The 56,427-nt window shown below is 44.9% G+C and carries 58 protein-coding genes (1 of these 58 only partly in view); 33 read left to right on the top strand and 25 right to left on the bottom strand.

Translation table 11 applies throughout. The features are described 5' to 3' along the window. Positions 1-1,675: 1,675 nt before the first annotated feature. The 5 genes from IDJ77_RS15670 (at position 1,676) to IDJ77_RS15690 (ending at position 5,950) form a co-directional block, all read left to right on the top strand. Entirely contained in the window at positions 1,676-2,608 is a 933-nt protein-coding gene (locus IDJ77_RS15670; RefSeq protein WP_191189919.1) for an outer membrane protein assembly factor BamD, read from the top strand. Between the two features lie 26 nt (positions 2,609-2,634). Further along, positions 2,635-2,970, top strand: coding sequence for a DNA-directed RNA polymerase subunit omega (locus tag IDJ77_RS15675; RefSeq protein ID WP_191189920.1), 336 nt, complete (start codon positions 2,635-2,637; stop codon positions 2,968-2,970). Positions 2,971-3,392: 422 nt separating this feature from the next. Further along, the gene (gene coaBC / locus IDJ77_RS15680) at positions 3,393-4,595 is read left to right on the top strand and encodes a bifunctional phosphopantothenoylcysteine decarboxylase/phosphopantothenate--cysteine ligase CoaBC (RefSeq protein ID WP_191189921.1); all 1,203 of its coding nucleotides are present in this window, start codon (positions 3,393-3,395) and stop codon (positions 4,593-4,595) included. Beyond that, positions 4,592-5,482: a type IX secretion system protein PorD gene (gene porD, locus IDJ77_RS15685; protein ID WP_191189922.1), complete on the top strand. Its 891-nt coding sequence runs from the start codon at positions 4,592-4,594 to the stop codon at positions 5,480-5,482. The genes coaBC and porD overlap by 4 nt, the downstream gene beginning before the upstream one ends. 189 nt (positions 5,483-5,671) lie before the next feature. Then, positions 5,672-5,950 (top strand): DUF4342 domain-containing protein, encoded by a 279-nt coding sequence (locus IDJ77_RS15690; protein ID WP_191189923.1) that lies wholly within the window; start codon positions 5,672-5,674, stop codon positions 5,948-5,950. 185 nt (positions 5,951-6,135) lie between these two features. On the opposite strand, the gene IDJ77_RS15695 is transcribed toward IDJ77_RS15690, so the two are convergent. Continuing rightward, positions 6,136-6,438 (bottom strand): DUF1330 domain-containing protein, encoded by a 303-nt coding sequence (locus tag IDJ77_RS15695; protein WP_191189924.1) that lies wholly within the window; start codon positions 6,436-6,438, stop codon positions 6,136-6,138. Between the two features lie 339 nt (positions 6,439-6,777). Between IDJ77_RS15695 and recJ the strand changes: the two genes are divergently transcribed. The 6 genes from recJ to IDJ77_RS15725 all read left to right on the top strand — a co-directional run bounded on the left by recJ (position 6,778) and on the right by IDJ77_RS15725 (position 12,312). After that, the gene (gene recJ, locus IDJ77_RS15700; RefSeq protein WP_191189925.1) at positions 6,778-8,487 is read left to right on the top strand and encodes a single-stranded-DNA-specific exonuclease RecJ; all 1,710 of its coding nucleotides are present in this window, start codon (positions 6,778-6,780) and stop codon (positions 8,485-8,487) included. A gap of 163 nt (positions 8,488-8,650) precedes the next feature. Then, positions 8,651-9,391 (top strand): LPS export ABC transporter ATP-binding protein, encoded by a 741-nt coding sequence (lptB, locus tag IDJ77_RS15705; protein WP_191189926.1) that lies wholly within the window; start codon positions 8,651-8,653, stop codon positions 9,389-9,391. 110 nt (positions 9,392-9,501) lie between these two features. After that, positions 9,502-11,037 carry a GH3 auxin-responsive promoter family protein gene (locus tag IDJ77_RS15710; protein WP_191189927.1) on the top strand — a complete coding sequence of 512 codons (1,536 nt, stop codon included), beginning with the start codon at positions 9,502-9,504 and terminating at the stop codon, positions 11,035-11,037. 57 nt (positions 11,038-11,094) lie between these two features. Further along, complete coding sequence (locus IDJ77_RS15715) at positions 11,095-11,484, top strand: hypothetical protein (RefSeq protein ID WP_191189928.1); 390 nt, start codon at positions 11,095-11,097, stop codon at positions 11,482-11,484. 14 nt (positions 11,485-11,498) lie between these two features. Further along, positions 11,499-11,888: a hypothetical protein gene (locus IDJ77_RS15720; protein ID WP_191189929.1), complete on the top strand. Its 390-nt coding sequence runs from the start codon at positions 11,499-11,501 to the stop codon at positions 11,886-11,888. Between the two features lie 22 nt (positions 11,889-11,910). Beyond that, complete coding sequence (locus IDJ77_RS15725; RefSeq protein WP_191189930.1) at positions 11,911-12,312, top strand: hypothetical protein; 402 nt, start codon at positions 11,911-11,913, stop codon at positions 12,310-12,312. Between the two features lie 2 nt (positions 12,313-12,314). Here the strand turns inward: IDJ77_RS15725 and folP are convergent, their stop codons facing one another. Next, positions 12,315-13,220: a dihydropteroate synthase gene (folP, locus tag IDJ77_RS15730; protein WP_224751120.1), complete on the bottom strand. Its 906-nt coding sequence runs from the start codon at positions 13,218-13,220 to the stop codon at positions 12,315-12,317. A 107-nt stretch (positions 13,221-13,327) separates the two neighbouring features. On the opposite strand from folP, the gene IDJ77_RS15735 reads away from it, so the two are divergent. The 3 genes from IDJ77_RS15735 to IDJ77_RS15745 are packed head-to-tail and all read left to right on the top strand — an operon-like array spanning position 13,328 to position 15,470. Further along, positions 13,328-13,810 carry a DUF1599 domain-containing protein gene (locus tag IDJ77_RS15735; RefSeq protein ID WP_191190179.1) on the top strand — a complete coding sequence of 161 codons (483 nt, stop codon included), beginning with the start codon at positions 13,328-13,330 and terminating at the stop codon, positions 13,808-13,810. Continuing rightward, positions 13,807-14,958, top strand: coding sequence for a BT_3928 family protein (locus tag IDJ77_RS15740; protein WP_191189931.1), 1,152 nt, complete (start codon positions 13,807-13,809; stop codon positions 14,956-14,958). The genes IDJ77_RS15735 and IDJ77_RS15740 overlap by 4 nt, the downstream gene beginning before the upstream one ends. Further along, entirely contained in the window at positions 14,955-15,470 is a 516-nt protein-coding gene (locus tag IDJ77_RS15745) for a shikimate kinase (RefSeq protein ID WP_191189932.1), read from the top strand. Before IDJ77_RS15740 ends, IDJ77_RS15745 begins: the two co-directional genes overlap by 4 nt. A gap of 94 nt (positions 15,471-15,564) precedes the next feature. On the opposite strand, the gene IDJ77_RS15750 is transcribed toward IDJ77_RS15745, so the two are convergent. The 8 genes from IDJ77_RS15750 to IDJ77_RS15785 form a co-directional block, all read right to left on the bottom strand. Then, a complete protein-coding gene (locus IDJ77_RS15750) occupies positions 15,565-15,858 on the bottom strand; it encodes a GIY-YIG nuclease family protein (protein ID WP_191190180.1) in 294 nt (97 codons plus the stop codon). An 82-nt stretch (positions 15,859-15,940) separates the two neighbouring features. Further along, complete coding sequence (locus IDJ77_RS15755) at positions 15,941-16,450, bottom strand: phosphoribosyltransferase family protein (RefSeq protein WP_191189933.1); 510 nt, start codon at positions 16,448-16,450, stop codon at positions 15,941-15,943. A gap of 64 nt (positions 16,451-16,514) precedes the next feature. After that, positions 16,515-16,856 (bottom strand): hypothetical protein, encoded by a 342-nt coding sequence (locus IDJ77_RS15760; protein ID WP_191189934.1) that lies wholly within the window; start codon positions 16,854-16,856, stop codon positions 16,515-16,517. Positions 16,857-16,914: 58 nt separating this feature from the next. After that, a complete protein-coding gene (locus tag IDJ77_RS15765; RefSeq protein ID WP_191189935.1) occupies positions 16,915-17,316 on the bottom strand; it encodes a hypothetical protein in 402 nt (133 codons plus the stop codon). Positions 17,317-17,351: 35 nt separating this feature from the next. Beyond that, the gene (locus IDJ77_RS15770) at positions 17,352-18,305 is read right to left on the bottom strand and encodes a hypothetical protein (protein WP_191189936.1); all 954 of its coding nucleotides are present in this window, start codon (positions 18,303-18,305) and stop codon (positions 17,352-17,354) included. A gap of 82 nt (positions 18,306-18,387) precedes the next feature. After that, complete coding sequence (locus IDJ77_RS15775; protein WP_191189937.1) at positions 18,388-18,603, bottom strand: DUF2442 domain-containing protein; 216 nt, start codon at positions 18,601-18,603, stop codon at positions 18,388-18,390. A 135-nt stretch (positions 18,604-18,738) separates the two neighbouring features. Beyond that, positions 18,739-19,464 carry a YebC/PmpR family DNA-binding transcriptional regulator gene (locus tag IDJ77_RS15780; RefSeq protein ID WP_191189938.1) on the bottom strand — a complete coding sequence of 242 codons (726 nt, stop codon included), beginning with the start codon at positions 19,462-19,464 and terminating at the stop codon, positions 18,739-18,741. Between the two features lie 105 nt (positions 19,465-19,569). Next, the gene (locus tag IDJ77_RS15785; RefSeq protein WP_191189939.1) at positions 19,570-20,520 is read right to left on the bottom strand and encodes an NAD-dependent epimerase/dehydratase family protein; all 951 of its coding nucleotides are present in this window, start codon (positions 20,518-20,520) and stop codon (positions 19,570-19,572) included. A gap of 115 nt (positions 20,521-20,635) precedes the next feature. Here IDJ77_RS15785 and IDJ77_RS15790 point away from each other — a divergent pair, with 115 nt between their 5' ends. From IDJ77_RS15790 to crtD, 6 genes are all read left to right on the top strand, one after another. After that, on the top strand, positions 20,636-21,625 hold the full coding sequence (locus IDJ77_RS15790) for a hypothetical protein (RefSeq protein WP_191189940.1): 990 nt from the start codon (positions 20,636-20,638) through the stop codon (positions 21,623-21,625). 95 nt (positions 21,626-21,720) lie between these two features. Then, the gene (locus IDJ77_RS15795) at positions 21,721-22,728 is read left to right on the top strand and encodes an aspartate-semialdehyde dehydrogenase (RefSeq protein ID WP_191189941.1); all 1,008 of its coding nucleotides are present in this window, start codon (positions 21,721-21,723) and stop codon (positions 22,726-22,728) included. Positions 22,729-22,851: 123 nt separating this feature from the next. Further along, positions 22,852-23,595 (top strand): Abi-alpha family protein, encoded by a 744-nt coding sequence (locus IDJ77_RS15800; RefSeq protein WP_191189942.1) that lies wholly within the window; start codon positions 22,852-22,854, stop codon positions 23,593-23,595. Positions 23,596-23,600: 5 nt separating this feature from the next. Next, positions 23,601-23,777: a 2-oxoisovalerate dehydrogenase gene (locus tag IDJ77_RS15805; protein WP_191189943.1), complete on the top strand. Its 177-nt coding sequence runs from the start codon at positions 23,601-23,603 to the stop codon at positions 23,775-23,777. A gap of 3 nt (positions 23,778-23,780) precedes the next feature. After that, a complete protein-coding gene (locus tag IDJ77_RS15810) occupies positions 23,781-24,680 on the top strand; it encodes a LysR family transcriptional regulator (protein WP_191189944.1) in 900 nt (299 codons plus the stop codon). A 4-nt stretch (positions 24,681-24,684) separates the two neighbouring features. After that, positions 24,685-26,154, top strand: coding sequence for a 1-hydroxycarotenoid 3,4-desaturase CrtD (gene crtD / locus IDJ77_RS15815; RefSeq protein ID WP_191189945.1), 1,470 nt, complete (start codon positions 24,685-24,687; stop codon positions 26,152-26,154). A gap of 166 nt (positions 26,155-26,320) precedes the next feature. Here crtD and hemH read toward each other — a convergent pair whose 3' ends face one another. The 8 genes from hemH to IDJ77_RS15855 all read right to left on the bottom strand — a co-directional run bounded on the left by hemH (position 26,321) and on the right by IDJ77_RS15855 (position 33,290). Continuing rightward, a complete protein-coding gene (gene hemH / locus IDJ77_RS15820) occupies positions 26,321-27,340 on the bottom strand; it encodes a ferrochelatase (protein ID WP_191189946.1) in 1,020 nt (339 codons plus the stop codon). 174 nt (positions 27,341-27,514) lie between these two features. Beyond that, positions 27,515-28,213 (bottom strand): fatty acid desaturase, encoded by a 699-nt coding sequence (locus IDJ77_RS15825; RefSeq protein WP_317174349.1) that lies wholly within the window; start codon positions 28,211-28,213, stop codon positions 27,515-27,517. A 28-nt stretch (positions 28,214-28,241) separates the two neighbouring features. Next, positions 28,242-29,093, bottom strand: a complete 852-nt coding sequence (locus IDJ77_RS15830; RefSeq protein WP_191189947.1) for a 4-hydroxy-3-methylbut-2-enyl diphosphate reductase — start codon at positions 29,091-29,093, stop codon at positions 28,242-28,244. 400 nt (positions 29,094-29,493) lie between these two features. Continuing rightward, positions 29,494-30,153, bottom strand: coding sequence for a carotenoid biosynthesis protein (locus tag IDJ77_RS15835; RefSeq protein WP_191189948.1), 660 nt, complete (start codon positions 30,151-30,153; stop codon positions 29,494-29,496). After that, the gene (locus tag IDJ77_RS15840) at positions 30,126-31,220 is read right to left on the bottom strand and encodes a glycosyltransferase (RefSeq protein WP_191189949.1); all 1,095 of its coding nucleotides are present in this window, start codon (positions 31,218-31,220) and stop codon (positions 30,126-30,128) included. Before IDJ77_RS15840 ends, IDJ77_RS15835 begins: the two co-directional genes overlap by 28 nt. Further along, positions 31,217-31,846, bottom strand: a complete 630-nt coding sequence (locus IDJ77_RS15845) for a lysophospholipid acyltransferase family protein (RefSeq protein WP_191189950.1) — start codon at positions 31,844-31,846, stop codon at positions 31,217-31,219. The genes IDJ77_RS15840 and IDJ77_RS15845 overlap by 4 nt, the downstream gene beginning before the upstream one ends. 2 nt (positions 31,847-31,848) lie before the next feature. Continuing rightward, on the bottom strand, positions 31,849-32,475 hold the full coding sequence (locus IDJ77_RS15850; protein WP_191189951.1) for a lysophospholipid acyltransferase family protein: 627 nt from the start codon (positions 32,473-32,475) through the stop codon (positions 31,849-31,851). Continuing rightward, the gene (locus tag IDJ77_RS15855; RefSeq protein ID WP_191189952.1) at positions 32,472-33,290 is read right to left on the bottom strand and encodes an alpha/beta fold hydrolase; all 819 of its coding nucleotides are present in this window, start codon (positions 33,288-33,290) and stop codon (positions 32,472-32,474) included. Before IDJ77_RS15855 ends, IDJ77_RS15850 begins: the two co-directional genes overlap by 4 nt. 94 nt (positions 33,291-33,384) lie before the next feature. Between IDJ77_RS15855 and IDJ77_RS15860 the strand changes: the two genes are divergently transcribed. Continuing rightward, the gene (locus IDJ77_RS15860) at positions 33,385-33,888 is read left to right on the top strand and encodes a hypothetical protein (protein ID WP_191189953.1); all 504 of its coding nucleotides are present in this window, start codon (positions 33,385-33,387) and stop codon (positions 33,886-33,888) included. Here the strand turns inward: IDJ77_RS15860 and IDJ77_RS15865 are convergent. Then, on the bottom strand, positions 33,848-35,062 hold the full coding sequence (locus IDJ77_RS15865) for a 3-deoxy-D-manno-octulosonic acid transferase (RefSeq protein ID WP_191189954.1): 1,215 nt from the start codon (positions 35,060-35,062) through the stop codon (positions 33,848-33,850). The genes IDJ77_RS15860 and IDJ77_RS15865 overlap by 41 nt on opposite strands. Positions 35,063-35,207: 145 nt before the next feature. On the opposite strand from IDJ77_RS15865, the gene IDJ77_RS15870 reads away from it, so the two are divergent. The 4 genes from IDJ77_RS15870 (at position 35,208) to IDJ77_RS15885 (ending at position 39,149) form a co-directional block, all read left to right on the top strand. Then, complete coding sequence (locus tag IDJ77_RS15870) at positions 35,208-36,200, top strand: UDP-glucuronic acid decarboxylase family protein (RefSeq protein ID WP_191189955.1); 993 nt, start codon at positions 35,208-35,210, stop codon at positions 36,198-36,200. A gap of 58 nt (positions 36,201-36,258) precedes the next feature. Continuing rightward, complete coding sequence (galE, locus tag IDJ77_RS15875; RefSeq protein ID WP_191189956.1) at positions 36,259-37,278, top strand: UDP-glucose 4-epimerase GalE; 1,020 nt, start codon at positions 36,259-36,261, stop codon at positions 37,276-37,278. 71 nt (positions 37,279-37,349) lie between these two features. Then, on the top strand, positions 37,350-38,402 hold the full coding sequence (gene rfbB / locus IDJ77_RS15880) for a dTDP-glucose 4,6-dehydratase (protein WP_191189957.1): 1,053 nt from the start codon (positions 37,350-37,352) through the stop codon (positions 38,400-38,402). Positions 38,403-38,405: 3 nt separating this feature from the next. Further along, positions 38,406-39,149: a tyrosine-protein phosphatase gene (locus tag IDJ77_RS15885; protein WP_191189958.1), complete on the top strand. Its 744-nt coding sequence runs from the start codon at positions 38,406-38,408 to the stop codon at positions 39,147-39,149. A gap of 171 nt (positions 39,150-39,320) precedes the next feature. On the opposite strand, the gene IDJ77_RS15890 is transcribed toward IDJ77_RS15885, so the two are convergent. Beyond that, positions 39,321-40,559 (bottom strand): ABC transporter permease, encoded by a 1,239-nt coding sequence (locus IDJ77_RS15890; RefSeq protein ID WP_191189959.1) that lies wholly within the window; start codon positions 40,557-40,559, stop codon positions 39,321-39,323. A 147-nt stretch (positions 40,560-40,706) separates the two neighbouring features. Between IDJ77_RS15890 and IDJ77_RS27960 the strand changes: the two genes are divergently transcribed. Then, positions 40,707-41,444, top strand: a complete 738-nt coding sequence (locus IDJ77_RS27960) for a TlpA family protein disulfide reductase (protein ID WP_191189960.1) — start codon at positions 40,707-40,709, stop codon at positions 41,442-41,444. Positions 41,445-41,555: 111 nt separating this feature from the next. Here IDJ77_RS27960 and IDJ77_RS15900 read toward each other — a convergent pair whose 3' ends face one another. After that, complete coding sequence (locus IDJ77_RS15900; protein ID WP_191189961.1) at positions 41,556-41,909, bottom strand: HesB/IscA family protein; 354 nt, start codon at positions 41,907-41,909, stop codon at positions 41,556-41,558. A gap of 113 nt (positions 41,910-42,022) precedes the next feature. On the opposite strand from IDJ77_RS15900, the gene IDJ77_RS15905 reads away from it, so the two are divergent. From IDJ77_RS15905 to dnaA, 3 genes are all read left to right on the top strand, one after another. Beyond that, entirely contained in the window at positions 42,023-42,532 is a 510-nt protein-coding gene (locus tag IDJ77_RS15905) for a DUF7935 family protein (protein WP_224751121.1), read from the top strand. Positions 42,533-42,537: 5 nt separating this feature from the next. Continuing rightward, positions 42,538-44,085, top strand: coding sequence for an acyl-CoA mutase large subunit family protein (locus IDJ77_RS15910; protein ID WP_191189963.1), 1,548 nt, complete (start codon positions 42,538-42,540; stop codon positions 44,083-44,085). A gap of 334 nt (positions 44,086-44,419) precedes the next feature. Beyond that, the gene (gene dnaA / locus IDJ77_RS15915; protein ID WP_191189964.1) at positions 44,420-45,844 is read left to right on the top strand and encodes a chromosomal replication initiator protein DnaA; all 1,425 of its coding nucleotides are present in this window, start codon (positions 44,420-44,422) and stop codon (positions 45,842-45,844) included. Positions 45,845-45,968: 124 nt separating this feature from the next. Here dnaA and IDJ77_RS15920 read toward each other — a convergent pair whose 3' ends face one another. Continuing rightward, positions 45,969-46,499: an REP-associated tyrosine transposase gene (locus tag IDJ77_RS15920; protein WP_191189965.1), complete on the bottom strand. Its 531-nt coding sequence runs from the start codon at positions 46,497-46,499 to the stop codon at positions 45,969-45,971. 148 nt (positions 46,500-46,647) lie between these two features. Here IDJ77_RS15920 and IDJ77_RS15925 point away from each other — a divergent pair, with 148 nt between their 5' ends. Beyond that, positions 46,648-47,106 (top strand): nuclear transport factor 2 family protein, encoded by a 459-nt coding sequence (locus IDJ77_RS15925; RefSeq protein ID WP_191189966.1) that lies wholly within the window; start codon positions 46,648-46,650, stop codon positions 47,104-47,106. A gap of 79 nt (positions 47,107-47,185) precedes the next feature. On the opposite strand, the gene IDJ77_RS15930 is transcribed toward IDJ77_RS15925, so the two are convergent. Then, the gene (locus IDJ77_RS15930) at positions 47,186-47,917 is read right to left on the bottom strand and encodes a LytR/AlgR family response regulator transcription factor (protein WP_191189967.1); all 732 of its coding nucleotides are present in this window, start codon (positions 47,915-47,917) and stop codon (positions 47,186-47,188) included. Then, positions 47,908-48,975 (bottom strand): sensor histidine kinase, encoded by a 1,068-nt coding sequence (locus IDJ77_RS15935; RefSeq protein ID WP_191189968.1) that lies wholly within the window; start codon positions 48,973-48,975, stop codon positions 47,908-47,910. Before IDJ77_RS15935 ends, IDJ77_RS15930 begins: the two co-directional genes overlap by 10 nt. A 201-nt stretch (positions 48,976-49,176) precedes the next feature. On the opposite strand from IDJ77_RS15935, the gene IDJ77_RS15940 reads away from it, so the two are divergent. Continuing rightward, complete coding sequence (locus IDJ77_RS15940; RefSeq protein WP_191189969.1) at positions 49,177-50,235, top strand: DUF4932 domain-containing protein; 1,059 nt, start codon at positions 49,177-49,179, stop codon at positions 50,233-50,235. Between the two features lie 406 nt (positions 50,236-50,641). Next, a complete protein-coding gene (locus IDJ77_RS15945; RefSeq protein ID WP_191189970.1) occupies positions 50,642-51,532 on the top strand; it encodes a DUF4349 domain-containing protein in 891 nt (296 codons plus the stop codon). 249 nt (positions 51,533-51,781) lie between these two features. On the opposite strand, the gene ettA is transcribed toward IDJ77_RS15945, so the two are convergent. Beyond that, on the bottom strand, positions 51,782-53,464 hold the full coding sequence (gene ettA, locus IDJ77_RS15950) for an energy-dependent translational throttle protein EttA (RefSeq protein ID WP_191189971.1): 1,683 nt from the start codon (positions 53,462-53,464) through the stop codon (positions 51,782-51,784). Positions 53,465-54,093: 629 nt separating this feature from the next. On the opposite strand from ettA, the gene IDJ77_RS15955 reads away from it, so the two are divergent. Then, positions 54,094-56,427 carry the 5' portion of an ATP-dependent Clp protease ATP-binding subunit gene (locus IDJ77_RS15955; protein WP_191189972.1) on the top strand. 210 nt of this gene lie beyond the right edge of the window, so 2,334 of the gene's 2,544 nt are visible here — the first part of the coding sequence; it begins with the start codon at positions 54,094-54,096; its stop codon lies off the right edge, out of view.

A 56,427-nucleotide genomic window follows, 5' to 3' on the forward strand; every position in this document is an offset into this window, starting at 1 on the left:
TGTATTAGGCCTGCCGCTAGCGTTCATCCTGAGCCAGGATCAAACTCTCCATTGTATAATGTGTTGTTTATATCCAAGCCCTATTAAACTCAATCAATAGAAACTTGTAAAAAAAAATATTCTCTTACATTATCCCTCTATTAATCTCAAGCTTCTTTTTCATTTAGTATAACTGCTCTTCAGCGTTACACTGCATAATTTAATTTTCTATCTCTTTTAAGAACTTGTTCGGAATGTCTGTCGCAGACATCCTATATGTTTTCGCATCTCGCAATGCTTAACTTTTCAATTTTTTTTTAGTCTCGAATTGCTCTCGACTTTTTAACGTTTTGCTAACCTCGTTTCCGATTTTCGCTCCCTCGTTTTGGGACTGCAAAGGTAGAAAACCTTTTCTATTTCGCAAACTTTATTTTTTTAATTTTCCGTTCGCTTTTTCCCCTTTTCAACACCCGCTTCATTACTGATTTGGCGGGCTGCAAAGGTAGTAACCTTTGTTGAATTTGCAAACTTTATTTTTTAATTTTTAGCTGCTTATTTTTTCAGAGAACAACCCGCTATTTCGTTTGCGGGCTGCAAAGGTACGCAGCTTTTTTGTTTTTGCAAATACTTTGCAAGCTATTTGCTTAGTGTAGTTTTAACACGTTGAAAAAGAGGGAGAAAAAATTGCGGGGATTATACCGATTGAGGGATGATTGCACCGATAGCTGCTAAAAACATACTATAACTGCATTTATTGTATTTGTTAGCGCCAGAAAATTTAAGCTATTGCTTTGGTTTTGCTGAATGGCTTTGCTAATAGTCGTATTAAATATTAATAGTGCTTAAATAACAACATCGGCTGCTCATTGCCGCAGGGGCTACTTCGTTTGATGCACCAAAAGAAGCAAAAGTGCTTTCACCAGAGAGGCTTCTTTACCGCACAGGCCTTTACCCTGCAAACCGGCCAGAACCACGGGCTGTGAAAATTTGCCCCTTGCTTCGCCGCCCAATCCCTGCGCTTCAGCAAAAATTCAAATGCCCTCCCTCCGCACCACCCACCACGTTCTGCCCGCTTTCGCCCGAAGCTGTTCTGCTGAGTGAGAGGATTGGTCTCCGAAAAAAAATCCTTCAATCTTTTAATCCCATAAATCAAGGTTCAGACAATCAACGGAATCATTTAATCATTGAAATCAGCTGTTCAGATAAACCGCGTTAGGGATGGGCGCGGATACCGGCCATGTGCGTAAGGCCTACAGGCGTATGAGCCCGGGCCCCAGGCATCGCCCAAAATGAGATAAAAGACGGAAGGATAAAGGAGAAAGGAAAACATCATACATATAATAGCGTACTCCTTATAATATACTAATCACAGTTCTTTACCACAAACCAGCTCTCACTACCCCTTACCCCCACCTGCCATTCTCGTTTCTATATATACCTTATAATTGTGCACTTCTCTATATTTAAGACAAGCCCTCCTATTAGCTACGAAAAAAGACCACATATATACCATATACAACCCACCCCTATACATACTATATACAACCCCTCTCCAACCATGAACCATCAACTTAATTCCTAACGTTAAAAGATGTTAAATACATGCCTTATATATATAAGGTGCAAAAACGTCGTTATATATTCGTCCACTAAATAAATAATTGACTGATTTATAATATTCAACTATCTTTGCAAAATGTTTAAAAAACAACTACACATTATTTCGGGCGTATTGCTACTATTAATTATTGCGCTCGGCAGTTGTAAAAGCAAGTACGAAAAGCTAAAGGCCAGTAACGATAACGCCAAGAAATACTCGGAAGCGGTAAAGTTTTATAATAAAAAGGAGTACAGTAAAGCGCTTGGTTTGTTTGAAGACCTGGTTACCATTTACCGTGGCCGCGCCGGTGCGGAAGACCTATATTACTACTACGCTTATACCAACTATAAGCTGAAGGATTATACATCGGCCCGTTACCACTTTAAAACATTTGCGGATACGTACCCTACCAGCCCGCGTGCTGAGGAGTGCCGTTTTATTGCCGCTTACTGTTTCTACCTCGATTCGCCGATATACTCGCTTGATCAGGAGAACACTACTAAAGCCATTGAGAGCCTGCAGTTGTTTATTAACCTTTACCCAAAAAGCGACCGTGTTACCGAAGCAAGTAAGCTGATACAAAACCTGCGCGATAAGCTGGAGCGTAAAGCTTACGAAAACGCGAAATTGTATTTAACCATTGGCGATTTCCAGGCAGCGGTTATTGCGTTTAATAACACCCTGCGCGATTACCCTGACACTAAATACGCAGAAGAGCTTGAGTATTTGGCTATAAAAGCGCAATACCAATACGCACAGGTGAGCAGCGAACAACGCCAGGAAGAGCGCTTTGGGCTGGTAATAGCAGGCACCGACCAGTTTGCAGAGAAATACACAGGCAGCAAGTACTTAAAAGAAACCGCCGACTATAAAAAAGATAGCGAGCGTGGCATAGTACAGGCAAAACGTGTTTTAGCCGAATTGGCTTACAACCCTAAACTGGCCGAGAAGGTTGCCAAAAAGGATACTACCAAAGGCGCGCAGCCACCGTCCATTAAGGATAGAGATAATCAGAAAATACCATATTAATACATAAAGCATTTTAAATAACAGACATGAGCACCACTAACACAAATAAATCAACAGTAGCCAGCAGCACCGTAACACGTGACCTGCGTGAACTGGATGTGAAAACCGACAACATTTATGAGTCGCTTGTAATTATGTCAAAAAGGGCAAACCAGATATCAAACAACATAAAGGAAGAGTTACACCAAAAACTTTCTGAATTTGCATCGGCAAATGATAACCTGGAAGAAGTTTTTGAAAACCGCGAGCAGATTGAGATCTCTAAATATTACGAAAAATTGCCTAAACCTACTTTGGTAGCTGTTCAGGAGTTTTTAGAGGATAAGGTTTACTACCGTAACCCAAGCAAAGAACAGCAATAGTAAAAGCCCCCCAGCCCCCGCTGGTTAGCGGAGGAGCTTTTGATTTGCATGATATTATTAAAACTCCCTATGGGAGTTTTTTTGTTACTTTGAGTTTTAATATCGAATAATGAATTTCGAATAATGAACGCCGATTTAAGGCATGAAGTGTTCGAAACCTTAGGGTGATGTCCGCATGGTGAGTCGACTCACCCCCCGCCCCCTCTCTGCTTCGCAAAGAAGGGGGAAAATTGGGGCTATTTTTTCTTTCTTCACCCTCTTTGCGCAGCAGAGAGGGTCGACGCACGGAGTGCCGTCGGGGTGAGTTAAATATACGCGCGACACGAGAGATTTTAAGGTTTCGAACCCTCATGAAGTTAAAACCTTTTATCATTCGATATTCAGTATTCGGTGTTCGATATTAATTCCCACATTAGGGGCTTATGCTTGAATCTAAAAAAGTCATTCTCGGTGTTTGCGGTAGCATAGCGGCCTACAAATCTGCTACGCTGGTACGCTTGCTGGTAAAAGCCGGTGCGCAGGTGCAGGTGGTGATGACACCCGATGCTACCAATTTTATTACACCGCTCACCTTATCAACCCTATCTAAACGCCCGGTTTACAGCGAATACTTTAAATCCGAAACCGGCGAGTGGAACAACCATGTGGAACTTGGCCTTTGGGGCGACCTGATGATCATAGCACCTGCCAGCGCCAACACCATGGCCAAAATGGCGGGCGGGCTGGTAGATAACCTGCTTACCGCGGTATATCTTTCGGCAAAGTGCCCGGTTTATTTTGCCCCGGCCATGGACCTTGATATGTGGAAACACGAAGCCACGCAGGAGAACATCAGCAAAATACAATCCTTCCAAAACATACTGATCCCTCCCGGCAGCGGTGAACTGGCCAGCGGACTGCACGGTGAAGGCCGCATGGCCGAACCTGAGGAGATTATAGCTTTTGTTGAGGCAGATATCAAACAAAAGCTACCCTTAGTAAATCACAAAGTATTGGTAACCGCCGGCCCAACTTACGAGGCGATAGACCCGGTAAGGTTTATTGGTAACCATTCATCGGGCAAAATGGGTTTTGCTATTGCGGATGAGCTGGCGGCTTTGGGTGCCGATGTAACCTTAATAGCCGGCCCCACAGCGCAACAAAGTAAACAACGGAGCATTAAACGTATTGATGTTACCAGCGCTGCCGATATGCTGCGCGAGTGTTTAGCGAATTTTGCCAATGCCGATGGCTGCATTATGTGCGCTGCCGTAGCAGATTACACGCCTGCTGTTGTTGCCGAACAAAAGATAAAGAAGCAGGACGGCGGCTTAACCATCGAACTCAAAAAAACTACCGATATACTAAAAACCCTTGGCCAGCAAAAACGCGAAGGGCAAGTGTTGGTTGGCTTTGCGCTGGAAACCAATAACGAGGAAGAGTATGCTATCGCGAAGCTGAAAAATAAGAACCTGGACATGATCGTGCTGAATTCGCTAAACGATACCGGTGCCGGTTTTAAAGGCGATACCAATAAAATAACGATGATTGATAAGGCGCTGAACAAAACCACCTTCGCGCTGAAAAATAAAAATGAGGTGGCAAAGGATATTTGTGCTAAATTTATCCAACTGCTAAAATCATGAAACGCTGCCTGCTCATCGCCACTTTGCTTTTTACCTGTTGCTTTGCGCAAGCGCAGGATTTAAACGCACGGGTAAAAATATTAACACCCAAAATACAGGTGAGCAATAAGCGCATCTTCACCACGCTGGAAACCGCGATGAAGGATTTTCTGAACAGCCGTAAATGGGCCGCAGATGCCATCGCCCCAAACGAACGCATCAACTGCAACTTTGTATTGAATATTACCAACTGGGATGGCGGCAGCAATTTTAGCTGCGAAATGCAGGTACAATCCTCCCGCCCGGTTTTTAACTCCAGCTATAGCACTACCCTGCTTAACATTAACGATAGGGATGTAGATTTTACTTATACCGAAGGCCAAACCATCGATTACAGCGACCAGAATTTTCAGAGCAACCTCAGCTCGGTAATGGCTTTTTACGCTTATATTATTGTAGGGATGGATTACGATTCGTTCTCGCGCTATGGCGGCAGTCCGTATTTTGCGCAGGCGCAAACGGTTGTACAAAACGCCCAAACGGCATCCTATAAAGGCTGGAAGGCTTTCGACAGCAACCTAAACCGTTACTGGCTATCAGAAAATCTGAATAATAAGCTGTACAATAACCTCCGCAGTTTTATATACGATTATCACCGCAATGGCCTGGATCTGATGGCCGATAACCCCACCAAAGCACGCAAAGCGATCAGCGCCCTATTGCCCCAGCTTACCCAGGTAGATCGTAAACGTATAGGATCATACTTGCCGCTTGCATTTTTTACGGCCAAGGATGATGAATTTGTATCTATTTTCAGCAAAGCCATCGGCCCCGAAAAGGCACAGGCCATGAATACCCTGCTAAAGGCAGATCCATCAAACGGGAATAAGTATGAGACGCTGAAGTAATTTAGAGGCAAGAGGTGAGAATCAAGAGACAAGAAATAGCATGTTTTGAAGCCCATTCTTTTTGTCTTGATTCCTGGCTCTTGATTCTTGCTTCTATCTTCCGCTGTAACAATTCCCCCATCCCACTGTCCAATACTAAAACGGCATAAAAGCTAATTAATCATTTACAAAACTAAACACCTACATATCATGGCATCAAAAGAATCATTCTCTATTAACGGAGAAAGCATCGTTAAAAAAGTAAAAGAACTAATAAACGAAGGCAACGTAACCAAAATAACTATCACCAACCACGACGGTAAAGAGATCATGAGTTTCCCGGTTACCTACGGGCTGGTTGGGCTATTGATGGCACCAATATTCGCGGCAGTTGGCGCAGCAGCGGCACTGTTAACGGAGTGTACCATCACTGTTGAGCGCAAAGGCGATGAGCCGGAAGAGAAGGAAGAGATCAATAAGTTTGAATAGGCAATTAGCTTATCAGGCTAATATATTCATTGCCGTCGGTTTCAAACCGACGGAAGAAGCAATAATTGTTGGCTTTAGCCGAATTCGCAATGAGTTTGGCTAAAGCCTTTTTGTTTATCTATTCATCCGTCGGTTAAAACCGACGGCAATGAAAGTGGTTTTTGCCTCCCCTATTTACCAATGAATCACAGCACCACTCCCTCAATCAAAACAATTTTCTCTACCGATCTATCCTTCATTTCCATAAACGCCAGCCGTTTTGGGTCGGTTTTGTAGCCTTCAAAATCGGCTTTGCTGCTAAAGGTCACCAGGTGAATTTCGTATGGTAATTCTTGGCAGCTTTCTACAAACGCGCTGGCATTGGGCCTGATGCGGTAAAGGAGTGTGCCGTTATGATCCTTTAAAAGCGGCAGTACTTTATCCTCGAAAGCGTGAAATTCTGCCTCGCATCCGGGTTTGATGAAGATGAGTTGGGTGTAGTAAAGCATAATGTTAACAATTGGTTAAGCTGAAAGTAAAGCTAATATAACCAACAAACCTAAAAAAGCAACTGCGAGGAAGAGGTAATGAAAGCAGCCAAAGACATCTTTTTGATGCTAACCCTGAAAAATGATAAATTATTGATTATCAATAACTTAAAAAGTTAACATCGTGAATTGTGTTAACTTTTGTAAACTTTTTTGCAGTGAGTACAACTAAACTCACCCTTTTTTATTTCTCACATCTTGATTCTTGTTTCTTACTTCTTGATTCTTCCTCTTTTCCCCACCTTGTCTTCTTGCCTCTCTTTTTCCTATCTTTACACCCTAAAAATCTAACAAATATTTATGGCGAAAAGGTGGGTGTTAAAAGATGCGGCAGACGAGGATATCGTACAGCAACTGGCAGAGCAGCTTAACATCAGCAAGGTTTTGAGCAATATGCTGGCCCAGCGCGGCATCCGCGATTTTGAAGAAGCCAAATACTTTTTCCGCCCGAGTCCGTTGCACCTGCACGATCCTTTCCTGATGCAGGATATGGAAAAAGCTATCGACCGCATAGATACCGCCATTGCCGCCAACGAAAAGGTTTTAATTTATGGCGATTACGATGTAGACGGCACAACAGCCGTTGCCCTGGTGTACAGCTTCTTTAAAAAGCACCACGCCAATATCGAGTATTATATTCCCGACAGGTACAAAGAGGGCTACGGCATCTCTACTGCGGGTATAGATTATGCAGCCGCTAATGGCTTTACGCTCATCATCGCGCTGGATTGCGGCATAAAATCTGTAGATAAAATTGCTTATGCCAATACATTGGGCGTTGATTTTATTATTTGCGATCACCACTTGCCGGGCGACGAACTACCCGCTGCGGTAGCCATCCTCGATCCCAAACGCTCCGATTGCCAGTATCCTTATAAAGAACTCTCCGGCTGTGGCATTGGCCTAAAACTGGCGCAGGCCTATGCAGAAAAACACGATCTGCCTTTTGAAGAAGTAAGCAGCTATTTCGACCTGGCATGTATCAGCATTGCCTGCGATATTGTACACATCACCGGCGAGAACCGTGTGCTGGCTTACTTCGGCTTGCAAAAAATAAACGAGAACCCCTGCATCGGTGTAAAAATGCTGATGGAAGTTGCCGGTCGTAAAGGGCCGTATACCATCAGCGATGTGGTGTTTTTATTGGGCCCGCGTATTAACGCCGCCGGCCGGATAGATGATGCCAAAGATGCCGTACAGCTATTGATAGCCTGCCACGAGGATGATGCCAAAGAAAAAGGCCTGCTGATAAACGAGCGCAACCAGGAACGCAAAGGGCACGACCAGCAAATTACCGACGAGGCCCTGAGCCTGATTGATAATGATGCCATCCTCATCGGAAAAAAATCTACCGTGGTTTTCAACGAGCGGTGGCACAAGGGCGTTATCGGCATCGTGGCATCGCGGTTAACCGAAAAATATTACCGCCCAACCGTGGTGCTTACCCGCAGTAATGGGCATGTGGCAGGTTCCGCGCGCTCCGTTTTGGGATATGATCTTTACGAGGCGCTTTGCGGCTGCAGCGATCTGCTGCTGCAATTCGGCGGGCACAAATATGCGGCCGGCCTCACCATGCAGCCCGAGCAGGTGCCCGCTTTTATCGAGCGGTTTGAAGAAGTGGTAAGCAATACCATTACCGATGAACAACTGATACAGCAGGTTTTGATAGATGCGGAGATCGGGTTGGCGGATATCGAATCAAAATTCTTCAGGATCCTGAACCAATTTGCACCGTTTGGCCCCGAGAATATGGCCCCGGTATTCCTGAGCAAAAATGTGTATGTTAGCGGCAATGCCGGTTTGGTGGGTGGCAATCACGTAAAAATGAGCGTGATGCAGCCGGGTTCGGCAGCTTTCAGTTGCATTGCATTTAACCATGCCGAATACCTGCCGCAACTGAAGCCCGGCGTACCCTTTGATATTTGCTACGCCATAGAAGAAAATGTTTGGCGCGAGCAGCGAACAATACAGTTGAATATAAAAGGGATAACGATGGTGAGTGGTGAATAGTGAGCGGTGAATGGTAAGTCTTTATCACAAACAAATCCGCGCGTCATTGCGAGGCACGAAGCAATCTCTACGCAGGACAAGCTGCCGTGTATAGTTTAGAGATTGCTTTGTTCCTCGCAATGACTAGGATAGTTTTCCGTTATAGCGGTAATAATTAAGAGATATGATCCTTCGGGCAGAAAATTTAGTAAAAAAATATAAGCAACGCAGCGTTGTTAACGATGTTACGTTCAACGTGGCGCAGGGCGAAATTGTAGGTTTGCTTGGCCCGAATGGTGCCGGTAAAACCACCTCGTTTTACATGATAGTTGGGCTGATAAAACCCAACGAAGGCAAAATATTTTTGGACGATGAAGAAATAACCGGTGAGCCCATGTACCGCCGTGCCCAAAAAGGTATTGGCTACCTGGCGCAGGAGGCATCGGTTTTTCGTAAACTGTCGGTAGAAGATAACATTAAAGCGGTACTGGAAATGGGCAAAATGCCAAAAGATCAGCAGCGCGATAAACTGGAGGAACTGATAGATGAGTTTAGCCTGCATAAAGTACGCAGAAACCGCGGTGATCTGTTAAGCGGTGGTGAACGCCGCCGTACCGAAATTGCCCGGGCCCTGGCAGCCGAACCCAATTTTATTTTATTGGATGAACCCTTTGCCGGGGTTGACCCGATTGCTGTGGAAGAGATCCAGGCGATGGTTGCTAAACTGAAGCACCGCAACATAGGCATATTAATAACCGACCACAACGTACAGGAAACCCTTTCCATTACGGATAGAGCATACCTCCTTTTTGAAGGTAAGTTGTTAGAATCGGGCGTACCTGAGGTACTGGCTGCCAACGAGATGGTACGTAAAGTATATCTTGGCGCAAATTTTGTATTGAAAAGAAAAACCTTTGCTCAGTAAATTATATATTTGAGTTGATGGTTGATGGTTCATAGTTCATGGAAGCTGCTTAAAGTAATTAGCCGTGAATTATTATCTATGAACCATGAACTATAAACCATCAACTCCCCATGGCCATTATAAACTCTGTATTTACCTGGTTCATGAAAAAGCGTATCCACCAGATAGAGCTTTTTATGAAATACCCCAACGAAGTGCAGGAAGAATGGTTTGAGCAACTGATTACCGGTGCCGAAAATACCGAATGGGGCAAAATACACCATTACAAAAGCATTGAAAGCCTGGCCGATTTTAAGCGCCAGGTGCCCATCCAAAACTACGATACCCTAAAGCCATACATCGAGCGGATGCTGAAGGGCGAGCAAAACGTACTTTGGCCGTCGGAGATCCGCTGGTTTGCCAAATCATCGGGCACCACCAGCGATCGCAGCAAGTTTATCCCCGTAAGCGAAGAGTCCTTAGAAGAATGCCATTTTAAGGGCGGTAAGGACATGCTTACCATATATTTTAATAACCGGCCCAACGCCCGCATTTTCACCGGCAAAAGTTTAACACTTGGTGGCAGTCATCAAATAGGTCAGCTTAATGCCGATACTTCCTTTGGCGACCTATCGGCGGTGATCATGAAAAACCTGCCGCTTTGGGCCGAATTTTACCGCACGCCACACCTGGACATCGCCCTGCTGGAAAACTTTGAGGAAAAAATAGAGAAAATGGCCTATGCCACCAAGGACGTAAACGTAACCAGCATCAGCGGCGTACCCACCTGGAACATCCTGCTGTTTAAGCGCATCCTCGAGATCACCGGCAAAAAAAACCTGCTGGAAGTTTGGCCTAATTTAGAACTGTACTTCCACGGTGCAGTAAACTTTACGCCTTACCGCGAGCAGTTTAAAAAACTGATTCCGAACGGGGATATGTACTACCTCGAAACCTATAACGCATCCGAAGGCTTTTTTGGCATCCAGGATCTGGAGGAACCCGGCGATATGCTGCTGATGCTGGATTATGGCATCTTCTACGAATTTCTGCCGTTAGAGCAATTACACGACGAAGACCCGCAAACCCTCACACTTGATGAGGTAGAACTGGATAAAAACTACGCGCTCATCATTAGTACCAATGCCGGCCTTTGGCGGTATCTGATAGGCGACACCATTAAATTCACTTCGCTGGTGCCTTACCGTATCAGCATAACCGGCCGCACCAAACATTTTATCAACGCTTTTGGCGAAGAGATCATCATCGATAATGCCGAGCGCGCCCTGGCCGAAGCCTGCGCCCAAACCGGCGCCATCATCCGCGATTATACCGCCGCACCCGTTTATTTCAACGGCGACCAATGCGGCGCACACGAGTGGCTGATAGAATTTGAAAAGAAGCCCGCCGAGTTTGAACGCTTTGTAGATCTGCTTGATCTTACGCTGCGCCGCGTAAACTCCGATTACGATGCCAAGCGTTTTAAAGATATGGCTCTGCGCCGCCCCATTGTGCGCAAGGTAGCCGAGGGTACCTTCTTTAACTGGATGAAGCTAAAAGGTAAAATTGGCGGTCAGCACAAAGTTCCCCGCCTGGCCAACAACCGCGAGTATGTAGATTCTATCCTGAAAATGCTGGATGGGGTAGCCGCTCCCATAAAAAATTAAACCGTCCCTGTAGCGTTCCCGAATCCCTCGTCGTAATAGTAATAAAGCAACAAAATTATGAAGAGGGCTTTATTAGTGTTGGCAGTTGTTTGTGTTTTTTCTGCCTGCACAAAAAATGGTGCGGGTAATGCCAGCATATTTGGCAGGTACGAATTACGGGCAAGCTACGGCGGCCTCTCTTATTTCCATCAAACTTTCCCGGCAGGTAACGGCAATATCTTTCAGTTTAAAAGCGACAGCACTTACGTTAGATACGCCAATGGCACCATAGCCGAAAGCGGTAACTACCATATCAAAATAACCGGTACCGATAATGGCGCCCGCTATGGCACCATCACTTTTAACGAGCCGGTTTACCTGGATAATTTCCGGATAAAAGCCGACACCATAACCATTGGCACAACAGCCGCAGATGGCATTGCCTCTGATTACGCTAAACTGAAATAACGATCTAAAAAAACATGAAAAAAGTTTTAATGATGATTGCCGTGGTTGCTTGTTTTGCGGCCTGCAAAAAAGACGAAAAATTGCAAGTTACGCCCGGCCTGTTTGGCAAATGGGAACTGGCGTACAGGCATGGCGGGCTATCACCATCTGTAAAAGTAAACAACACCGGCGACATGTACCAGTTTAACAGCGATAGCAGTTATGTAAGGTATATTGACAATAAAGCAACAGCAAGCGGGAAATTCAGCATTAACATCTACGAAACGCGCGACACGCTGAAATTCGGCATCATTAAATTCACCAATCCAACCAATACCGAAGCCTGGACAGAAACACCGCATTCTATCACAATCGGTTCGTCTATTGCCGACGGGCCATCGTACGAATATGTTAAAGTGAAATAACTGATCATAATCATCTTTAAAAATGAAAAATAGCTTATTTATCCTTTTAGCGATTGTCGCTTTTGCATCCTGCAAAAAAGCCGATCTGCCTGTTACCTCTACCGGTTACAATGGTACATTTGAGTTGCGTGCGCGTTACGGAGGCATTGCGGGCATTAATGAGAAATACACAGCGGGTAACAAAAACATTTTTCAATTGGATGCAGACAGCACCTATAAGATTTTTATTGATGGCGAACTGAACAGGCAAGGCACTTTCCGGATAAAGAAAAACGCCGATACGCTGTACAACGTTATTTACGACCGCATATATTACGACACCGATACCACCTATGGCACCGAAATAAGGCTACACGGCGATACCCTGACCCTGGGTACCGATATTACCGATAACATTGCCGCAGATTATAAACGGATAAAATAGACTTAGCCTACATTGCAGGCTTCCCATATCTTCACCGCCTCCACCGCTTCCTTCACATCGTGCACTCTTAAAATACCTGCTCCTTTGGTAAGTGCAATGGTGTTTAATGCGGTGGTGCCATTTAATGCTTCTTCGGCATTGCTGCCCAATAAACCGTAGATCATCCGCTTGCGCGAGACGCCCGCCAGTACCGGCAATTGCAATACATCAAATTCCTGCATGCGGCTCATCAATTGGTAACCCTGCTCTGCGGTTTTGGCAAAACCGAAACCGGGGTCGATGATGATATCGTGTACACCCAATTGTTTTAGTTGATAGATCTTCGTCACAAAGTAATCGAATACCTCTGCAAAAACATCTTCGTATTGGGCCTGCTGCACCATATTTTGCGGCGTACCCTTCATATGCATTAAAATATAAGGCACCTGCAGGCGGGCAACGGTGGCAAACATTTCGGCATCCAGGCTGCCTCCGGATACATCGTTGATGATATGCGCACCTGCTTTTACCGCTGCTTCGGCTACGCTTGCACGGAAGGTATCGACAGAGATAATAGCCTCCGGGAAGCTTTGTACAATGGCCTCCACAGCAGGTAACAACCTTTCGGTTTCCTCCTCAACAGAAATATCCACAGCGCCGGGGCGCGAAGAATAAGCGCCAACATCAAGAAAAGTAGCGCCATCGGTTAACATTTTTTCCGCTTGGCTTATTACTGATGACTTGTCTGTTTTGCGGCTTGCGGCATAAAAGGAATCGGGCGTAATATTAATAATACCCATCACTTTCGGCGACGATAGGTCTATCAATTTGCCGCCGGCATTTAGGGTAACTTTTTTCTGAAAAAATGTATCTTTAGCCACCATTTGGTTAAAAACGTTGTAAGTGTTATAAAGGTTAAAATTCACCATCTTTTACAACATCTACAACCTTTACAACAACTATAACATTTACAACTACTTTGAGCAACACCGCAGCAGAATACGACGCCGTCATTAATAATTGCAAAGGCCTTTTCATGAAAAAGACCCGCGATTACGGTACCGCATGGCGCATCCTTCGCCCCTCCTCTATTACCGACCAGATCTTTATCAAAGCGCAGCGCATCCGCACGCTCGAAGAAAAACAGGTATCTAAAGTAGGCGACGATATCACCGGCGAATATATCGGTATTGTAAATTATTGCGTTATAGCCATGATGCAACTGGATAGCACTGATGAAACGTCCTACGAACTGAACCCGGAAACGGTGGAAACAATGTTCGACGGCAAGGTTACCGAAACCCGTGACCTGATGTTTGCCAAAAACCATGATTACGGCGAGGCCTGGCGCGATATGCGCATCAGCAGCCTAACCGACCTTATACTGATGAAGATCCTTCGCGTAAAGCAAATTGAAGATAATGAAGGTAAAACCCTCGCATCCGAAGGCGTAAAAGCCAACTACCAGGATATGCTGAACTACGCTGTTTTTGCGCTGATAAAATTAGGAGTAGCATGAAGAACAGCCTAATTTGGTTTTGCAGAATAGCCGTTGGGCTACTGTTCATCTTCTCGGGGCTGATCAAAGCCAACGACCCACTTGGTTTTTCTTATAAACTGGAAGAGTACTTCGAGGTTTTTCACCTCACTTTTTTAAATGGCTTTGCGCTAAGTGCTGCCATTATTCTTTGCGCGCTGGAAATGCTGCTGGGCTTTGCCCTGCTGGTAGGCACGCGCGCGGTAACCGTGATTTGGGGATTGCTCTTGCTTATCACCTTTTTCGGCTTCCTTACCTTTTACTCGGCCTATTTTAAAGTGGTGCAAACCTGCGGTTGTTTTGGCGATGCCATTCCGCTTACGCCTTGGCAGTCGTTTAGTAAAGATATGGTGCTGCTGATTTTAGTGCTGGTGCTTTTTCTCAACCGCAAGGCCATCCAACCGCTGGTAAAACAAAAAACCGGGGACAAATTATTGATCGGTGCTACGGTATTATCGCTTGGCTTTGGCTTATACACCTATAACTTTTCGCCAATAGTGGATTTCCTGCCTTATAAAATTGGTGCCAATATTTTAGAAGAGATGAAAACACCGCCGGGTGCGCCTGCCGATGTTTACGAGATCACCTATCATCTTAAAAACAAAAAGACCGCCGAAACCAAAGTGATGACGGATAAGGAATACCTGAAAACCGCCATCTGGAAAGATACCAACTGGGAAATTGTGGGCAACCCCGAAAGCGTTTTGCTTAAAAAAGGCTTCGAACCCAAAATACGCGATCTGAATATACAAGATGCCCAGGGCAATAACTACAACCAGGAGTTATTATCAATTCCGTTTTATAGTTTGGTAATTGTGGCTTACAACCTCGAAGAAACAAATGTAGAAGCAATTGGGCGCATCAACGCCTTGGCGGCAAATCTTAAAGATAATTTTAATACCCGTGTAGTGTTGCTCACTTCAAATCCGCCGCAAAGTGCCGAGGCATTTGCAAAAAAGAACAACCTGGTAAGCGAATTATTTTACGCCGATGGCGTTCCGTTAAAAAGTATGGTACGCGCTAACCCCGGTGTTATATTAATGAAGAATGGCGTTGTTATTAATAAATGGCATTACCATGGTTTGCCAAAGTACGAGGATTTAGTAAAGGAATATTTTAGCAAGCAATGAGCCGGGTATATTTAATAGGATTTATGGGCTGCGGCAAAACCAGCTGGGGCAAAAAATTGGCCGCAGGTTTAGGCTATAATTTCATAGACCTGGACCATGTGCTGGAAGCACAGGTAGGTAGTACCATTGCCGAATATTTTGCCAGCCACGGCGAAGAGGCTTTCCGCAAGCTGGAATCGGAAGTGCTAAAACAAACCGAATACCCGGAGAACGTCATCGTATCTACCGGCGGCGGCCTGCCCTGCTTTTTTGATAATATGGACTGGATGAACAGCCATGGCCAAACCCTATATATCCAGCTATCTCCAAAGGGCCTTGCTTCCCGTTTAGAAAATGCCAAAACACCACGCCCTGTGCTGCAAGGCAAAAAAGGCGACGAACTGGTGGCTTTTATAGAGCACAAATTAGCCGAACGCGAAGGCTTTTACCTGCAAGCCACACATTATGTGGATGGGATTGATATGAGTGTGGAGAAGTTAGTGGAGATAGTGGGGTTGGAAAAGATAGCGTAACACACATTTCCGCCCTGTCATTGGGAGCGATAGCGTGGCAATCTCATAGGACATTCGGATTAGCAGGTGCTACATGCTTGCCACGAAGCTAATCTTACCACCCGGCGCTCAAATCTAACCATTCAGGGTTATCGGCAACAATCAAGTCTATTTTCTTCTTCCTCGAACCTGCCTTAAGCTGCTTTTCCCGGGCAATTGCATCTTGTACCCATTGAAACTCCTCGTAATAAACTAATTTACTGCATTGGTATTTCGCGGTAAAGCCTTGATTTATCTTTTCGCGATGTTGCAAAATTCTGCTCTCCAAATTATTGGTTACGCCAATATACAGAACATTATTAGAAGCGTTCGTTACAATGTAGACATAGTATTGGTGGACTTTCGTGATGGTTACTTAGCATAGGCGCTATTTGTCCTATAAGATTGCCGCGCTATCGCTCGCAATGACATGGAGGTGAGCTAATTCTCCTCTACACCAAATAAACCGCATCCTCCTCACCTTCTACATCTAAAACAACGCTTACGTGTTCTTTGATAACGGTAGAGAGGGCCATGCCGGCGTAATCAGTTGCAAGAGGGAAACTTTTGTGGTTACGGTCTACCAGGACAACGGTGCGGAGCTTTTTTAGGGGTACATCCAGAAAAACGCCGAAGCCATAGGCCAAGGTTTTACCACTGTTAAGCACATCATCAACCAGTACGATCACCTTATTGCTGCATTCTTCTATCTCGAAGTTGATATGGGCGCTGAGGCTGGTGCTATCCTTTTCTAATTCTATTGTAAGCAGGCGGCTGCTGAAGGGGGCAATTTTATCCAATACAGCCTTCAGTCTTTTGGCAACATGGTTACCACGCGGCAGGATGCCGGCGATAAGGATCTCCGTTTCGTCGAAATTATCTTCCAGTATCTGGTAAGCAATACGGTCTATCTTTTGCTGTATCTGCGTACTGTTTAATATCAGGAGTTTTTTATCGGGCATGGCAGGTGAGTATTATCTTTCAAATATATCCTAAATTATTAAAATGAAAACTTTCTGATGCAGGCTAATTAATAATAGCGGCAACAATGAAGAGGATAATAATTACTAATATAATGATGCAACTTCGTGAGCTTTCTTTGTCTTGCTTTTCGATATCGGCCTCAAACATTGCCGCCTTCTCCAACGGTAAGAAATATCCTCGCCAGGCATTTTCGGGAACAGATAAAACCCATTGTTCGTGGCAAATGCTACATTTATAGGCTTCATGACTATGCCGAAGAGGCAGAATAGGAGAAGCTATAATGTGATTATGTGAAATTTTTGGATGAAGAAGATGCTCAAATTCTTCAAAATCTAAGTAAGTGTTAAATTGATATATTTCTGTTGTAAAGCAGTTGTCGCACATGATAGTTTGCAAAACGGAGTGCTTTCGCACTCACAAGATAAAACAACTTTACAACATTTCAACTTTTCACATACGGATAATACACAAAATTCGCCCCTTCCGGTACCACCACAAACAGGCACATAAAATCGTGCGGGTTTTTGTAGGTGCTGAGGAAGCGTTCTTTCAGTTCCGCTTTGATGATACCGCGCTCTGTAAATTCCTCGATAGTTGAGGCATGGATGCTCCACTCGGTATTGAGTTCGTTGCGGTCGAGGATTACCTCACCAAGTTTTAACTCGTGCTGGTGGGCGATAAATATGGGGTGCAGTGACAAGCCTTCGAGCATAATTTCAACGGCTACCTCGCGGATAGATTCGTTAAAAAGTTTCAGGTCGCGTTCCAGGCTTACCAGGGGGCTTTCCTTTTTGGCTTTATCTTGCTCTCCGCCGGGTTGGCTCAGCAGTTCTTCGGGATCCATATATAATTGTTGCTATGGGTTCGTAAATGGGTTGATTATTCCTGCGGTGGTTTGGGCTTCATTTTGGCCGCATTAAAGCGGGGCTTAAAGCCAACAGGTTTTGGAATGGTTTCTTCCGCAGGAGCTTCCTGCGCCGCCGGGTTTTCAGTAGCCTGCTCTACAGGTGTTTCTGCCACCGGTTCAACCTTCTCCGGTTTAGCTGTTTCTTCCTCTGCAGGTTTGGGTGCCACCATTTTCATATTAAAGCGCGGTTTAAAACCGGGCTTTGGTGTGGTAGTTTCTACGGGAGGTGCGGGGGGGTCATCAGCGCTTTCAGCTTTTGGCTCTATACTTTCAGCTTCTTCCGCCGGTTTTGGTGCTGCCATTTTCATATTAAAGCGCGGCTTAAAAGCAGGCTTTGGTGCGGTGCTTTCAACGGGAGATGCAGGAGTTTCATCAGGGCTTTCTGCTTTAGGCTTTTCGTTCTCAGCTTCCTCCGCAGGTTTAGGCGGCATCGTCTTCATGTTGAAGCGTGGCTTAAAGGCCGGTTTTGGCGTAAGAGGTTCCACCTGGTTTTCTGCTTGGGGTGCTTCGCTTTCAGCTTTCGACTTTTCGCTTTCAGTATCCTCCGCAGGCTTTGGCGCCACCATTTTAGGGTTGAAGCGCGGCTTAAAGGCCGGTTTTGGTGAAGCGGTTTCCGCAGAACTTTCCGCTTTCGGCTGTTCGCTTTCTGCTTTTTTTGGCGTTGCCGAAGGGATGCTTTCGGTTAGCGTTTCAACAATGGTTTGCTCGGCCAGCCTGTTTTCCAGATGCATCTTCTCTGGCTTTTGTTCTGCTGCCAGGTGATACTGCAGGCGCAATTTATTGAACCAGTACTTTTTGGTATGGTCGAAACTCTTTTCGCCCATTTGCTCGAAGTGGGTTTTAAATTCAAAAAATAAGGCCGGCTCACCGGCTTGCAGGCGGGTAAGGTCTATCCTCTTTTTCTGAAAAAACTCTTCGAAAGTCATATTTTAATTTGAAGATTTGAGAATTTGAAGATTTGAAGATTGGCAGTAAGAAGCATTTTCAAATTGCCTCATTTTCAAATCCTTAAATTGAAACGTCAACATCCAACTTATTAAACCGTATCCCTCTATCCGTTTGCTCCCAGTCTTCGCGCTCCTCGTCGGTAGCGTTTAGTAACTTGGGGAACCATTCCAGCGGGAAGGCTTGCTGTTTACCATCTGCCTTCTCCACAAAAAGCAAACCATTGGCAAAGGTTACCTTAACTTTTTGTTCCTGTTTACGGGTTGATGTTAGTGGCATGGTTCGTCAATTTTTATTACTGCGTCATTGCGAGGAACGAAGCAATCCCCGGCAAGCAGTTCGGACTTGCAAGGCGGCTCTGCTTGCCGGGGATTGCCACGCTATCGCTCGCAATGACGCGTGGGGTATAGTGGACTACTCCGCCATATTGTGGTACACCGCCTGTACGTCGTCGTCTTCCTCTAAATGGTCGATGATCTTAAATACATCAACGGATTGCTCCTCGGTTACGGCGATGTTTGATTGTGCAACACGCTCCAGCTTAGCCGATTTGGTTTCGATACCTAATCCTTCCAATGCTTTTTGCATCTTGCCAAAATCTTCGTAAGCGGCGTGCAATACGGCAATTTCATTTCCTTCTTCATCGGCATCCACAAACAGGTCTTCCAGGCCGGCGTCTATCAGTTCAAACTCCAGTTCTTCCAGGTCGCGGTCGCCCGGATCGAAAGTAAATACCGATTTACGGCTGAAGATAAAATCAAGCGAGCCGGTTTTACCCAGCGTACCGCCATATTTGGTAAAGTAGCTGCGTACGTTTGCCACGGTGCGGTTAATATTATCGGTAGCGGTTTCTACCAAAATAGCTACGCCATGCTGCGCGTAACCTTCGTACACCAGCTCTTCGTAATCTTTTTCGTCGCGGCTGGTAGCGCGTTTAATCGCAGCCTCTACCCTATCCTTAGGCATATTAACCGCCTTGGAGTTTTGGATGGCCGTGCGCAGGCGCGAGTTAGAGTTGGGGTCGCCGCCGCCGGCTTTAACCGCCATTACAATTTCCTTACCTAAACGCGTAAACTGAACCGCCATTTTGGCCCAGCGCTTAAATTTCCTTTCCTTGCGGAATTCAAATGCTCTTCCCATACTTTTTGGATTACACCGATATTAAAGTGATTCCACCGATTTCGATGAATTGATTACACCGATTCGGCATCATTAATAACGTGATTTTATTCTTATCTAAGTTTCTTATATTACTTTCTTTAAATTCTCCAGCATGTCGCTGGTCATTTTACCAAGGTCGTACTCTATTTGCCAGCCCCAGTCTTTGCCCGCCTGGCTATCATCTATCGATTTCGGCCAGCTATCGGCAATGGCCTGGCGCGGGTCGCTGTCTGCATAACTCATCTCGAAATCAGGCAAATGCTTTTTTATTTCTTCGGCCAGTTGTGTTGGCGTAAAGCTAATGCCCGCCAAATTATAACTACTGCGGATACTGATCTGTTCTGCCGGTGCATCCATCAAACTAATGGTCGCCCGGATGGCATCTTCCATATACATCATCGGCAAAGCCGTTTCTGCCGAAAGGAAGCTCTGATATTTGCCCTTCTTTAGCGCTTCGTGGAAAATGTGGACCGCGTAATCGGTAGTGCCACCACCAGGTGAAGCACGCCAACCTATCAGCCCGGGGTAACGAATGCTGCGCACATCAACACCATATTTAGTATAGTAATACTCGCACCAGCGTTCGCCGGCCAGTTTGCTGAAACCATAAACGGTGTTCGGGTCCATTACGCAGTATTGCGGCGTATTATATTGCGGCGAATGCGGACCAAAAACGGCTATCGAACTCGGCCAGAAAACCTTGGCGGTTTTAAATTCAACGGCAAAATCGAGGATGTGCAAAAGGCCGGTCATGTTCAGGTCCCAGGCTATTTTGGGTTTTTGTTCGCCTACGGCCGATAAAATGGCCGCCAGCAGGTAAACCTGGGTAGGGCGGTGCTTATCAAACAAATGGTGCAGGTTATCCTTATCCAGCACATTGGCAAACTCGAAAGGGCCGCTGTTGCGGATGGCATAATTAGGGCTGTTAATGTCTGATGCTATTACATTCTCAGGGCCATGAATATTTCTCAAAGCAGTAACCAGTTCGGTACCAATTTGCCCGTTGGCGCCTATCACTAAAATCTTTTCGCTCATGCAGATGCGGGTTTGGCTACAAAGGTAAAAATTTGAGCGAAATGAGTTAAACTTTGCAAAAACAAAGGTTTGACAACATTATGTAACTGTGTTTTTTAAATTATATATTTAGTTTATGAAGTATATACTATTGCTTGCCCTGCTGTTTACCGGCCTTATAGATTGTGCCGCCCAGGTATCTGTTCAATCCGCAAACTGGAATGACCATATCGATCAACAATCACGGGACGAAATAAAAGTACTTGATGATAAAGTAATTGATTGTTTCATATCGGGTGACTCGGTTAAACTAATTTCTTTATACTCTGATGGTTTAAAACAGCGGGCCAAAGGGAAAACAGGTGCTATTGTGAAGTTCCTGAAACCCGTTATCACCACTACAAACTACCGCCTGCTGGATGAATATTTATGTACAAATTCCGCTGTGGGCGGTACCTCCAGCATTTTTAAAGGGGTATCTGCCGATAATGACTATAAACTGAACTACAATGTTTATGCTAAGGAAACCTATTTTTCGCTGATGTTGTACACCCACGGTGATATAGAGGTATTGCTCACCTGTGGTTACGGCAAGTATGGTAACGATTGGAAATTGGACAATTTGTACGCCGGCCAATATAAGATAAAGGGACATACCGCTGTAGAATACTACCGGACGGCCCAAAAGTATATGGACGAAGGCGACTTTACGGATGCTTTTATAGCAATGGAGGTAACAGCGCAAATAGCCACGCCTGCCAGCAACATGTTCGAGTATTTTAAGTTTTCGGAGATGAAGGCATTTGGTCAAAAAATTGATAAAGAGACTGCAGCAAAGTTTCCCATTACCATACCTGATGTAAGCAGCTCGCCACAAATTATCGGCGTAGCATCTGTAATAATAGCAGAGGGCATTTTTCCGCTGGTAAAATACCACACAACTATTCCGCTGGATGATATGGTAAAATTAAAGGCGGAAAACGACAGTATTCAAAAACAGATTACTAAAGTTTTACCCAAAATTGATAAGAACAATACGATGGTGTTGTTTTGGGCCTATAATCAAATACCCGACGGTAAAGCACCCGTTAAGCGCTACGGTTTTTATATGAAAACCTCCAAATAGCTATTTATATACTAAACTGGTAGACTTAATTGCAGCTAAGGCAAAAAAAATGCATATTTGGGGTTTAGTTTAATTACACATATATAACAAACAAAATGAAAGTCGCAGTAGTAGGTGCCACCGGGCTGGTAGGCACTAAAATGTTGCAGATCCTTGAGGAGCGCAACTTCCCCGTTACAGAATTATTCCCCGTAGCTTCCGCAAAAAGTATTGGTAAAGAAATTACTTTTAAGGGTAAGCAGTATAAGGTGGTTTCTGTTGAGGATGCGATAAAGCAAAGGCCCGATGTTGCCCTGTTTAGTGCAGGTGGCAGTGCTTCCTTAGAGCAGGCCCCGATGTTTGCCGAGGTTGGTACCACTGTTATCGATAACTCATCGGCCTGGCGCATGGACCCAAGCAAAAAGTTAATTGTGCCCGAAGTAAATGCTGATGTGCTAACCGCCGATGACAAGATCATCGCTAACCCAAATTGCTCAACCATACAAATGGTAATGGCTTTAAAGCCCCTGCACGATAAATATAAAATTAAACGCGTGGTGGTTTCTACCTACCAATCGGTAACGGGTACCGGCGTAAAAGCGGTTGACCAATTATTTAACGAGCGTAAAGGTATCGACGGACCAAAAGCATACCCATACACCATCGATTTGAACGTTATCCCGCAGATTGACGTTTTCACCGAGAACGGCTACACCAAAGAAGAAATGAAAATGGTGAAGGAAACGGTGAAGATAATGGGCGACGATAGCATTAAAGTTACCGCTACCACTGTGCGTATCCCGGTAATGGGCGGCCACTCGGAGTCGGTTAACATCGAATTTCTGAATGATTTTGATGTAGAAGAAGTAAAAGAACTTCTTGCAAAATCGCCGGGCATTGTGGTAACGGATGATATTGCTAACCTTAAATACCCGATGCCATTAGATGCACACGATAAGGACGAAGTTTTTGTTGGCCGCATCCGCCGCGATGAAACCCAGCCGAACACGTTAAACTGCTGGATAGTATCTGATAACCTGCGCAAGGGCGCTGCAACCAATGCCGTGCAAATTGCCGAGTATTTGGTGGCTAAGCATTTGATAGGGCAGGCTGTGGAGGCGTAGTTTAGACATTAGAGGCCGGAGATTAAAGGTTAGTTTCCGAATTTTAAATAAATATTTGAATAGGGATAGTCGGGAGATTATCCCTATTTTTATTAAAAAAGCGTGAGTTAAGCGAAGTGTAATATGGCAGATTTAGAAAAGTTGGCAAATGTTTTAGGAGCAGAAACTATCAAGAGAATATATGAGGATGGCTTTTCAGGTTCTGTGCAAGAAGCAGGCAAGATGCTGACCGATTTAATGAAGTCGCTAAGACTTTTTACTTTGCCTTTGCAATTATCAGCCAGTTATCAAGACAGAATAACAAAATATCTTGATAAAGCTCGCCTTGCCGTTCCCGAAAAAAATCAAATTCAGGCTCCTGCTTCTTTAAGCGGACCAATAATTGAAAGATTTAAGTATTTAGAGGAAAGCAATTATCTAACAAGTTTGTATATTAATCTTCTATCGCGCTCTATCGATAAAGAAAGGGTGAACGAAGCACATCCCGCATTCTTCCACATTATTGATCAACTATCCCCAGACGAAGCATATTCGCTTTTTAAGTTAAAGGGGGGGAAGGTTAAAGTTGCTACTCACAGCGATTTAGATCACCAAGAAAATAAGTTTATAAACTATCGAATCATTTCATCAGAATTTTCACTTAGTGAATTGACTTTCCCTGAAAATTTTCAGATGTACTTTGCGCACCTTGAAAGCTTAAATTTAATTAAATGGCCTATTCTTCATACAGAATTCCCAAGAAATGAGTTAAATATCCAAACAGGAATAATCGAACATGGTGAGATTGAGCTTACAACTTTTGGAAAATTATTTGTAAAGGCCTGTATACCGGAGACAGGATTTATTTTCTTCAAAGATAAACGCTAACGATTATGCCGATACCACCTATTGATTTTATTGTAAATAATGGATATACAGCAAGGGCTATTGATTATTCAATTTTTACCCAAGCCAATACCCTTGAAGAATTAGAACTTAATATTGCCGAGGCTATAACATGTCATTTTGATGGGCCTATTTTTCCCAAATTTAAGTTGATATTTGCTTAATCTATGATCTCCTTCGCCCACCGTGTTTTTATGGAAGTTGCTGCCAACCTTAGTTTCAGCAAGGCGGCGCAGGTGCTGTTTATTACACAGCCGGCCATCAGCAAGCACGTAAAGGCTTTGGAAGATCAGTATAAATTACCGCTGTTCGAACGTAAAGGCAACACCATTTTACTCACCGAAGCCGGTATCAAACTAAACGATTACCTTAAACAAGCTTCGGAAATTGAGCGCAAGGTAGAATACGACCTTTCTATCCTCAGCAACGCGGCCAATGCAGCCGGGCATTTAAGGCTGGGGGCGAGTACCACTATAGCGCTATATATTTTACCTTATATCCTCTCTGGTTTTCAGCGCGAATATGCTAATGTGGGTGTGCAGCTGGTTAACCGCAACTCGGAATATATTCTAAACGCCCTGCTTAATCACGAGGTTGATCTGGGTATCATCGAGGCAGACAGCAAGCTCACCACAGTTACCTACACCCATTTTATGAGCGACGAGGTGATCCCGGTTTGCTCGGCTAAAAGCCCGTTGGCGGGGAAATCGCTTAGCTTAAAACAATTTGTAAAAACGCCGCTCGCCCTGCGCGAACGTGGCTCGGGTACGCTTACGGCTTTGCTTAAAGCTATCGCTGTACTCAATATCAAACCTGCCGACCTATCCGTTAAGATCCGCCTTGGCGGTACCGAAGCGCTAAAGAATTTCCTGCTGGCCGATCAATGCCTCGGCTTTATGCCCCGGCCATCTATAATACGCCAATTGGCGGAAGGTGACCTGGTAGAAGTACCCATCGAAGGCTTAAAAATAACGCGTGACTTTTATTTTATCCGCCGCAAAGGCACAGAGGATAACGGGTTAACGGGCAATTTTATCAATTATGCGGTAAAGCATATAGCCGGTTAATACCATGTCTTCAAAAAAAGCCATCATTATAGGTGCAGGTATTGCCGGTATTGCAACAGCTATCCGTTTGGCAGTAAAGGGTTATGTGGTAGAAGTATTTGAAGCCAACAGCTACCCCGGTGGCAAACTGTCGGAAATTGAGCAAAATGGTTATCGTTTCGATGCGGGTCCAAGCCTGCTCACCATGCCGCAATATATTGATGAGTTGTTTACCCTTGCCGGTAAAAACCCTGCCGACTACTTCCAATATCAAAAGCTGAACACGGTTTGCAATTATTTTTACGAGGATGGCACCCGAATAAAGGCTTATGCCGACACCCAACAATTTGCGCAGGAAATTAACCGCGCCACGGGCGAGCCTGCCGCCAATGTGATCAAATACCTGGCAAGCAGTGCCGATATCTATAACATCACCAACCATGTTTTTTTAGAGCGTTCATTGCACCGCCTGCAAACCTTTTTAAGGTGGGACACCGTCCGTTCGATATTTAAACTGCCGCAGATAGATGCTTTCCGCACCATGCACAAAGCCAACGAAACTTATTTTAAAGATAAGCGCGTGGTGCAGTTTTTCGACAGATATGCTACGTACAATGGCTCCAACCCATATGAAGCGCCCGCCACGCTGAATGTGATCCCCCATCTCGAACATCATTTCGGCGCGTATTTTCCTGATGGCGGGATGTACAGCATTACCCAATCACTGGTAAAACTGGCGGAAGAATTGGGCGTGAAATTCCGCTACAATGCTAAAGTGGATGAGATCGTCGTCATTAATAAAATAGCAAAAGGCATCAGGGTACAAGGCGAAAATATCGTGGGCGATATTGTGGTATCCAACATGGATATCTGGTTTACCTATAAAAACCTGCTGCAAAAACATCAGCAATTGCACCCGCAAAAAACGCTTAACCAGCAACGCAGCAGCTCTGCGCTGATATTTTATTGGGGGATAAAAAAGACGTTCCCGGAACTTGACCTCCACAACATCTTCTTCAGTGCCGATTATAAAGCCGAATTCAGCCATATCTGGCAGCAACAGCAGATCTACCACGACCCAACTGTTTACGTCAATATCAGCTCCAAATTAAAACCTGATGATGCACCGGATGGCAGCGAGAATTGGTTTGTGATGATAAACGTACCAGCCAATAACGGGCAGGATTGGGAAAGATTGATTGCCGGTGCCCGGCAAAATATCCTACGAAAGCTGAGCAAAGTTTTAGGGGAAGACATTAGCTTGCTGATTGCATGCGAAAGCATTTTAGACCCGCGCAGTATCGAAACAAAAACATCATCCTACAAAGGTTCTATTTACGGCACCAGTTCTAACAGCCAGTTTGCTGCATTTCTAAGACATGCAAATCAATCCTCGAAAGTAAAAGGGTTGCATTTTTGCGGAGGAAGCGTGCACCCTAGCGGCGGGATTCCGCTTTGTTTGTTATCGGCGAAGATAACTGCGGAGATAATATAAAACCCATAATAACCGCCGTGTCATTGCGAGGAGCGGCGTGGGGCTGCGTAATGGGGCGACGTGGCAACCTCATAGGACAAGCATCGGTACTTTGCAAGGTGGCTAAACGTCCTATGAGGTTGCCGCGCTTCGCTCGCAATGACATACTTTTAAGTTACTATTGTCTCTACCCTTCCAGCACCATCTTTTCCAGCGCATCTATCCATTTTGGCTCGGCGTTTAAGCTTTCTACCAGCTGCACATGTTCGCCGCCGAGGGCTTTAAACTCATCGCCGTATTCGGTGGTGACTTCGTAAACAGTTTCCAGGCAGTCGGATACAAAGGCGGGGCAAAATACCAGCAGACGTTTTTTGCCTTGCTCGGCCATTTGTTTGATCACCTCGCTGGTGTAGGGCTGTACCCATGGGTCGCTGCCGAGGCGGCTTTGAAAACACACGGTATACTTATCTTTTGGCAGATCCATTTTGGCGGCTATGAGTCGCGCGGTATCATAAGATTGTGCCGAGTAGCAAAATTTATTGGTATCGTTTAATGTGTTGCAGCAGCCATCCACCTTCAGGCAATAGCTGTTGGTATGATCGCATTTTTTTAGCTGGCGCTGCGGCAGGCCATGAAAGCTGAACAAAACATGGTCATAAGTTTCGGGCTGATGTTTGGCTGCATTATCAGCAAAGGTCTCGATCATGAGTTCGTTATCATGAAACGAATTGATGAAGGTAATATCAGGCACGGTTTGCCATTCTTTTACAATACTCATCACCTTCTCGTGCACCGAACCCGTACTTGCCGACGCATATTGCGGGAAGAGCGCGATCACCTGGATCTCGCTCACCAGGGCCTCCTTCAATTTCTGCAGGGCAGATTCGATAGAAGGGCTCTGATAACGCATAGCCAGCTCCACCATATAACCATCGCCAAGGCGCTGCTGCAGGGCTTTTTGCTGTAAAATGCTATAGTGTTTTAGGGGCGAACCAGTCTCGTTGTTCCAGATGGCCTGGTAAAGCTTCGCGGATTTTGGTGCCCTGAAGGGTACGATAATGGCTTTCACCAAAAATGTACGCAATGCAGCGTTCACATCTATCACCCGTGGGTCCATCAAAAATTCATCGAGGTATTTGCGTACATCCGCTGTTGACGGACTATCTGGTGTACCAAGATTTACAAGTAAGATTCCCTTTTTCGCCATAATTTATAGTTGCGCAAAATTAAGATAATTTAAACCCCCGTGGCAGTGCAGAAGGTACAAATTACAAATATATGATGAGTATCATATTTAGCCCCCTCCGCCCCCTGAAGAGGTGTTAACCAAAGCCTCACCCTGCCCTCTACAAAGGAGGGGGTTCTTTTTTTCTTCATTACGCTAATCAAAAGCTCCCCCTTCAGGAGGCCGGGGGGCCTGCCACAACTTCCACCAAGGCAGCCATGGCGCATCATGATGCTCGTAATGGTATCCAAAAAAGTAACAGCTAAAAAAAGCCAGGAAATGGTTACGCTGCAAGCTGCGCGACTGGTGCTTATTATCATGCTCACCCTTATGCGGCAGGTAGGTTCCAAAGTAAAACAGCTGTAAAGTGCTCAACAACGATGGCACCACCCAAAACAAAATGAGATTTGGCTGCGGCACCCACATTTTAAATACGTTGAACAGGATGGCCATCACTACAATTTGCCAGATGGACAAGTAATTACGAATGAACTGCACATACCAGGCAAAAAAATTACCGTTATGATAATCGGGGTCCTCATGGGTATGCACGTGGCTGTGGTGCTTGTGGTGCTTAGTATAGAGCTGCGGGTACCAAAACGAAGCGTATAAAAAGGTGCAGATATAACCCACCAAATTATTCAGTTTTGGGTTTGGCGCAACCGTGCCGTGCATGGCATCGTGCGCGGTAATGAACAACCCGGTATACAGGTGCATCTGCACCAAGATAAACAGGTACAGGAACGGATTAGCAAAGTTCACCTGCCATTGCATCAACAGCAATGTAGATGTAACCCAGCTGCCAATGACTAACAGGGCAACAAATAAACCGGTATAAGATGGATTTTTTTGCACGTTTGTTTATACAGCAAATAGCGTGCTGTTAATATCTTTCCAGTTCGGCTTTTACCATTTGCATCAGCCACATAGGGCTGGATGTGGCCCCGGCAATGCCAACCTTATCGCCGGCGGCAAACATGTTTTTATCCAGTTCGCTCACGCTGGATATAAAGTAAGTATTTGGGTTATGCTTGCGGCAAACCTCGTAAAGCACCTTGCCATTGCTCGATTTTTTGCCTGATACAAACACAATTTTATCAAAATTGGCCACAAAAGCGGGCAGATCCTTATCGCGGTTACTTACCTGGCGACAAATGGTATCGTTCGCCTTTACTTCGTAACCGCGGCTCAGCAGTTCATCCTTCACATGGTAAAATTTCTCCATGCTTTTGGTGGTTTGGCTGTATAGGGTAAAGTTGGCAGGGAGGTCGGCATTATCCAACTCGCTGATGTCCTGAAAAACCAACGCGTTGCCATTGGTTTGCCCTTCAAGGCCCACTACTTCGGCATGGCCGTGCTTACCAAATATCAGTATCTTCTCGTTATTATCGTACGATGTTTTAATGCGGTTCTGCAGTTTTAGCACCACCGGGCAGCTGGCATCTATCAGCGTGATATTATTTTCTAAGGCAATTTTATAGGTCTCCGGCGCCTCGCCATGGGCACGGATCAGCACTTTTTCGTCGTGCAGGCCCACAAGGTCGGCATGTTCTATAATGCGCAGGCCCAGGGCTTTCAGGCGGTCAACCTCTTCGTCGTTGTGTACAATATCGCCCAGGCAATACAAATAGCCATCCTCGGCCAGTATTTCCTCGGCCATATCAATGGCATACACCACCCCGAAGCAAAAGCCGGAGTCCTGATCGATAGTAACCTGAAGTTGATAATCACCCATTTGCCTGCAAATTTACGGTATTTATTTTAAGTTAGAAAGGTTGGGAAAAGTTAGAGGTTAGAGGTTAGAGGTTAGAGGTTAGAGGTTAGAGGTTAGAGGTTAGAGGTTAGAGGTTAGAGGTTAGAGGTTAGAGGTTAATGCAGAATAAGGCCCCTTGTTTTAAAATTCTGTTAATTATTAAAATTCGTTTAATTCGAGTTCAGACAATTGATTATAGCGCCTCCGCTATTCAGCGGACCGGGCTTTGCAGGGCTGCGCTTCGCTCCGGCCCTTCGGGCTAAACCCTTACAATCCCTGGCGCATTTTTCTGAACCATAATTTAGTAGGATTTTAGGATTTCTTGAATTTTAATCAGGGTAATCCTCGAATCCTCCTCATCAAGGTTCAGACAATTCGCAAGCTAACTCAACAACCCCACGATATTCAGAAGCCCAAAAAACACAAACTCGGTTGCCAGCAATACCGGCGCGGCTATACTTTGTTTCTTAAACCCAAACTTCTCGAACACGAAAAGCATAGTTGCGCTTACCAAAAACCAGCAATAGTAATTTTTAAAAGGGATGATGTTATCCGCCCAGTGCCAGTAATCAAACCGGATGGCAACGGGTTCTATGAGCAGGTCGAGCAGTACTAAAAGCAGCGCGCCAACTATTACCCTCGGGAAGATGCTCTTGAGCCGGCTCCGTTGCATGGTAACGCCGGCCGCGTATATCAGCAGGAACCAGTTGATACCGATGGTTAGGGGGATGTCGAATATTTTAAGTCCAAGGGTTTTGCCGTAAGCGTAGTTGCCAAACAGCCAATTTTTGTGTACCCCAATCCATTCCAAAACAATCCCGGAGATAAAAAGGAGCGCTATAAAAGCCGCGAATTTGTTATCAAAGTTTTTATGTGCCAGTACAATCACCAGCAGCATCAGTAACAGGTGCCAGGGGACAATTTGTAAAAACAGCTGTCGCGTAGCGGGTATCATCAACCCCACCAGCCCAACAAAATGGAACAGAATAATGACTATGTTGGCCGTGCGCGGGGTTATACTGAGATCTTTCGGCCTTTCCATACGGTGGTTTTGGTGAGGTGTTTTTGTATTGATGTAATGCCGATAATTAACAGGCTAAGCATTTGTACCGGATGTAAAAATACATTTATCCAGGCGTTTTGCCCGGCAGCAAGTGATATCATAATACGGCCAAGCACAATTAAGCCAACCATAATAAAAATGAGGTTAAGGTTCATGGTCATCACAATGATGGCAGGCCCTCCAATAATAAGCAACAGGTAAACTAAAAAGCCGATGATGTTGTAATTAAACGCAGCCAAAAAATTCTTACCGAAACCGTTTATCGCCTCGTTATATCCTTTATACATGCGGCAGCTGATCATCCCATTAGCTAACAAGGCCTCGCCATTCAGCTTGGCGGCCTTTACCAGCTTCATAATCTCCACATCTTCTACCACCCTGTTTTTTGCCAGCTGGTGCCATTGGTATTTTTTGTAATCGGCGGCATCAAACAACATAAATTGCCCGCTGGCTGCCGACAAAGCCGCGCTTTTTACCAGGTAGACTAATCGTAAGGGCAAAAGGTTTAACAGAATGTAATGCATTAGCGGCACCACCATCTCCTCGCCAACACTCAGCATGGTTTGGTTGGTGAACAGGCTAAGCAACGATAGACGGCGCAATTTCATCCGGTGAACAGCGCTGTTGATAAGCCCTTTCTGCACTTGCTCATCGGCATCTAAAAACAAATAGTAATCGCCGGTGGCCTGTTGCGCCAGTTGGTGGCAGGCGTAGTTTTTTCCGAGCCAGTCTGTCGGCAGGGCTTCGCCTTTTATCACTTTAAAGCGGGGATGCCTGGCGGCAAAATCAAGGCACACTTTATAGGTTTCATCGGTGGAGTTGTCGTCCAGTATCAGCACTTCGTAGTTATCGTAATCCTGCAGATGGAGGGACGTAAGCAGGGGCAAAATATTCTCCGCTTCGTTACGGGCCGGGATAAGGATGGATACCCTATCGGCATAGTGCTTACCTATGCGCGGCAATTTGGGGTTCGACAAAAAATTGAACAGGGTTACCGTAAAGCGCAGGATCAAAAAAATAAAAACGATGAGCAGGGCTATGATCACTTTATCTCAATTTCGGTTTGTTGCAATTTGCTGGCATCGTAGTGTTGCTGATAGGTGCTTTGTAATTCATCAATGGTTTTATCAGAGTAGGTCTCCCTTTCGGTTTTTAAATAAACGGTTACCGATGGCTTTTTGTGCTTAAGATACTGAATAAAAGTTGCGGCGAACAAGATCTGGAATTTCCCTTCGGCCTTTTTCATGATCTTTAACAACCCCTGTTCAAAATGCACGCGGTTTACAAAGTTGGAATAAAGCTTCCCCTGCGGAAACATCAGCAGCAGGTTGCCGGGCTGGTTCAATAATTCCGCAGCGTAGTTTAAAGATTCCAGCATATCACGGGAGTTTTTACTTACCGAGAACGCCCCGGCGTAACGCAGCATCCCTTCGCGCTTTGCGGTATCCTCCAATATCATTACATGGAATTTTTTATGCAGCAGCTTATCGTTTAAAACATACAGAATTAGCCCATCCCAAAAACTGAAGTGGTTAGCTACCAACAATACAGACTTATCACTATCCAACCCCACCTCGTTATACAAAAATTGATGAAAAGTTTTGCCCACCAGCCACTTTACGTAGGTGTCGAACATCCATTTCATCAAGCGGTTGTTTTTGGGATAGATCATATTTAATGCGCTACGTTTACCTGGTTTTTTAAAGCCTGCCTGTGAAAAGTGTTTATCTTTTCCGTCAGTTCATCAAAACTCAGCTCGCCTGCCACGCCCAGGTCCAGCAGGTGAAAATATACCGACGGCTTAAGGCTCTCAAAATATTCTACCAGGGCGCAGTTATAAATGATATGGCAGGGGCCTTTTATGTTTTTGATAAGGCGCTCGATACCTTTCTCTACTTTAATTTCGGTGGTATGGTTGGATATCAGTTCGCCCTGCGGGAAAACGATCACCATATTCTCCGGATCGTTTAAAATATCCGCCGCGTGCTGTAAGGATTTGATCATCTCGCGCGAGCTGCGGCTGATGGAAAATGCCCCGCAATGGTTTAGCCACATGCGCGCCTGCAGGTGGTCTTCCTGCATCATGATGTACGATTTGCGCCCGAGGTGCCAGTAGGCCAGGTAATTGGCCCAAAGCCCGTCCCACCAGCCAAAGTGATTACAAAGCAGCAGTACCGAGTGCCCTGGTTTGGGCGTAATTTTATTCACCACCTCCAGCTTATTAAAAGCCTTGCGCATACGGTGATACATGTATTTGGCAAATACATCGGCCAGGAACTTTTTGCGGCGGGCTGCTATCATCGGGGTAAATTTACTAAATACTCGTCCAATTCTTTTACTACCAGCCAGTGGCCTAAGGCCACTTCGTGTACATCCGGGTTATCCAAACTATTTACAAAAGGCATCGCGGCCGATTTGGGGAACAGGTTATCGCTTTTACCAAATATCAGCCGGCATTTGATATGATGTTGGTTAATGAGCTGCGCAATTTTTACAGTATCGGGTTTTAGCAAACGGATGAGGTTTAGGGTATAATACACATCCAGCCGTTTTTGTTCGGTATCGATTTCATTATAGGCGATATTGAAGAGGCTCTCATCAATAAAACCGACTTTTTTTAGGCTCTTCATTAGTCCCGGTGCCAGCCATTTACTTTTAGTAACGGTTTTAAAAAACCGGCGGCCAACAGGTTGATGCGTTAAAAAATGGAAGCCTTTGTAAACCGAAAGCCCATCGGGCGCCATCAGGATAACTTCGTCTATCAGGTCGGCATATTCTTCTAACAATATCAGCGCGATATTGGCACCGATGGAGTACCCCATTACGGAAAATCGCTGCCTGCCATGCGCCTTAAACCATTCTTCCACATAAGCTTTTACCATGGCTTTGGGCATACCGGCTACAATTTGGGCCTCGCTCCAGCCTTCAACTTTGCTTTCACCATGAAAAAAATGATCGAAGCCGTAAACGTGGTATTCCTTCAGGATGGAGTTTTGCAGCACATGAAATTGCCTGCCCGTCATCCCGTACCCGTGGAAGGCAAGCAGGGGTTTACTGCCGCTGCCATATTCGTGATAATGTGCCTTGCCCAGTCCGGCGATGTCCAAAAAACCCATGGCGGCAATATTAAGAAATTTGCAGGGTTTATTTGGAGAGCGATAAATACGTATTGAATAATTACTTAAATGGTTTAACTTTACCTAAACCAACATGAAAAACCTTAAATTTTATTACGGGCGAGATTTTACTTTATCAAACTACGCCTCGGTGCTATTGTGTTCAATATCGATCCCCAATATGCTTATCCGCGACATGAAAAAACCAGGAATACACACGGTAGCTATATATTTCGATATTGCCTTTCTCGCTTTTTTTTTATTTTTCATAAGCTACACGTTTATTAATACTTACGTAAAAAATAGAGCAAAGAAAGTAGCGCTCGAACTAACCGAAAATGAGATCGTTGACGTTGGCGGTAACCGAAATATCCTTTGGAGTGAAGTTTACAATCTGGTTTTGGAAAAAGGGAAGATTAAAGTAATTTTCAAAGACGAAAAGAGAGAATCCTTAACCTTCAGCATGCGCAAAATAAAAGGTGATGCTTTCGACAATTACAACATCATGTACGATTACATGGAAGCGTTGGAAAAGCTTCGCGATAAAGAAGACGCAATTAATGCTTTGCCTTTATATACTTCACAATCGCCTCTGTAGCCCCCACATGTTCCTCCACATATTTTTTTGATGTCCTTGCCGTGCGGTAACGGAATATCTCATCATCCATCAAACTCCCGGCAGTAGTTAATAATTCCGCTTCGGTACTAATGCTGAAGGCGGCATTCAATTCAATCAGGTCCTTCGCTTCCTTAAATTTATCATACTTAGGCCCAAATATCACCGGCATACCAAAGGCCGCGGCCTCCAGCGTATTGTGGATGCCCGCGCCAAACCCACCGCCAATGTAAGCGATATCGGCGTATTGATACAGGGACGAAAGCATCCCGATGTTATCCACGATGAGGGTAGTGAGTGGTGAGTGGTGAGTACTGAGTTGAGAATACTTTACAGTAGAGTCCTTTGGCAATATGTTTACCAGGTTGCTTATCTTCTCCCCGCCAATCTCGTGCGGGGCGAAGATGAATTTCCAATCGGGGTGTTTGTCGATCAGCGTAGCTAACAATTTTTCATCAGCGGACCAGGTGCTGCCTGCTATAAAGAGCTTGTGGTCGCCTTTAAAAGCGGCAATCTCAGGCAATTCCCGTGGCTGCTGCGCGTTGGCCCATACCCTGTCAAACCGGGTATCGCCGCTGATGGTGATGTTTGATTTACCCAAACCCTGCAACAAATGTTTACTATCCGCATCCTGCACAAAAAACCAGGTAACCAGTTTCAGCATGTTGCGATGCAAGCCCCCGTACCATTTAAAAAAAACCTGCCCGGGCCTGAAGATGCCCGAGATAATATAAAGAGGCACATGCTGCTTATGCAGCTCGTTAAAATAATGATACCAGTACTCGTACTTGGTAAAAATGACCATCGCCGGTTTTATGGTGCTGATAAATTTGGCCGCGTTTTGAGCCGTATCCAGCGGCAAATAGTAAACGGCGTTAGCAAGCGGCGTATTTTTACGCACCTCGTAACCCGAGGGCGAAAAAAAGGTGATAACGATAGGTTTATCCGGGTAAAGCAGCTTCATTTGCTCTAAAACCGGCCTGCCCTGCTCAAATTCGCCCAGCGAAGCGAAGTGAAACCAGATGCTGGAAGCTAAGGGTTCAACCGTATTGTTTTTTTGCCCGGCAAGCCATAACCCGGCTTTTTTATTAAAAACAGCTACAATATGCGCCAGGCAGTAATATATAATGATGGCAATGTTGTATAGTTGAACCATTTTTAAATTTGTAATTATTATCTTCGTCGGCAGTAAAAGTAATAACTTATATCACAAGTATCGTGCTATATTACCTGCGCAAGGCTGGTATCCTCTATAATTGGCTTCGGTTTTTAAATATTCAATAATTAAATAAAATAAATTAATGGCAACGCGTAAACGTATTTTAATAACCGGTGCTGCCGGATTTTTAGGCTCGCATCTTTGCGACAGGTTTATAAAAGAAGATTTTCATGTTATTGCAATGGACAACCTGATAACAGGCGACCTGCGCAACATCGAACACCTCTTTAAATTAGAGAATTTCGAATTCTACAATCACGATGTTTCTACATTTGTGTATGTATCCGGCGAATTGGATTACATCCTGCATTTTGCTTCGCCGGCAAGCCCTATCGATTATTTAAAAATACCTATCCAAACCTTAAAAGTTGGTTCGTTGGGTACGCATAATCTGCTGGGCCTTGCTAAACACAAAAACGCCAGGATGCTTATCGCCTCCACTTCAGAAATTTATGGCGACCCAAGCGTTAACCCGCAACCCGAAGAATATTGGGGTAATGTAAACACGGTTGGCCCGCGTGGTGTTTACGACGAAGCCAAACGCTTCCAGGAATCTATCACCATGGCTTACCACACTTTCCATGGTTTAGAAACCCGCATCGTGCGCATCTTTAATACCTACGGGCCGCGTATGCGCCTAAACGACGGACGCGTACTACCTGCTTTCATAGGCCAGGCTATCCGCGGCGAAGACCTTACCGTTTTTGGTGATGGCTCGCAAACACGTTCGTTTTGCTATGTAGATGATCTGATTGAAGGTATTTACCGTTTACTGTTTAGCGATTACGCACTGCCTATGAATATTGGTAACCCAAGCGAGATCACCATTAAAGAATTTGGCGAAGAGATCATCAAGCTTACCGGTACTTCGCAAAAAATGGTTTATAAAGACCTGCCTACAGACGACCCTAAACAACGCCGCCCGGATATCACCAAAGCAAGGGCCATTTTAGGCTGGGAGCCAAAGGTATCGCGCGAGGAAGGCCTTAAAATAACTTACGATTATTTTAAATCGCTACCGCAGGATGTGATTGAAAAAGTAGAACATAAGGATTTTACAACCTACAATAAATAATTTTGTTAAGCCTTGCGAATATCTTTGCAAGGCTTAACTTTATCCAAAAGTGTTATAAATGAAAATATTAGTTACAGGAGGTTTAGGTTTTATTGGCTCGCATACCGTAGTTGAATTAGTAAACGCAGGCTACGAGCCGGTAATTATCGATGATCTCTCTAACTCCAGCATCAAAATATTAGATCAGCTTGCAAAAATAATAGGCTACAAACCAAAATTTTACAAGCTGGACCTTTGCGATGAAGAAGCTGTAAACAACTTTGCCCGCCAGGAGCCCGAAATTGGTGGCATTATCCATTTTGCCGCCTTTAAGGCCGTTGGCGAATCGGTAAAGCTTCCGCTTAAATATTACCGCAACAATTTTTTCTCGTTAATAAACATCCTTAACGCTTACGAAGGCAAAGCACTAAACTTTGTGTTCTCATCCAGCTGTACCGTTTACGGCCAGCCCGATAATCTCCCCGTAACCGAGGACGCTCCGGTAAAAGCAGCGCAATCGCCTTATGGTAATACCAAGCAAATTGCAGAGGAAATATTGAAAGATGTTATCGCCGCGGGCAGTACCTATAAAATTATCTCGCTGAGATATTTTAACCCGGTTGGCGCACACGAATCGGCCTTAATTGGCGAGTTGCCTATTGGCGTACCGCAAAACCTGGTGCCTTTTATTACGCAAACAGCCATTGGCAAGCGCGAAAAACTTACCGTATTCGGCGATCAGTACAACACACGCGATGGCAGCAACGTTCGCGATTATATACACGTTGTAGACCTTGGCAAGGCACACGTAGCAGCCCTTAAACTGGCCGAAAAGGCAAGCTTTAAAGGATTTGATGTGTTTAACATCGGCACGGGCACCGGCACCTCGGTATTAGAGGTAATCAAAGCCTTTGAAGAAACAACCGGCGTTAAACTCAACTACCAGATAGGCCCCGCACGCGCAGGCGATGTGGAGCAGGTTTGGGGCGATGTTACAAAATCTACCAACGAGCTCAATTGGAAAACCGGGCTGGGCATCAACGAAATGATGTCATCTGCATGGAATTGGGAAAACTATTTGGCCAAAAATCCATTATAGCACATACAATTAAGCTAATGCCGGTAATTGCCACGTTATGGCTACGGCTTTAGTTGAAACAGCTTTCTGAAATGAAAAAAATTATTATTACCGGCGGGGCTGGGTTTATCGGTTCGCACGTGGTGCGCCGGTTTGTAAAAACCTACCCGCAGTACCAGATCATCAACCTCGATAAATTAACCTACGCCGGCAACCTGGCCAATTTAAAAGATATTGAAAATGAGCCTAACTATCGCTTTGTAAAAGGCGATATTGTTGACCTGGCCTACATCAATAACTTATTTGAAGTGGAGCAGCCGGATGCGGTGATACACCTTGCAGCCGAGTCGCATGTGGACCGCTCTATATCTAACCCGCTGGAATTTGTGATGACCAACGTGGTTGGCACCGTAAATTTGCTGAACGCGGCTAAAACCATCTGGAAGGATAACTACGCCGATAAACGCTTTTACCATGTATCTACCGATGAGGTGTACGGCACCCTTGGCGATACCGACATGTTTGTGGAAACTACCGCCTACGATCCGCACTCGCCGTATTCGGCTTCTAAAGCAAGTTCCGATCACTTTGTGAGGGCTTACTATGACACTTACGGGTTGCCAACGGTTATATCCAACTGCAGCAACAACTACGGTTCGTTCCATTTCCCCGAGAAACTGATACCGCTTGCCATCCATAATATAAAGCAGCAAAAACCTGTACCCGTATATGGCAAAGGCGAAAACATCCGCGATTGGCTTTGGGTAGAAGACCATGCCCGTGCTATTGATGTGATATTTCACCAGGCGGCCACAGGCACCACCTACAACATAGGCGGGCACAACGAGTGGAAAAATATTGACCTGATACAACTGCTTTGTAGTATATTAGACAAAAAACTGGGTCGCGAGGCGGGGGAATCGGCAAAACTGATCACCTACGTTACCGACCGGGCCGGGCACGACCTTCGTTACGCCATCGATGCAACCAAGCTAAAGAACGAGCTGGGATGGGAGCCATCGATAACTTTTGAAGAAGGGCTGGAAAAAACTGTAGATTGGTACCTGGCAAACGAAGGCTGGCTTAGCGATGTAACATCGGGCCATTACCAGGAATATTACAGTGAGCAATATAATAACCGTTAAAGAATGTTTGGATTATTTAAGAGAAAGCAAGTAAAAAAAGAAAGAACGCTCGATTATGGGCCGGTTGTGGTAGATATGCATTCACACGTGCTACCGGGGATAGATGATGGCGCGCAAACGCCCGAAGAATCTGTTTTCCTCATCAAAAAAATGATGGAACTGGGCATTAAAAAAATAATTGCCACCCCCCATGTGATGGTTGATTATTATCGTAACGATCGCGAATCTATCATGAACGCGCTTGCTGTTCTTAAAGAAGAACTCAAAAACCAGAACATAGATATCCCTGTTGAGGCGGCTGCCGAGCACTACTTCGATGAGACCTTTGAGAAACGTATAGACGAACGCAGCCTGATGACCATGGGTGCCGATAATTATGTATTGTTTGAGCTATCGTTTATTAACGAGCCGCCTAACGTGATACAAATGATCCAAAAAATGCGAGATGCCGGTTACAAGCCCATTTTGGCCCACCCCGAACGTTACGCTTATATGGATATCGACCGCATGATGGCTATACGCAGCTGGGGTTGCAGCCTACAGATAAACACCATATCATTAACAGGGTATTATGGTAAGCCAACCCAAAAAATGGCCGAGAGCATGGTAGATCACCAGATAGTTGATTTTATATCGAGCGATATGCACCATCCGCGCCATGCACAAGCATTTGAAGATGCCCTTACTACCGATTATATAGAAAAGCTGCTGGTAGATTATCCACTAAAGAACAAGATGCTGCTTTAGAGTTAGGGGCAAAAAGTCAAGAATCAAGAGACAAGAAAATAAGAGATAATAAGAAGGGGAATAAGCAATGTGCTTATTCCCCTTCTTATTTATTATATACAGATCAGGAGTAGCCCCGAGCCTCTTATCTTCCAGTCTTGTCTCTTGATTCTTGTCTCTTAACTCTAACCTCTATTCATACCTCAACGCTTCCACCGGATCAAGCTTAGCCGCTTTTTTTGCCGGGTAAAAGCCCGACGACAGGCCAATAAACGTACAAAGCCCAATGGCGCAAAACAGCCAGAACCACGGCACTACAAAGGTGCCGCTAATTTGTACGGCTATAAGATTACCTGCAGCCATACCCAATATAATACCCCCGACACCTCCGATAAGGCATATCACGATAGCTTCTATTAAAAACTGTTTACGTATAACCGATGGTGTGGCACCAATGGCTTTGCGCAGGCCTATTTCGCGGGTACGCTCGGTAACGGATACCAGCATAATGTTCATCAGGCCAATGGCGGCGCCTATCAGGGTAATAATGCCTACCGCAAAACCGGCAGCGGTAACACCATTTAGGTTACTGGCAAGTTCGGCCTGTATCGAATCGGCACGGAAGATCTCAAAATTATCATCCTGCCCTAAATGCAGGCTGCGCACGTTCCTGAACAATGACGTTGCTTCGCCAATGGTAGCATCCAATGCTTCGGGCTGGCCTACGTTAACCACAATGGCAAATGATGGTTTTGACGTTGCCGCCAGTTGCCTTGCCTTTACAACCGGGATGATACAAAATTTATCGCCGCCAAAGCTGTTGCTCCCTTTTGCTGCGATAACGCCAATCACCCTGAATTTACTGGAACCGAGCAATATAGATTTGTTTATCGGGTCGGTATTTTTAAAAAGTTTCGATCTAAGCTCATCGCCTATGATCACCACGTTAGCGCCGTGATCAACCTCCGATGTAGAAAAATTACGCCCGAAAGCGATCTTGTGCCCCTTAATAAATATGTAATTCTCGTTACTGCCTATAACCCTGATGTTGGGGTTCGTTTTTATACTCTCGTATTTTGCGATAGCCGTACCCGATACGGTAAAATCGATACTGATGCGCACCGGCAGCTTAAAAGTTTTCTGGAAACGTTCGGCCTCCTGGTAACTGATGGCCGGGTAAATTTTACGGTGGCCGCCATTACCAAAGCTAATGCCCGAGCCACGGTTTTGTATAGTGAAGGAGTTTGCGCCAAGCCCGGCGAAGGCATCGTTAGTGAACTGTTTAATCCCTTCAATTGCCGTTAGTATCCCCACCAGCGCCATAATGCCTATGGCAATAATGAGGGCCGTAAGCGATGTACGCAGCCTGTTACCAGCGATGGATTGTAAGGCTATAGCTATATTTTCTTTGTAGGTAGTTTTTACCGGCATGGCTTAAAATTAAGAAACTCGTTTGCATTTGACTATGGCACAGCACAATTTGTTACAAGCTGCCTAACGATTTAATACAGGCAAATTAAAAGTATTTGCGCAGGCAAAAAACTTGTAGTACTTTCATTTAAATAAGCACCTATACCTGTGAGAAAGATAGTATTACTGATAACCTTAACCTTTGCTGCAATAACAGACGCTGCCGCGCAGCAGGAAACCGTTTCAACTAAAGTGGTAGCTGTATCACAAACCACTATGGAACAAAAAATAGTAAAAGACAGCACGGGCGCAATATTGCCGTATGCCCAATGGCATCAAATGATGGCAGGGGGTGGCTACATGCTCAGGAGCAAGGGTTATAACACCGATAGTATGACGATTGTTAAAATGAGTGCCGCTGATATCGCCGCCCGCAATAGCAGGCGAAGTGCCATGCCCGCAATAATGCTGCCGCCAAGTCCGGCCTTCCCGATAGGTGAAAAAAAAGAGCTTTTTAATGCCAAAGATGTGGACGGTAAAAAGGTTGATTTTAAAGCGCTGGCCGGTAAAGTTATCGTACTCAATTTTTGGTTTATCAACTGCCCGCCATGCAAAGAAGAGATCCCCGAACTTAATAAATTGGTGGCCGATAACCCTGATGTAGTGTTTATTGGTATAGGGCTCGACTTGAAATACGAGATAAAAGATTTCCTGAAAGCCACTCCATTTAATTACCGCCAAATTTATGATGCCCGTGAAGATTGCACCCGCTATGGCATTAACAGCTACCCTACCAACGTAGTGATCGATAAAAAGGGAGTTACCCGGTACAGTTCATCGGGTTTTGGTGAAGGTGCTTTAACTTATCTCAAAAAAACAATTGAAGAGGTAAAAGCAGAAAATTAATTGGGAAAAGTTGTAGGGGAAAACCGCTAACTAAAAAACCCCATCCAAGGGACGGGGTTTACAATATCATTCTATAAATTCTCAGAATTCTTTAAAATTCGGGTTCAGACATTATACCGAAAACGAAGTACCGCAACCGCAGGTGCTTGCAGCGTTAGGGTTATTAAAAGTAAAGCCGCGGGCGTTCAATCCGTCCTGAAAATCTATCTGCATACCAGCCAGGTATAAGCCATGTGCTTTGTGCATATAAACTACCAAACCCTCAATTAAAAACTCCTGATCGCCTTCTTTTTTCTGGTCGAAACCTAAAACGTAGCTCATGCCCGAGCAGCCACCACCCTCAACGCCAATGCGTAAGCCAAAATCGTCAGTTAATTCCTGCTGATCTCTCAGTTTAAAAAGTTCTTTTACGGCACCCTGGGTAAAGGTTACAGGTGCAGTTAGGGTTTCCACAAACGCGCTCATCTTATTTTTAATTAACTATACAAATATAAGGTAAAATGCGGATTTTTGTCGCGGCCATATTATTTATGACCTCTGCCTAACATTTAAAAAACATGGTACTTTATAGCATATTAATGGATATTGCAAAATATACAATGGCCGGTATTGGCGTGGTGTATGTTGCCTTCTATCTGTTTAAACCTTACTTAGATAAAACCCAAACCCTGCAGGCACTGGAGTTGAAAAAGGGATTAAGCGCGCAAACGCTTCCATTGCGCCTGCAAGCTTATGAGCGGCTGGTGCTTTTTGTAGAGCGGGTAAACCCTGCCAATTTACTCATCCGCTTAAACGGCAACAGCCTTTCGGCAGCCGAACTGAATATTATTATTGTGAACGAGGTACGCAACGAGTACCAGCATAACGTAACCCAGCAAATTTATGTAAGCGACCGCGCCTGGGCCGTGATCAAACGCGTAAAAGAAGATACTCTTGCCGTAGTGAACAGCGCTGTAAAAGCACTGCCCGAAGGTGCCAACGGGCTCGATTTGGGCCGTATTATTCTAAACCACCTCGGCAAGCTGGAAGATAACCCTTACGATATTGCCATTACCCTGTTAAGGAAAGACCTGGAGGACTTGTTTTAACACTTATGGCTGGTAAAAAGATCACCAATAGCTCGGGCATCGAGGTAAAGGAGGTATACACCGAACCTTCGGGCATGAACGAATTGCCGGGAGAGTTCCCGTATACCCGCGGCATCCAAAAAGATATGTACCGCGGCAAACCCTGGACCATGCGCCAGTACGCCGGCTTCTCCACCGCCGAAGAAAGCAATAAGCGTTACCATTACCTGCTCAGCCAAGGCACCATGGGCCTTTCGGTAGCGTTCGATCTGCCTACCCAAATAGGCTACGACAGCGACCATGAACTCGCCGAAGGCGAAGTGGGCAAAGTGGGCGTGGCAATAGATTCCTTAAAAGATATGGAAGCCTTGTTTGATGGCATCCAACTAAAGGATATCACCACCAGCATGACTATCAACGCCACGGCCTCCATCCTGCTGGCCATGTACATCGCGTTAGCAAAAAAACAGGGAGCCGATCTGAAGCAGATCTCGGGCACCATCCAAAACGATATATTAAAGGAGTACGCGGCACGGGGCACCTATATTTACCCGCCCTCACCATCCATGCGGCTCATTACCGATATTTTTGAATACTGCAGTAAAGAAGTGCCTAAGTGGAACACCATATCCATATCCGGCTACCACATCCGCGAGGCGGGCTCAACTGCCGTGCAGGAGCTGGCGTTTACCCTCGCCAATGGCAAAACCTATTTAAAAGCCGCGCTTGATAAAGGTTTAGATATTAATGTCTTCGCCAAACGGCTGTCCTTCTTTTTCAATTGCCACAACAATTTCTTCGAAGAGATAGCCAAGTTTAGGGCCGCCAGGCGTATGTGGGCGCATATTACTAAGGAATTGGGAGCCACTGATGCGGGTGCGCAAAAACTACGTTTCCATACCCAAACAGGAGGCTCCACACTTACGGCCCAGCAGCCCATGAACAATATTGTGCGCGTAGGGATGCAGGCCATGGCAGCAGTGCTGGGCGGCACACAAAGCTTACACACCAACGGGTATGATGAAGCACTTTCATTGCCTACCGAAGCAGCCGCCAAAATAGCCCTGCGTACCCAGCAGATCATTGCTTTTGAAAGCGGCGTTACCGATACAGTTGACCCGCTGGCCGGCTCGTACTTTATAGAAGCTCTTACAAACGAGATAGAGACCGCCGCGCAGGTATATATTGATAAGATAGATGCGATGGGTGGCTCGGTAAAAGCCATTGAGAACGACTACATGCAGCAGGAAATTGCAGCCGCTGCCTACCAGTATCAAAACGATATTGAGAGTGGCGAACGGGTGCTGGTTGGCGTAAATAAATTTATTCAGGCTGAGGCAGTGGCAGATAGTGTTTTCCGCGTAAATGATTCTATCAGGCGCAAACAAACGGAGCAACTGATACGTTTAAAGGACGAAAGAAATAAAGCTGAGGTAAGCCGGGCGCTGCAAAATTTAGCAGCAGCCGCAAAAGGCACCGAAAACCTTATGCCTTACATTTTAACCGCTGTAGAAAGCTACGCCACCTTAGGCGAAATAGCCGATACGCTCCGCGATATTTTCGGGGAATATTAATAAAACATTAGCGGTTAAAATTTATTATAAGCTTAGAGCAAATTGAAGTAGGCGAGCTCCGATATTTTACAAAAAAGAGGATTCGGATTGCTGTTTAAACTTGCAAAAACGCCCATACGAAGCGTATAGGGGCATAATGCATTTTCACTTGCGAAAGATAACATTTAATATGAATTACACATTAAAAAAAGTTAAGCTTTAGATAAATATATTTCGGAAATATTCTCAAAATATCTTTTTTAATCCGCTTTTTTTATGAATATTCGATGTTCCGAAACGGGCTAAAAAGTTGCTTGCTGGGACGCTGAAAATCAAAGAATTACTACTATCTACTATGGAAAAAACTTGTACTACCGTTTGGAATAGCTGCTTGCAGATCATCAAGGACAACATACCGGCCCAGAGTTTTAAGACCTGGTTTGAGCCGATAAAGGCCTTAAGGATGGAAGGAAGCGTGTTAACCATACAGGTACCAAGTTTATTTTTTTACGAATGGCTGGAGGAACACTATGTTGGCCTGCTGCGTAAAACGATAAAGAAGCAACTGGGTGACGAAGGAAGGCTGGAGTATAACATTGTTGTGGAGCAATCTACCAGCAAGCCGTATACCACTAATATGCCATCCAACGGAAACGGCGCCGAATCGAAAAACCAGTCGATGCCAATACCCATTTCTATTAACAAGGACATTAAAAACCCTTTTGTTATACCGGGATTGAAGAAACTGAATGTAGACCCTCAGCTTAACCGTAACTACACCTTCGAAAACTTTGTAGAGGGCGATTGTAACCGTTTGGCACGCTCTGCCGGTTACGCTGTTGCTGCCAAACCGGGAGGTACTTCATTTAACCCTTTAATGATATATGGCGGTGTGGGTTTGGGTAAAACCCACCTGGCACAAGCTATTGGTAACGAAATAAAACGCGCCCTGCCCGATAAGCTGGTGCTGTACGTTAGCTGCGAAAAATTTACCCAACAATTTGTTGATGCTTTAAAGCATAATAACATAAACGATTTTGTGAATTTTTACCAGGCGATAGATGTACTCATTATGGATGATGTGCACAACTTTGCCGGCAAAGAAAAAACACAGGATTTCTTTTTCCATATCTTCAACCACCTGCACCAAAGCGGCAAACAGCTAATCATTACATCAGATAAAGCGCCCAAGGATCTGGCCGGTTTAGAGGAGCGGTTGCTATCGCGTTTCAAATGGGGCCTTTCTGCCGATCTGCAGATCCCTGATCTGGAAACCCGTATGGCTATCCTGAAAAATAAAATTTACCAGGACGGTATCGAACTATCAAACGATGTGATTGAATACGTTGCCCACAACATTGATAACAACGTACGTGAGCTGGAAGGCGCGATGGTATCCTTACTGGCACAATCAACCCTCAACCGCAAGGAGATAGACCTGAACCTGGCCAAGCAGATGCTGAAGAATTTTGTAAAAAATTCGGCCAAAGAAATTTCGATGGAATACATCCAGAGCCTTGTTTGCGAGTACTTTGAAGTACCTATCGAGATGGTAAAATCGCAAACCCGCAAACGCGAGATCGTTCAGGCCCGCCAGATCTCCATGTACCTGGCCAAGGCACATACCAAAAGCTCATTAAAATCAATTGGTAACTTCTTCGGCGGCCGCGACCACTCTACCGTTATCTACGCCTGCCAAACAGTTGAAGATTTAATTGATACCGATAAAAAATTCAAAGGCTATGTAGCCGATATACAGAAGAAACTGAAAATGTCGTAATTGGCGTTAAAGATATATGGGAAGCCTCGCGAATGCGGGGCTTTTTTGGTTAAAAAAAGTGCAGTCGCTCGGCTCCGGCCGAGTGACACACTATTATAAGGCCTCTGGCCGCCCCCCCCTTGCCTCAACTCTCGTCAACCAAAAACGGAGAGTCAGGATTTGCACTACTGTAAACATAACAGGTCTCATCGTTTACCAGCATCGCCTTCACCGGATTTTGATGGATATAATCCATTTTCTGATCAAAAACCGCCCCGGTTATTAGTTCAATAGGATAACTCGTTTTCTGCCAGAATTGATATTCGCTATTCTGGCTCGTTTTATTCGCAAAGAATTTAAATAAATAGAGCAGCCATTCCTTTCGGCTCTCCCGTGGATTATTTTCGATATTTGCAATTAACTGTTTAGCCGTATAGCTTTTAAGGTCCCGCAGAATATCAGGCAATCTACCCTCATCATGCGCAGCAATCAAATGTATATGACTGCTCATGATACAGTAAGCATACACTTTTAATCCCTTGTGTTTTCTGCAATACTCCATGTTACGGATAAATAACTCGCAATATTCGTTCCGGGTAAAAACATCTACCCAGCCAACAACAGGCATAGTTATAAAAAACGGGCGGTCGGTGTTTGCTTTTCTTAATTCGGACATTAAAACTAAGATAAATATTTGCCCTTAAATTGAGGCGGCCGGAGGCCTATTAATAATAGTCACTCGGCCGGAGCCGAGCGACTGCGCTGTTTGGTGGATTATTTAAAGAAAAAAACTTTTCTTAAATTGCCTTCACAATCCAGCCATCATGAAAAAAGCCATACTCCTCCTTGCCATCACCTGCTTTTCTACTACTGCCTTTTGCCAAAACACCGACAAGGACGATATCAAAAAAGCCATCAACACCATGTTCGATGCTATGCGCAAAGGTGATAGCACCATGCTAAAATCTGTTTTTGCAGACGGGCTGGCATTCCAGGGTGTACATACCAAAGCGGACGGTACCAATATACTGGAGAACGAAAAACCCGACGGTTTTATAAAAGCAGTAGGCACTCCGCATAAAGAAGTATGGGATGAGCGTATTACCTATGGTGATATAAAAGTGGACGGCCCCCTTGCCAGTGTGTGGACGCCCTATAAATTTTATCGTGGCCCGGTGTTCAGCCATTGCGGGGTAAACTTTTTCCAGCTGATGAAAACCACCACGGGCTGGAAGATCGTGTACATCATAGATACCCGAAGGAAAGACAATTGCCCGGAGTAATTTAAGGCTGAAGCAGAAAGTCTTAGGTTAAAATCTTCACCACTTAAAAACTATCGACCTGAGACTTTCGGCTTAAGACTCAAGACTTCTCTATCAGCTTATAAAATGCATCCCTGTAGCTATCCCCTACGGGGATTATTGTTTCACCTATAAAAATACGGCTGCGCTCGATGTACGTGATATGCTTTAGGGCTACAATGAATGATTTATGCACCCGCACAAAATCCTGCACGGGCAGTTGCTCGGCTATCCGTTTTAGTGTTTGCAGGCTCATAATGCGCTCGGTGGAAGTTTGCATGCTGATATAATTCTGCAGGCCTTCTATGTACAAAATATCATCCAGGTTTACCCGCTGTATACGATGTTCGGTTTTTACAAAAAGATAATTGGCGGTATTGGCTTGCTGCAAATTGCCCGGGCTGAACAGATGTGCTGCTTTTCCGTTTTCGGAAATCATTAGCACCTGCGCTGCTTTTTCCGCCGCGCGGTAAAATCTGTCAAATGCAATAGGCTTCAGCAAGTAATCTACCACATCGTGTTCATAACCATCCAGCGCATATTCGCTGTAGGCGGTGGTCAAAACAACTTTGCATTGCCTGCCTGCTATTTTAATAAACTGTAATCCGTTTAACTGGGGCATTTGAATATCCAGAAACACCAGGTCAATATTTTGTTCGCGAACGATGCTCAATCCCTCTACCGGGTTGGTGGTAGTAGCAACCAATTTGAGGAAGGGGACTTTTCCTATATAATCCGCAAGGATATCTATGGCAAGCGGCTTATCATCAATTACCAAACAGTTCAGCTCCATTCGTTCTGTTTCAAAATTAAATTCACTTCGTAAAAGTCGGCACTATCGCTTACGGTTAACTGATGCCTGTCGGGATAGATCAGTTGCAAACGGCGCTGCACATTACTAAGGCCTATACCGCCCCTGATATCCTTAAGGCCTTTATTCTTTTTGTTACGCACATTAAAAATAATACCCAGGTTATCGGCATGCAGGTATATTTCAACCGGGCTCGCTGGTTCATTCAGCACACCATGTTTAAAGGCGTTTTCTACAAATGCGATAAACAGCAGAGACGCTACCGGCTGATCGCCAATATACCCCTCTTGCGTAAAATTGATATAAGCCACACCTTTTGCACCTATCCGCTGCAATGCTATGGCGTTTTCCAGGTACTCCACTTCCCGGTTAAGTGGCATAAAATCTTCATTCCCGTCGCGCAGCATATACCGCAGCATTACCGATAATTTCAAGAGTGCTTCCGGCGCCTGATCCGATTTTTGATACGTAAGCGCATAAATGTCGTTAATGGTGTTAAACAAAAAATGGGGATTCACCTGCGAGCGCAGAAACGCCAGTTCGGTAGACAGCTTTTCTTTTTGCAGTTCCTGGTGGCGGCGATTGTTCTTATACCAGTTTTCGGCAAAAAAGTACGCCATCCCGTACATAAAGTTACCCGGGAAATAATACAGCACAATATTGCTGATGTACCGCTTTGCGGGCCAGGGGTGCCCCATATAATTATCAAAACCCAGTACCGGTAAAAAGAAGCCGTACTCCAGCGCATACCGTAGTAAAATGACCAAAGCCATGCAGAGTATCATGAAGACAATCCCCTGTACATACCTTTTATGTACAAAAAACTGAGGGGCTATAAATAAGTAACTGCCATAAAAGCAACTAATGAGAATAAGCGTGTACCCAAATTCTATCAGTAAATATTTAAAGTATAATACAGCATCCGGTGCAGTGTGTTTATACGAGAAAAAGTTATTGGCAAGAAACTTTGGGACTGAGTTGCTGATGATAAACACCGCCCAAAATGCAACATGTAAAAGTATAATATACTTTTTCTTCATTGGGTAAATATAGATGGATGGGCCGGAGTTTTAAACAGCAATATACCAAGGCACCATTATTAATGACGAATATGTGCTTTTGCTTGATGAATCCATTTAGGCCCGTTTTTGCAGATTCATCAATAAATTATGGGGGTTGGTCAACTGTAGTTGTGGCAGCGCCTGTTGCTGCGGATACTTGCCTCAATCAATCACAAAAACATGAAAAGATCAATAACTATTTGCCTGTTATTACTGCTGCCGATGCTTGCCGTTTGTCAGGAAAAACTTACTGTAAAAGTTCACCCCGGCGTGGAACTGTTTACCATTATACAAATACTGGCCGAAAAATATCCCCAGCCAAACCCATCAGCTTATAGCAAGGAAGCGCTGGCCTATTTCGATCAGTATAAGAACCATCCGGCGGTACAGAAAGTTAAATCGTTCGGCAATACTTATACAGATCTGGTAGAACTCGGCTGGTGCATGAGCGATTTCCCAAACATTAAAATTTATGAACCAACAGGGGAGATAAACTGGTATAAAATGTACGGCAAAGAAAACGTGCTGGAATACCTGAAACTTTGTCGCGATTTTTTTAACGACAGCAAATTCTGGGAGTTTTACCAGCAGCATTTACCCCGTTATACTGCATGGGGCGAACAGATGAAGCACAAGCTTGATTCGGTACAATACATTAAAAACCTGCAGGATTTTTACAGATACAATGCGGATGTAAAATGGTACATCTGTGTAGACCCGCTAAACAGCTGGGGATCGCACGCCATCATGACCAAAGCCATCAACCCGCAATTTGCCGATCTGCTGGTTTACAATACCGGTTACTTTACCCGTGGCGGAAAAGCCGATGCCGACCCCGTTTTTGAATTCAAAGATTTTGAAAACCTGGTTTGGCACGAAGGCAGCCATGTGTACGTCAATGGCTTGTTAAACGATCATGCGAAAGAGATTGAGGCCTTGGATTACCTTTTCAATAAAGATGACGACGGCCAGAAGCGGAACAACATTACCACATGGCGTTATTGCTTCGACGAAACGCTGGTACGTTCCATTACTGCCGCATTGTACAAAAAATACCGCACTGAACGGCTTTACAAACGCCAGTTGGCCAAAGAAACCCTTAGCGATTTTATTTATGTAGATGAACTCGCCCCGTTTATTTACGACAAGTACATCAACAGCACCAGGTACAAAAACTTCACAGAGTTTTTCCCGCAGATATTAAAGTTCCTTGCAGAAAAACACCCCAAAGTTAAATAAGAACCCATCCTTGCTCGCCGGGCCTGCTATACAATACATAACAGGCCCGGCTGTCTGTAATAATATTAAGCGCTCTAAATCCTCTATCTACTAACCCCTGGGCACTACTCTCCATCCTCTCCTTCTGTAACATTTTAAATATCAGCCCGCAATAGGGTTACTATTTGCTGATGACAGGTATCAATACTAAATCATCACGAAACCCAAACTCCTGCTTTATCGATTTTAATTTTAAGAAGCCTTACTACCCTGTTCACAGGCACCATCAATAGCCGCCGGCACATTTAGCCGGGGGCTTTCGGTATTATTTAACTATTTGATAATCAATTTATTATATAAATAAAAACAGGAGATAATGGGTTACTATTTCATGGTTCGGGGTATCAATACTAAACCGATTATCATCATGAAAACAAAAATTTTATTTGTGCTTGCAGCCGTGGCTTTGCTGGCTGCCTGTAAAGGAAAAAACGGAAGTTATGAATATGCCAACACCGATAAACGTGCGTCGGCGGCTGACACCGTTGGCATAGCTACCGATACCACATTAGAAGGCCCGGCTAAACTGGTAAAAACTGCCGACATGACCTTTAAGGTAAAAAACGTGCAAAAAACCGGGGATTCGGTATCGGCACTTACTAACCGGTATGGCGGCATGGTGATGCACCACCAAATGAGCTCGAACATTGTAAACAGCCAGGACATCCGGGTGAGCGACGACTCGGTGATGCATGTTTCTGCCTTTAATACCAATGCCGATATGACGGTGAAGATCCCGTCAGACAAATTGGAGGATTTTATGGTAAAGGTAAGCCATATGGGCATGTACATTACATCGCGCCAGATGGATATTGCGGATAAATCGCTCGATTACCTTTCAGAAAAAATGAAATTAAATAACCGCAGGGAGTTGATTGCCCAGCAAAAAAGCGGTAAGATCAAAATAAAAAACCCGGAAGCTGTTCTTTGGCTAAAAGACGACCTGGTTGACGGTCAAATAAATAATCAGCGCATTGATGCCGCCGTAAAATACAGCAACATCAGCCTGAATTTTTACCAGAGCAATACTATTGTTAAAGAAATGGTTGCTAATGACGATCCTTCAAGCTACCAACTGCCATTCTTTAAACGCCTGGGTATGGCCATCGTAAACGGTTGGCTGATGTTTACCGAACTGATACTTGGATTGGCTAATTTATGGGTATTTATATTGGCAGGTATTGGTTTATGGATGGTATATAGGGTTTACAGGAAGAGATTTGTGGTGGTGGCGCAAACAACTAATGCGACGATTTAGCCCACATCATCGTCTTTGCGAGCGATAGCGTGGCAATCATCTGCAGGCAGAGCGGGCTATAAGGCAGCCTGTTTCTAACCCCCGCGTCATTGCGAGGAACGAAGCAATCTCCCGATAAGCAGGGCGGACTTGCACAGCGGCTTGTCCAACGTAGAGATTGCTTCGTTCCTCGCAATGACGATGGAATTAAAAAAGGGAAACCCGGCTTTGGCCAGGCTTCCCTTTTCCTATAAAGTCCTGCCTCTAAACCTACTCCACCAACTTCTTATACCTGATCCTCTTCGGCGCTACATCGCCAAGGCGCTTTTTACGGTTCTCTTCGTAATCGCTATAGTTGCCTTCGAAGAAGTAAACCTGCGAGTTTCCTTCAAACGCCAGGATGTGTGTACAGATCCTATCCAGGAACCACCTGTCGTGACTAATCACTACCGCACAGCCGCCAAAGTTTTCCAGCGCTTCTTCCAGGGAACGTAAAGTATTTACGTCGATATCGTTGGTAGGCTCATCCAGCAATAATACGTTGGAACCTTTTTTCAGCGTGATGGATAAATGCACCCGGTTACGTTCACCACCTGATAGTACGCCCACTTTCTTCTGCTGGTCGGCACCGTTAAAGTTAAAGCGCGATACGTAAGCTCTCGAATTCAACGGACGATTGCCAACCATAATGGTTTCCAGTCCGCCGGTTACGTTTTCCCAAACAGATTTGTTGGGGTCCAAATCGTCATGCATCTGGTCAACATAACCAAGGGCAACGGTTTCGCCCACGCGGAAAGTACCTGCATCCGGCTGATCCTGCCCGGTTATTAAACGGAACAAAGTGGTTTTACCCGCACCATTGGGGCCAATGATACCAACGATACCCGCAGGCGGCAATGAGAAGGTCAAATTCTCAAACAATACCTTATCGCCATAGGCTTTGGTGACGTTGTTGGCCTCTATCACTATATTACCCAAGCGCGGGCCCGGCGGGATAAAGAGCTCCAGCTTTTCTTCCCTGTCCTTTGTTTCTTCAGATGCTAATTTATCATAGTTGGATAAACGCGCTTTCGATTTGGCGTGGCGGCCTTTTGCCCCCATACGTACCCATTCCAGCTCGCGCTCCAAAATCTTCTGGCGTTTGCTCTCGCCTTTTTCTTCCTGCGCAAGGCGTTTTGATTTCTGGTCGAGCCATGAGGAATAATTTCCCTTCCATGGCAAACCTTCGCCACGGTCGAGCTCCAGGATCCAGCCGGCAACATTATCCAGGAAGTACCTATCGTGCGTTACCGCTATAACGGTTCCTTTATATTGTTTCAGGTGTTGCTCCAGCCAATCGATAGACTCTGCGTCTAAGTGGTTGGTAGGCTCATCCAATAGCAAAACATCCGGCTCCTGTAATAACAGGCGACATAAAGCTACGCGGCGGCGCTCACCACCGGATAGTACAGAGATCTTGGCATCCGGGTCGGGGCAACGCAGGGCATCCATAGCACGTTCCAGTTTTACATCCAGTTCCCAGGCGTTTACGGCATCTATCTGGTCCTGCAGTTCGCCCTGGCGGCTCATCAGCTTATCCATTTTGTCGGCATCGCCGTAATATTCTTCCAGGCCGAATTTTTCGTTGATATCTTCGTATTCTTTAAGCAGCGCGGTGGTTGCGGCAACGCCTTCCTCTACAATTTCCTTAACGGTTTTGTTGGGGTCAAGCTCGGGCTCCTGGCTCAGGTAGCCCACGGTATAGCCCGGTGAAAATACAACTTCACCGATGTTTGTTTTATCGATACCTGCAATGATCTTGAGCAGGCTTGATTTACCCGAACCGTTTAAACCGATAACGCCAATTTTGGCACCGTAAAAAAACGACAGGTAAATATTTTTGAGCACTGTTTTTTGCGGGGGATAAACTTTGCTTACCCCAGCCATAGAAAATATGATCTTCTCGTCAGCCATTTTATACAAAAATTGGTTTATGATGTATGAGGCTTCAAATATCTCGTAAATAAGGTTTGCAGCAAAATTAATGTGGAAGGAAAATAAGTTTTTCTTTAGCTGACCGAAGCCTTATTTATTCACGCAAAACCGCGAAGCCGCAAAATATTAGATACAAAAACCGCTGCTTTGCGCCTTTATGTGAAACCTTTACACAATAACGACATAATTTTTCATGTAAAATTCATCCGATAACTTGTATATTACAATGCAAATCGTTTGGTTTGCTTTTGTAGAAGTGCAATACGTGGGGCAGAAAGTCCACATGCCGTATTGTCATATGGGGAATGACTATTTGCCCTGCTTATATTAAAAGCCGGTTTTATCGGTAACGCGCTAAACTAATCCGTCAAAAACTCATCTTACTATTAAGTTTTTGTCGTATTTATAGTAATAATCAGGCGGTTCTCAGGTTTAAAAAACAAAAGGCAGGTTTATTCTATTCCTTTTAAACAGGCGGCATATCATCAAATTGTCTGTTTACAATAAAGGTAAAAAGCTGGCAACATTGTTGATAAATGTAAAAACTATCGCCTTGACTAATAAAAACAATTTTATAGATTAGGACGATCATAATCAGAAAGGTATATATGGAAGCTAAATTTTCGCCGCGGGTTAAAGATGTGATACAGTACAGCAGGGAGGAGGCCTTACGCCTTGGCCACGATTATATTGGTACAGAGCACCTTTTGCTTGGCCTTATTCGCGATGGCGATGGCGTGGCAATTAAATTATTAAAAGGGCTAACTGTTGATACCGCCAAATTACGCCGCGCTGTGGAAGATGCTGTGAAAGGCACCATTGGCACCAACGTACATATAGGCAGTATCCCGTTAACCAAACAAGCCGAAAAAGTATTAAAGATCACTTACCTGGAAGCAAAAATTTTCAAAAGCGATGTGATTGGTACCGAGCATCTTTTGCTCTCTATCCTTCGCGATGAAGACAACATCGCGTCGCAGATTTTAATGCAATTTAACGTGAACTACGAAGTATTTAAAAGCGAAGTAGAATCACACAAAAACGATGTTACCGACGAAATGCCGGGTTCATCAACCGGTGGCGACGACGATTTTAAAGAAGACGACAACTTTACACAGCCTAAAAAGGTTTCAGATATTAAATCTAAAACCCCGGTGCTGGATAACTTTGGCCGCGATTTGACAAAAGCTGCTGAAGATGGCAAGCTTGACCCGATCGTTGGTCGTGAAAAAGAAATTGAGCGTGTATCACAGATCTTATCACGTCGTAAAAAGAACAACCCTATCCTGATAGGCGAGCCGGGCGTTGGTAAAAGTGCCATTGCCGAAGGTTTGGCATTGCGTATTGTACAGCGTAAAGTATCGCGTGTGTTGTTTAACAAGCGCGTAGTTACTTTAGATCTTGCCTCTTTGGTTGCCGGTACCAAATACCGCGGACAGTTTGAAGAGCGTATGAAAGCGGTGATGAACGAGCTGGAAAAATCTCCGGATGTGATCCTGTTCATCGATGAGATCCACACCATTGTTGGCGCAGGCGGCGCATCTGGCTCGCTTGATGCATCTAACATGTTTAAACCGGCTTTGGCCCGCGGAGAAATTCAATGCATTGGCGCAACCACTTTAGATGAGTATCGCCAGTACATCGAAAAAGATGGGGCTTTAGATCGCCGTTTCCAAAAGGTAATGGTAGAACCTGCCACACCTGACGAAACTGTAGAGATATTGAACCGCATTAAAGAGAAATACGAAGAGCATCACGGTGTAACCTATACCGATGAGGCCATTAACGCCTGCGTTACCTTAACCACCCGCTATATTACCGACAGGTTTTTACCGGACAAGGCTATCGACGCGCTTGACGAATCGGGCTCGCGTGTTCACTTAACCAATATCCACGTACCACAACAGATCCTGGATATTGAGCAAAAGATTGAGCAAATCAAGATTGAAAAGAACAAGGTTGTACGCAGCCAGAAATACGAAGAAGCAGCCAAACTTCGCGATACCGAGAAGCACCTGTTAGAGGAGCTTGACCAGGCAAAAGCAGTTTGGGAGGCCGAAACAAAATCTAAACGCTACACCGTATCTGAAGATAACGTTGCCGAAGTAGTTGCAATGATGACCGGCATCCCCGTACAACGCGTGGGCCAGGCAGACAGCCTGAAACTGCTGAACATGGGCGATACCATTGCCAACAAAATTATTGGCCAGGATGAAGCCATTAAAAAGCTTACCCGCGCTATCCAGCGTACCCGCGCGGGATTGAAAGATCCTAAAAAACCAATTGGTTCGTTCATCTTCTTAGGCCCTACCGGTGTTGGTAAAACAGAGCTTGCCAAAGAGCTTGCCCGATTTATGTTTGATACCGAAGACGCCCTGATACAGATTGACATGAGCGAGTACATGGAGAAATTCGCGGTATCACGCTTAGTGGGCGCGCCTCCGGGCTACGTGGGTTACGAAGAAGGCGGACAATTAACCGAAAAAGTACGCCGTAAACCATACGCCGTTGTATTACTGGATGAAATTGAGAAAGCTCACCCTGATGTGTTCAACATCCTGTTACAGGTGTTGGATGAAGGCCAGCTGACTGATTCCTTAGGCCGTAAGGTTGATTTTAGGAACACCATCATCATCATGACCTCGAACATTGGCGCACGCCAGCTGAAAGATTTTGGCCAGGGTGTTGGTTTCACTACCGCTGCTAAAACTACACAGGCAGATGCACATTCACGTGGTGTGATTGAGAATGCTTTAAAACGCGCTTTCGCTCCGGAATTTTTGAATCGTATTGACGATGTGATCGTGTTTAACTCCTTGGGTAAAGACGAGATCTTCAAAATAATTGATATCGAATTGGGCTTCCTGTTTGGCAGGGTGAACAGCCTCGGTTACAAAATTGAGCTGACCTTAGCTGCCAAAGAGTTCATCGCCGAAAAAGGT

Source organism: Mucilaginibacter pankratovii, assembly GCF_014773265.1.
GTDB lineage: Bacteria > Bacteroidota > Bacteroidia > Sphingobacteriales > Sphingobacteriaceae > Mucilaginibacter > Mucilaginibacter pankratovii.

What these genes read in the sequence shown, in the direction of transcription:
- IDJ77_RS15670 (WP_191189919.1), top strand. Translation starts at nt 1,676, where the DNA reads ATGTTTAAAAAACAACTACACATTATTTCGGGCGTATTGCTACTATTA.
- IDJ77_RS15675 (WP_191189920.1), top strand. Translation starts at nt 2,635, where the DNA reads ATGAGCACCACTAACACAAATAAATCAACAGTAGCCAGCAGCACCGTA.
- coaBC (WP_191189921.1), top strand. Translation starts at nt 3,393, where the DNA reads ATGCTTGAATCTAAAAAAGTCATTCTCGGTGTTTGCGGTAGCATAGCG.
- porD (WP_191189922.1), top strand. Translation starts at nt 4,592, where the DNA reads ATGAAACGCTGCCTGCTCATCGCCACTTTGCTTTTTACCTGTTGCTTT.
- IDJ77_RS15690 (WP_191189923.1), top strand. Translation starts at nt 5,672, where the DNA reads ATGGCATCAAAAGAATCATTCTCTATTAACGGAGAAAGCATCGTTAAA.
- IDJ77_RS15695 (WP_191189924.1), bottom strand. Translation starts at nt 6,438, where the DNA reads ATGCTTTACTACACCCAACTCATCTTCATCAAACCCGGATGCGAGGCA.
- recJ (WP_191189925.1), top strand. Translation starts at nt 6,778, where the DNA reads ATGGCGAAAAGGTGGGTGTTAAAAGATGCGGCAGACGAGGATATCGTA.
- lptB (WP_191189926.1), top strand. Translation starts at nt 8,651, where the DNA reads ATGATCCTTCGGGCAGAAAATTTAGTAAAAAAATATAAGCAACGCAGC.
- IDJ77_RS15710 (WP_191189927.1), top strand. Translation starts at nt 9,502, where the DNA reads ATGGCCATTATAAACTCTGTATTTACCTGGTTCATGAAAAAGCGTATC.
- IDJ77_RS15715 (WP_191189928.1), top strand. Translation starts at nt 11,095, where the DNA reads ATGAAGAGGGCTTTATTAGTGTTGGCAGTTGTTTGTGTTTTTTCTGCC.
- IDJ77_RS15720 (WP_191189929.1), top strand. Translation starts at nt 11,499, where the DNA reads ATGAAAAAAGTTTTAATGATGATTGCCGTGGTTGCTTGTTTTGCGGCC.
- IDJ77_RS15725 (WP_191189930.1), top strand. Translation starts at nt 11,911, where the DNA reads ATGAAAAATAGCTTATTTATCCTTTTAGCGATTGTCGCTTTTGCATCC.
- folP (WP_224751120.1), bottom strand. Translation starts at nt 13,220, where the DNA reads ATGGTGAATTTTAACCTTTATAACACTTACAACGTTTTTAACCAAATG.
- IDJ77_RS15735 (WP_191190179.1), top strand. Translation starts at nt 13,328, where the DNA reads ATGAAAAAGACCCGCGATTACGGTACCGCATGGCGCATCCTTCGCCCC.
- IDJ77_RS15740 (WP_191189931.1), top strand. Translation starts at nt 13,807, where the DNA reads ATGAAGAACAGCCTAATTTGGTTTTGCAGAATAGCCGTTGGGCTACTG.
- IDJ77_RS15745 (WP_191189932.1), top strand. Translation starts at nt 14,955, where the DNA reads ATGAGCCGGGTATATTTAATAGGATTTATGGGCTGCGGCAAAACCAGC.
- IDJ77_RS15755 (WP_191189933.1), bottom strand. Translation starts at nt 16,450, where the DNA reads ATGCCCGATAAAAAACTCCTGATATTAAACAGTACGCAGATACAGCAA.
- IDJ77_RS15760 (WP_191189934.1), bottom strand. Translation starts at nt 16,856, where the DNA reads ATGTGCGACAACTGCTTTACAACAGAAATATATCAATTTAACACTTAC.
- IDJ77_RS15765 (WP_191189935.1), bottom strand. Translation starts at nt 17,316, where the DNA reads ATGGATCCCGAAGAACTGCTGAGCCAACCCGGCGGAGAGCAAGATAAA.
- IDJ77_RS15770 (WP_191189936.1), bottom strand. Translation starts at nt 18,305, where the DNA reads ATGACTTTCGAAGAGTTTTTTCAGAAAAAGAGGATAGACCTTACCCGC.
- IDJ77_RS15775 (WP_191189937.1), bottom strand. Translation starts at nt 18,603, where the DNA reads ATGCCACTAACATCAACCCGTAAACAGGAACAAAAAGTTAAGGTAACC.
- IDJ77_RS15780 (WP_191189938.1), bottom strand. Translation starts at nt 19,464, where the DNA reads ATGGGAAGAGCATTTGAATTCCGCAAGGAAAGGAAATTTAAGCGCTGG.
- IDJ77_RS15785 (WP_191189939.1), bottom strand. Translation starts at nt 20,520, where the DNA reads ATGAGCGAAAAGATTTTAGTGATAGGCGCCAACGGGCAAATTGGTACC.
- IDJ77_RS15790 (WP_191189940.1), top strand. Translation starts at nt 20,636, where the DNA reads ATGAAGTATATACTATTGCTTGCCCTGCTGTTTACCGGCCTTATAGAT.
- IDJ77_RS15795 (WP_191189941.1), top strand. Translation starts at nt 21,721, where the DNA reads ATGAAAGTCGCAGTAGTAGGTGCCACCGGGCTGGTAGGCACTAAAATG.
- IDJ77_RS15800 (WP_191189942.1), top strand. Translation starts at nt 22,852, where the DNA reads ATGGCAGATTTAGAAAAGTTGGCAAATGTTTTAGGAGCAGAAACTATC.
- IDJ77_RS15805 (WP_191189943.1), top strand. Translation starts at nt 23,601, where the DNA reads ATGCCGATACCACCTATTGATTTTATTGTAAATAATGGATATACAGCA.
- IDJ77_RS15810 (WP_191189944.1), top strand. Translation starts at nt 23,781, where the DNA reads ATGATCTCCTTCGCCCACCGTGTTTTTATGGAAGTTGCTGCCAACCTT.
- crtD (WP_191189945.1), top strand. Translation starts at nt 24,685, where the DNA reads ATGTCTTCAAAAAAAGCCATCATTATAGGTGCAGGTATTGCCGGTATT.
- hemH (WP_191189946.1), bottom strand. Translation starts at nt 27,340, where the DNA reads ATGGCGAAAAAGGGAATCTTACTTGTAAATCTTGGTACACCAGATAGT.
- IDJ77_RS15830 (WP_191189947.1), bottom strand. Translation starts at nt 29,093, where the DNA reads ATGGGTGATTATCAACTTCAGGTTACTATCGATCAGGACTCCGGCTTT.
- IDJ77_RS15835 (WP_191189948.1), bottom strand. Translation starts at nt 30,153, where the DNA reads ATGGAAAGGCCGAAAGATCTCAGTATAACCCCGCGCACGGCCAACATA.
- IDJ77_RS15845 (WP_191189950.1), bottom strand. Translation starts at nt 31,846, where the DNA reads ATGATCTATCCCAAAAACAACCGCTTGATGAAATGGATGTTCGACACC.
- IDJ77_RS15850 (WP_191189951.1), bottom strand. Translation starts at nt 32,475, where the DNA reads ATGATAGCAGCCCGCCGCAAAAAGTTCCTGGCCGATGTATTTGCCAAA.
- IDJ77_RS15855 (WP_191189952.1), bottom strand. Translation starts at nt 33,290, where the DNA reads ATGGGTTTTTTGGACATCGCCGGACTGGGCAAGGCACATTATCACGAA.
- IDJ77_RS15860 (WP_191189953.1), top strand. Translation starts at nt 33,385, where the DNA reads ATGAAAAACCTTAAATTTTATTACGGGCGAGATTTTACTTTATCAAAC.
- IDJ77_RS15865 (WP_191189954.1), bottom strand. Translation starts at nt 35,062, where the DNA reads ATGGTTCAACTATACAACATTGCCATCATTATATATTACTGCCTGGCG.
- IDJ77_RS15870 (WP_191189955.1), top strand. Translation starts at nt 35,208, where the DNA reads ATGGCAACGCGTAAACGTATTTTAATAACCGGTGCTGCCGGATTTTTA.
- galE (WP_191189956.1), top strand. Translation starts at nt 36,259, where the DNA reads ATGAAAATATTAGTTACAGGAGGTTTAGGTTTTATTGGCTCGCATACC.
- rfbB (WP_191189957.1), top strand. Translation starts at nt 37,350, where the DNA reads ATGAAAAAAATTATTATTACCGGCGGGGCTGGGTTTATCGGTTCGCAC.
- IDJ77_RS15885 (WP_191189958.1), top strand. Translation starts at nt 38,406, where the DNA reads ATGTTTGGATTATTTAAGAGAAAGCAAGTAAAAAAAGAAAGAACGCTC.
- IDJ77_RS15890 (WP_191189959.1), bottom strand. Translation starts at nt 40,559, where the DNA reads ATGCCGGTAAAAACTACCTACAAAGAAAATATAGCTATAGCCTTACAA.
- IDJ77_RS15900 (WP_191189961.1), bottom strand. Translation starts at nt 41,909, where the DNA reads ATGAGCGCGTTTGTGGAAACCCTAACTGCACCTGTAACCTTTACCCAG.
- IDJ77_RS15905 (WP_224751121.1), top strand. Translation starts at nt 42,023, where the DNA reads ATGGATATTGCAAAATATACAATGGCCGGTATTGGCGTGGTGTATGTT.
- IDJ77_RS15910 (WP_191189963.1), top strand. Translation starts at nt 42,538, where the DNA reads ATGGCTGGTAAAAAGATCACCAATAGCTCGGGCATCGAGGTAAAGGAG.
- dnaA (WP_191189964.1), top strand. Translation starts at nt 44,420, where the DNA reads ATGGAAAAAACTTGTACTACCGTTTGGAATAGCTGCTTGCAGATCATC.
- IDJ77_RS15920 (WP_191189965.1), bottom strand. Translation starts at nt 46,499, where the DNA reads ATGTCCGAATTAAGAAAAGCAAACACCGACCGCCCGTTTTTTATAACT.
- IDJ77_RS15925 (WP_191189966.1), top strand. Translation starts at nt 46,648, where the DNA reads ATGAAAAAAGCCATACTCCTCCTTGCCATCACCTGCTTTTCTACTACT.
- IDJ77_RS15930 (WP_191189967.1), bottom strand. Translation starts at nt 47,917, where the DNA reads ATGGAGCTGAACTGTTTGGTAATTGATGATAAGCCGCTTGCCATAGAT.
- IDJ77_RS15935 (WP_191189968.1), bottom strand. Translation starts at nt 48,975, where the DNA reads ATGAAGAAAAAGTATATTATACTTTTACATGTTGCATTTTGGGCGGTG.
- IDJ77_RS15940 (WP_191189969.1), top strand. Translation starts at nt 49,177, where the DNA reads ATGAAAAGATCAATAACTATTTGCCTGTTATTACTGCTGCCGATGCTT.
- IDJ77_RS15945 (WP_191189970.1), top strand. Translation starts at nt 50,642, where the DNA reads ATGAAAACAAAAATTTTATTTGTGCTTGCAGCCGTGGCTTTGCTGGCT.
- ettA (WP_191189971.1), bottom strand. Translation starts at nt 53,464, where the DNA reads ATGGCTGACGAGAAGATCATATTTTCTATGGCTGGGGTAAGCAAAGTT.